General features: G+C 68.7%; 52 protein-coding genes and 1 pseudogene (2 of these 53 only partly in view). 20 read left to right on the forward strand and 33 right to left on the reverse strand.

Going from position 1 to position 55,771, the window contains the following annotated elements; all coding sequences use genetic code 11:
• Positions 1-314, reverse strand: the beginning of a protein-coding gene (folE2, locus tag CHC02_RS17800; RefSeq protein ID WP_089392781.1) for a GTP cyclohydrolase FolE2. The gene continues 580 nt to the left of window position 1, outside the view; the window shows 314 of its 894 coding nt (coding positions 1-314); the start codon lies at positions 312-314; the stop codon falls past the left edge of the window.
• A gap of 68 nt (positions 315-382) precedes the next feature.
• Between folE2 and CHC02_RS17805 the strand changes: the two genes are divergently transcribed.
• Positions 383-1,570 carry an N-acetylmuramoyl-L-alanine amidase gene (locus CHC02_RS17805; RefSeq protein WP_089392782.1) on the forward strand — a complete coding sequence of 396 codons (1,188 nt, stop codon included), beginning with the start codon at positions 383-385 and terminating at the stop codon, positions 1,568-1,570.
• 342 nt (positions 1,571-1,912) lie between these two features.
• Here CHC02_RS17805 and CHC02_RS17810 read toward each other — a convergent pair whose 3' ends face one another.
• Positions 1,913-2,320 carry a hypothetical protein gene (locus tag CHC02_RS17810; RefSeq protein ID WP_089392783.1) on the reverse strand — a complete coding sequence of 136 codons (408 nt, stop codon included), beginning with the start codon at positions 2,318-2,320 and terminating at the stop codon, positions 1,913-1,915.
• A 105-nt stretch (positions 2,321-2,425) separates the two neighbouring features.
• Here CHC02_RS17810 and dksA point away from each other — a divergent pair, with 105 nt between their 5' ends.
• Genes dksA through CHC02_RS17825 form a run of 3 tightly spaced genes read left to right on the forward strand, consistent with a single transcriptional unit; the run spans position 2,426 to position 4,701 of the window.
• Entirely contained in the window at positions 2,426-2,854 is a 429-nt protein-coding gene (gene dksA, locus CHC02_RS17815; RefSeq protein ID WP_089392784.1) for an RNA polymerase-binding protein DksA, read from the forward strand.
• Between the two features lie 27 nt (positions 2,855-2,881).
• On the forward strand, positions 2,882-4,084 hold the full coding sequence (gene zigA, locus CHC02_RS17820; protein ID WP_089392785.1) for a zinc metallochaperone GTPase ZigA: 1,203 nt from the start codon (positions 2,882-2,884) through the stop codon (positions 4,082-4,084).
• Positions 4,084-4,701, forward strand: a complete 618-nt coding sequence (locus CHC02_RS17825) for a DUF1826 domain-containing protein (RefSeq protein ID WP_089392786.1) — start codon at positions 4,084-4,086, stop codon at positions 4,699-4,701. Before zigA ends, CHC02_RS17825 begins: the two co-directional genes overlap by 1 nt.
• Here CHC02_RS17825 and CHC02_RS17830 read toward each other — a convergent pair.
• The 4 genes from CHC02_RS17830 to CHC02_RS17845 all read right to left on the reverse strand — a co-directional run bounded on the left by CHC02_RS17830 (position 4,698) and on the right by CHC02_RS17845 (position 6,763).
• The gene (locus tag CHC02_RS17830) at positions 4,698-5,153 is read right to left on the reverse strand and encodes a GNAT family N-acetyltransferase (protein ID WP_089392787.1); all 456 of its coding nucleotides are present in this window, start codon (positions 5,151-5,153) and stop codon (positions 4,698-4,700) included. The two genes, CHC02_RS17825 and CHC02_RS17830, sit on opposite strands and share 4 nt — an antisense overlap.
• A 113-nt stretch (positions 5,154-5,266) precedes the next feature.
• Positions 5,267-5,998: an RcnB family protein gene (locus CHC02_RS30760; protein ID WP_089392788.1), complete on the reverse strand. Its 732-nt coding sequence runs from the start codon at positions 5,996-5,998 to the stop codon at positions 5,267-5,269.
• Between the two features lie 259 nt (positions 5,999-6,257).
• Positions 6,258-6,539 carry a type II toxin-antitoxin system RelE/ParE family toxin gene (locus CHC02_RS17840; protein ID WP_089392789.1) on the reverse strand — a complete coding sequence of 94 codons (282 nt, stop codon included), beginning with the start codon at positions 6,537-6,539 and terminating at the stop codon, positions 6,258-6,260.
• Positions 6,536-6,763, reverse strand: coding sequence for a CopG family ribbon-helix-helix protein (locus CHC02_RS17845; protein ID WP_089392790.1), 228 nt, complete (start codon positions 6,761-6,763; stop codon positions 6,536-6,538). Before CHC02_RS17845 ends, CHC02_RS17840 begins: the two co-directional genes overlap by 4 nt.
• Before the next feature lie 281 nt (positions 6,764-7,044).
• On the opposite strand from CHC02_RS17845, the gene speB reads away from it, so the two are divergent.
• From speB to CHC02_RS17865, 4 genes are all read left to right on the forward strand, one after another.
• Positions 7,045-8,001, forward strand: coding sequence for an agmatinase (gene speB / locus CHC02_RS17850; protein WP_089392791.1), 957 nt, complete (start codon positions 7,045-7,047; stop codon positions 7,999-8,001).
• Positions 8,002-8,075: 74 nt separating this feature from the next.
• A complete protein-coding gene (locus CHC02_RS17855) occupies positions 8,076-9,002 on the forward strand; it encodes a LysR family transcriptional regulator (RefSeq protein ID WP_089392792.1) in 927 nt (308 codons plus the stop codon).
• Positions 8,999-9,730, forward strand: a complete 732-nt coding sequence (locus tag CHC02_RS17860) for a phytanoyl-CoA dioxygenase family protein (RefSeq protein WP_089392793.1) — start codon at positions 8,999-9,001, stop codon at positions 9,728-9,730. Before CHC02_RS17855 ends, CHC02_RS17860 begins: the two co-directional genes overlap by 4 nt.
• Positions 9,731-9,741: 11 nt before the next feature.
• Complete coding sequence (locus CHC02_RS17865) at positions 9,742-10,143, forward strand: GFA family protein (protein WP_089392794.1); 402 nt, start codon at positions 9,742-9,744, stop codon at positions 10,141-10,143.
• Positions 10,144-10,518: 375 nt separating this feature from the next.
• Here the strand turns inward: CHC02_RS17865 and CHC02_RS17870 are convergent, their stop codons facing one another.
• From CHC02_RS17870 to CHC02_RS17885, 4 genes are all read right to left on the reverse strand, one after another.
• Positions 10,519-13,482, reverse strand: coding sequence for an autotransporter outer membrane beta-barrel domain-containing protein (locus CHC02_RS17870; RefSeq protein WP_089392795.1), 2,964 nt, complete (start codon positions 13,480-13,482; stop codon positions 10,519-10,521).
• A gap of 117 nt (positions 13,483-13,599) precedes the next feature.
• On the reverse strand, positions 13,600-14,439 hold the full coding sequence (locus tag CHC02_RS17875) for an acyl-CoA thioesterase (protein ID WP_089392796.1): 840 nt from the start codon (positions 14,437-14,439) through the stop codon (positions 13,600-13,602).
• 73 nt (positions 14,440-14,512) lie between these two features.
• Complete coding sequence (locus CHC02_RS17880; protein WP_089392797.1) at positions 14,513-15,541, reverse strand: DUF5924 family protein; 1,029 nt, start codon at positions 15,539-15,541, stop codon at positions 14,513-14,515.
• Positions 15,542-15,783: 242 nt separating this feature from the next.
• Complete coding sequence (locus CHC02_RS17885; protein ID WP_058073093.1) at positions 15,784-16,719, reverse strand: LysR family transcriptional regulator; 936 nt, start codon at positions 16,717-16,719, stop codon at positions 15,784-15,786.
• Positions 16,720-17,004: 285 nt separating this feature from the next.
• Between CHC02_RS17885 and CHC02_RS17890 the strand changes: the two genes are divergently transcribed.
• From CHC02_RS17890 to CHC02_RS17910, 6 genes and pseudogenes are all read left to right on the forward strand, one after another.
• Complete coding sequence (locus CHC02_RS17890) at positions 17,005-18,495, forward strand: aldehyde dehydrogenase (RefSeq protein WP_089392798.1); 1,491 nt, start codon at positions 17,005-17,007, stop codon at positions 18,493-18,495.
• Positions 18,496-18,543: 48 nt separating this feature from the next.
• Positions 18,544-18,617, forward strand: a pseudogene (locus CHC02_RS30965) (hypothetical protein); the annotation flags it as partial.
• A 39-nt stretch (positions 18,618-18,656) separates the two neighbouring features.
• Positions 18,657-20,039, forward strand: a complete 1,383-nt coding sequence (locus CHC02_RS17895) for an aspartate aminotransferase family protein (RefSeq protein WP_089392799.1) — start codon at positions 18,657-18,659, stop codon at positions 20,037-20,039.
• A gap of 230 nt (positions 20,040-20,269) precedes the next feature.
• Entirely contained in the window at positions 20,270-21,304 is a 1,035-nt protein-coding gene (locus tag CHC02_RS17900) for an ABC transporter substrate-binding protein (protein WP_089392800.1), read from the forward strand.
• 61 nt (positions 21,305-21,365) lie between these two features.
• Positions 21,366-22,757 (forward strand): purine-cytosine permease family protein, encoded by a 1,392-nt coding sequence (locus CHC02_RS17905; RefSeq protein WP_089392801.1) that lies wholly within the window; start codon positions 21,366-21,368, stop codon positions 22,755-22,757.
• Positions 22,754-23,866 carry a class II histone deacetylase gene (locus CHC02_RS17910; RefSeq protein ID WP_089392802.1) on the forward strand — a complete coding sequence of 371 codons (1,113 nt, stop codon included), beginning with the start codon at positions 22,754-22,756 and terminating at the stop codon, positions 23,864-23,866. Before CHC02_RS17905 ends, CHC02_RS17910 begins: the two co-directional genes overlap by 4 nt.
• A gap of 7 nt (positions 23,867-23,873) precedes the next feature.
• Here CHC02_RS17910 and CHC02_RS17915 read toward each other — a convergent pair whose 3' ends face one another.
• The 8 genes from CHC02_RS17915 to glyA form a co-directional block, all read right to left on the reverse strand.
• Complete coding sequence (locus CHC02_RS17915) at positions 23,874-24,446, reverse strand: DUF1993 domain-containing protein (RefSeq protein WP_089392803.1); 573 nt, start codon at positions 24,444-24,446, stop codon at positions 23,874-23,876.
• Between the two features lie 375 nt (positions 24,447-24,821).
• Positions 24,822-26,021 (reverse strand): formaldehyde dehydrogenase, glutathione-independent, encoded by a 1,200-nt coding sequence (gene fdhA, locus CHC02_RS17920; RefSeq protein WP_061560310.1) that lies wholly within the window; start codon positions 26,019-26,021, stop codon positions 24,822-24,824.
• Between the two features lie 260 nt (positions 26,022-26,281).
• Positions 26,282-27,139: a formyltetrahydrofolate deformylase gene (gene purU / locus CHC02_RS17925; protein WP_089392804.1), complete on the reverse strand. Its 858-nt coding sequence runs from the start codon at positions 27,137-27,139 to the stop codon at positions 26,282-26,284.
• Positions 27,140-27,194: 55 nt separating this feature from the next.
• On the reverse strand, positions 27,195-27,830 hold the full coding sequence (locus CHC02_RS17930; RefSeq protein WP_089392805.1) for a sarcosine oxidase subunit gamma: 636 nt from the start codon (positions 27,828-27,830) through the stop codon (positions 27,195-27,197).
• Positions 27,831-27,939: 109 nt separating this feature from the next.
• Positions 27,940-30,960: a sarcosine oxidase subunit alpha gene (locus CHC02_RS17935; RefSeq protein ID WP_089392806.1), complete on the reverse strand. Its 3,021-nt coding sequence runs from the start codon at positions 30,958-30,960 to the stop codon at positions 27,940-27,942.
• 2 nt (positions 30,961-30,962) lie between these two features.
• Positions 30,963-31,286, reverse strand: coding sequence for a sarcosine oxidase subunit delta (locus tag CHC02_RS17940; RefSeq protein WP_009614657.1), 324 nt, complete (start codon positions 31,284-31,286; stop codon positions 30,963-30,965).
• Positions 31,287-31,420: 134 nt separating this feature from the next.
• Positions 31,421-32,671 (reverse strand): sarcosine oxidase subunit beta, encoded by a 1,251-nt coding sequence (locus tag CHC02_RS17945; protein WP_009614658.1) that lies wholly within the window; start codon positions 32,669-32,671, stop codon positions 31,421-31,423.
• A gap of 118 nt (positions 32,672-32,789) precedes the next feature.
• A complete protein-coding gene (glyA, locus tag CHC02_RS17950; RefSeq protein ID WP_089392807.1) occupies positions 32,790-34,043 on the reverse strand; it encodes a serine hydroxymethyltransferase in 1,254 nt (417 codons plus the stop codon).
• Positions 34,044-34,523: 480 nt separating this feature from the next.
• Between glyA and CHC02_RS17955 the strand changes: the two genes are divergently transcribed.
• From CHC02_RS17955 to fusA, 3 genes are all read left to right on the forward strand, one after another.
• Positions 34,524-35,177 (forward strand): hypothetical protein, encoded by a 654-nt coding sequence (locus CHC02_RS17955; protein ID WP_089392808.1) that lies wholly within the window; start codon positions 34,524-34,526, stop codon positions 35,175-35,177.
• A 290-nt stretch (positions 35,178-35,467) separates the two neighbouring features.
• A complete protein-coding gene (locus tag CHC02_RS17960) occupies positions 35,468-36,517 on the forward strand; it encodes a threonine aldolase family protein (protein WP_089392809.1) in 1,050 nt (349 codons plus the stop codon).
• A 778-nt stretch (positions 36,518-37,295) separates the two neighbouring features.
• A complete protein-coding gene (gene fusA, locus CHC02_RS17965; protein ID WP_089392810.1) occupies positions 37,296-39,344 on the forward strand; it encodes an elongation factor G in 2,049 nt (682 codons plus the stop codon).
• Positions 39,345-39,547: 203 nt separating this feature from the next.
• Here fusA and CHC02_RS17970 read toward each other — a convergent pair whose 3' ends face one another.
• Positions 39,548-40,129 carry an alpha/beta hydrolase gene (locus CHC02_RS17970; RefSeq protein ID WP_089392811.1) on the reverse strand — a complete coding sequence of 194 codons (582 nt, stop codon included), beginning with the start codon at positions 40,127-40,129 and terminating at the stop codon, positions 39,548-39,550.
• A gap of 187 nt (positions 40,130-40,316) precedes the next feature.
• On the opposite strand from CHC02_RS17970, the gene CHC02_RS17975 reads away from it, so the two are divergent.
• Positions 40,317-40,532, forward strand: a complete 216-nt coding sequence (locus tag CHC02_RS17975; protein ID WP_089392812.1) for a DUF3079 domain-containing protein — start codon at positions 40,317-40,319, stop codon at positions 40,530-40,532.
• Between the two features lies 1 nt (position 40,533).
• Here the strand turns inward: CHC02_RS17975 and CHC02_RS17980 are convergent, their stop codons facing one another.
• Both CHC02_RS17980 and CHC02_RS17985 read right to left on the reverse strand, forming a co-directional pair.
• On the reverse strand, positions 40,534-41,181 hold the full coding sequence (locus CHC02_RS17980; RefSeq protein ID WP_089392813.1) for a gamma-glutamylcyclotransferase: 648 nt from the start codon (positions 41,179-41,181) through the stop codon (positions 40,534-40,536).
• 245 nt (positions 41,182-41,426) lie between these two features.
• Positions 41,427-41,789, reverse strand: a complete 363-nt coding sequence (locus tag CHC02_RS17985; RefSeq protein ID WP_089392814.1) for an NADH:ubiquinone oxidoreductase — start codon at positions 41,787-41,789, stop codon at positions 41,427-41,429.
• A gap of 74 nt (positions 41,790-41,863) precedes the next feature.
• On the opposite strand from CHC02_RS17985, the gene CHC02_RS17990 reads away from it, so the two are divergent.
• On the forward strand, positions 41,864-42,832 hold the full coding sequence (locus tag CHC02_RS17990) for a CobW family GTP-binding protein (protein ID WP_089392815.1): 969 nt from the start codon (positions 41,864-41,866) through the stop codon (positions 42,830-42,832).
• A 67-nt stretch (positions 42,833-42,899) separates the two neighbouring features.
• Positions 42,900-43,919 carry an energy transducer TonB gene (locus CHC02_RS17995; protein WP_089392816.1) on the forward strand — a complete coding sequence of 340 codons (1,020 nt, stop codon included), beginning with the start codon at positions 42,900-42,902 and terminating at the stop codon, positions 43,917-43,919.
• Positions 43,920-44,273: 354 nt separating this feature from the next.
• On the opposite strand, the gene CHC02_RS18000 is transcribed toward CHC02_RS17995, so the two are convergent.
• The 12 genes from CHC02_RS18000 to CHC02_RS18055 form a co-directional block, all read right to left on the reverse strand.
• Entirely contained in the window at positions 44,274-46,232 is a 1,959-nt protein-coding gene (locus CHC02_RS18000) for a DUF7844 domain-containing protein (RefSeq protein ID WP_089392871.1), read from the reverse strand.
• Complete coding sequence (locus CHC02_RS18005; RefSeq protein WP_089392817.1) at positions 46,232-46,567, reverse strand: DUF2388 domain-containing protein; 336 nt, start codon at positions 46,565-46,567, stop codon at positions 46,232-46,234. The genes CHC02_RS18000 and CHC02_RS18005 overlap by 1 nt, the downstream gene beginning before the upstream one ends.
• Before the next feature lie 40 nt (positions 46,568-46,607).
• Entirely contained in the window at positions 46,608-46,901 is a 294-nt protein-coding gene (locus tag CHC02_RS18010; protein WP_089392818.1) for a DUF2388 domain-containing protein, read from the reverse strand.
• Between the two features lie 120 nt (positions 46,902-47,021).
• On the reverse strand, positions 47,022-47,339 hold the full coding sequence (locus CHC02_RS18015; protein WP_089392819.1) for a DUF2388 domain-containing protein: 318 nt from the start codon (positions 47,337-47,339) through the stop codon (positions 47,022-47,024).
• A gap of 95 nt (positions 47,340-47,434) precedes the next feature.
• Positions 47,435-47,647 carry a YjiS-like domain-containing protein gene (locus tag CHC02_RS30855; protein WP_176450336.1) on the reverse strand — a complete coding sequence of 71 codons (213 nt, stop codon included), beginning with the start codon at positions 47,645-47,647 and terminating at the stop codon, positions 47,435-47,437.
• A gap of 150 nt (positions 47,648-47,797) precedes the next feature.
• The gene (locus CHC02_RS18025; RefSeq protein ID WP_139210211.1) at positions 47,798-49,855 is read right to left on the reverse strand and encodes a DUF6311 domain-containing protein; all 2,058 of its coding nucleotides are present in this window, start codon (positions 49,853-49,855) and stop codon (positions 47,798-47,800) included.
• Between the two features lie 14 nt (positions 49,856-49,869).
• Complete coding sequence (locus tag CHC02_RS18030) at positions 49,870-50,298, reverse strand: GtrA family protein (RefSeq protein ID WP_089392822.1); 429 nt, start codon at positions 50,296-50,298, stop codon at positions 49,870-49,872.
• Positions 50,295-51,011: a class I SAM-dependent methyltransferase gene (locus tag CHC02_RS18035; RefSeq protein ID WP_089392823.1), complete on the reverse strand. Its 717-nt coding sequence runs from the start codon at positions 51,009-51,011 to the stop codon at positions 50,295-50,297. Before CHC02_RS18035 ends, CHC02_RS18030 begins: the two co-directional genes overlap by 4 nt.
• 2 nt (positions 51,012-51,013) lie before the next feature.
• Complete coding sequence (locus tag CHC02_RS18040) at positions 51,014-52,012, reverse strand: glycosyltransferase family 2 protein (RefSeq protein ID WP_089392824.1); 999 nt, start codon at positions 52,010-52,012, stop codon at positions 51,014-51,016.
• 57 nt (positions 52,013-52,069) lie between these two features.
• Complete coding sequence (locus CHC02_RS18045) at positions 52,070-54,193, reverse strand: DUF6311 domain-containing protein (RefSeq protein WP_139210210.1); 2,124 nt, start codon at positions 54,191-54,193, stop codon at positions 52,070-52,072.
• 35 nt (positions 54,194-54,228) lie between these two features.
• Entirely contained in the window at positions 54,229-55,059 is an 831-nt protein-coding gene (locus CHC02_RS18050) for a class I SAM-dependent methyltransferase (RefSeq protein WP_089392826.1), read from the reverse strand.
• Positions 55,060-55,143: 84 nt separating this feature from the next.
• Positions 55,144-55,771 carry the 3' portion of an acyltransferase family protein gene (locus CHC02_RS18055; protein ID WP_089392827.1) on the reverse strand. 566 nt of this gene lie beyond the right edge of the window, so the window shows 628 of its 1,194 coding nt (coding positions 567-1,194); the start codon falls outside the window, past its right edge; it ends in the stop codon at positions 55,144-55,146.

The following is a 55,771-nucleotide window of genomic DNA, read 5'->3' on the forward strand; positions in this document are numbered from 1 at the left end:
AGGGCGTCGAAGGCCAGGCGCAGGCTGGCGCGGCGCGACAGGCCGGCGTGGCTGGCGAGGAAGTCGTCGAGGACTTCGCGCAGCAGCCGCGGGCCCAGCTCGGCCCGCTCCAGGCGGGACAGGGCCAGGTACAGGCGCGACATGTGGATGCCGCGGGCAGCGGCGTCGTCCAGGCTGACGCCGGCGTCGGCCAGCGCGCCCAGGCGTTCGCCGTGCAGGCGCAGCGGCAGGGCGATGCCCTGCATGCCGACCCAGTCGAGGGCGAGGGTGTCGGACGCGGCCTGGCTGGCGACGTCCGGGAGGAAGGCGGTCATGGGGAATGGCTGGTGCTCGTGAATGTTATAATATAACGTATTGCTTCCTCCTCCTTCCTGCAAGCGCCATGAATCGACGCCGCCTGCTGCAAAGCCTGCTCGCCAGCGCCGCCTGGCTCCCCGCCCTGGACCTGCTCGCCGGCCCGCGCCTGCTGGGCGCCCGCAGCGAGCCCAGCGGCGACGGCCTGCGCCTGGTGCTGGATCTCGACGGTCCGTTCCACTACCGCACCTTCAGCCTTTCCGCGCCGGAACGCCTGGTGGTCGACCTGGAAGGCGCCGGCCTGGGCGCGCCCCTGGCCTCCCCTGCCCCGTCCGGCCCGCTGCGCGGCCTGCGCAGCGGACGCCTGGCCGACGGCGGCACGCGCCTGGTGCTGGACCTGGCCGAGCCGGTGCGGCTGCAGGCCTTCGCCCTGGAACCCCAGGCCGGCAGGGGCCATCGCCTGGTGCTCGACCTGCATCCGGCGCGGGCGCCGGCCGCGGCGCCCGCAGTGGCCGCGGCGAAGGCCAGCGGCAAGGGCCGCGACATCCTCGTGGTGGTGGACGCCGGCCACGGCGGCAAGGACCCCGGCGCGCTGGGCTCGCGCGGCGAGCGGGAGAAGGACGTGGCCTTGCTGATCGCGCAGAACCTGGCCCGGCGCATCGACCGGCAACCCGGTTTCAGGGCGCGCCTGGTGCGCAACGTCGACGTGTTCATCCCGCTGCGCCAGCGCGTGGAGGTGGCGCGGCGCTGCAACGCCGACATGTTCGTCTCGGTGCACGCCGACGCCGCGCCCCGCCGCACGGCTTCCGGCGCCTCGGTGTTCGCCCTCTCCGAGCACGGCGCCACCTCGACCCTGGCGCGCTTCATGGCCCAGCGCGAGAACGGCGCCGACCTGATTGGCGCCAGCGGCAACCTGCCCCTGCAGGACAAGGACCCGGCGCTGGCCAAGGTGATCCTCGACATGTCGCTGAACGCCACCATCGCCTCCAGCCTGGACCTGGGCCACAGCGTGCTGCGCAGCCTGGGCGGTATCACCCGGCTGCATCAGGAACGCGTCGACCAGGCCGGCTTCGCCGTGCTCAAGTCGCCGGACATCCCCTCGATCCTGGTGGAGACCGGCTTCATCTCCAACGACGCCGACTGCCGACGCCTGCACGATGCGCGGCACCAGCAGGCCCTGGCCGGGGCGATCTTCGATGGCTTGCACGGTTATTTCCGCCAGCGCCCGCCGGTGGGGAGCCTGTTGGCGGCGATACGGGAGCAGGGGAAGGCGTAGGGCGTATAACCGTTCGCGGTTATACGCCGCTACACCCAGCTCATGCCCGGCGTCGTGGTCGAGCTCGGAGTGCCCGGAAACAGGTACTTCGTGGCCGAACCCGAAGCGCGCCTGGGATCGAGGTCAAACGGCGGATAACGCCGTAGGCGTTATGCGCCCTACGCCTGGCCCACCCTAGACGTAGGGCGTATAACCGTTCGCGGTTATACGCCGCTACACCCAGCTCATGCCCGGCGTCGCGGTCGAGCTCGGAGTGCCCCGAAACAGGTGCTCCGTGGCCGAACCCGAAGCGCGCCTGGGATCGAGGTCAAACGGCGGATAACGCCGTAGGCGTTATGCGCCCTACCGCACCTGCTGGCTGCACCCGCTCACACGCCCGCAGGTCAGCTTCGCCTGGCCGCCGCTGGAACTGCTGAAGCGGCTGATGTGCGTCCAGCCGATGCCGCGGCTGGAGCCCACCCATACCTGGCCGTCGCTGCTCACGCCGCTGAAGAAGGTCAGGCGCCCGTAGCGCGTGCCGGTCTGCGCCCAGCGCTGGCCGCTGGCGGCGTCGAAGCCGCGCAGGTAGGTGTCGTGGCCCAGGGTGGCGACGCTGTAGTGGCTGCCGTCGCGGTCCATGCAGGCCAGCACGTTGGCCAGCCAGGCGCAGGCCGCCGGCGGCAGGCCGGGGAACGGCAGCGGCGGCTCGCCGGCGGCCTGTGCCAGGGGCGCCAGGAGCAGCAGGCAGAGCGTCAGGGCGGCGGCTTTCATCGGGACCTCGGGGCGGGCTTGGCGGGCGTCCATGGTACGCCGTCGGATTGTCGAAACTGAAATGTTATATTATAACAATTCGATCCCACCCTTCCGGAGGCCGCCATGACCCCGCAACCCGAGCCGGTCCTCAGCGAACGGCAGCTGCTGGCCCAACCCGCCAGCGCCTACATGAACGAAGCCCAGCGGGCCTTCTTCCAGACCCTGCTGCTGCGCCAGCGCGAGGAGCTGCAGGCGCGCATCGAGGGCGAGTTCGACGCGCTGCGCGAGGACGAGCGGCCCGGCGACGAGGCCGACGTCGCCAGCCGCGAGGAGCAGCGCCAGTGGCAACTGCGCCTGCTGGAGCGCGAGAAGAAGCTGCTGGACAAGATCGACCAGGCCCTGGAGCGCCTGGCCCGCGGCGACTACGGCTGGTGCGCCGAGACCGGCGAGCCGATCGGCCTGCGCCGCCTGCTGCTGCGCCCCACCGCCAGCCTCAGCGTCGAGGCCAAGGAACGCCAGGAGCGCCGCGAGCAGCACCTGCGCGACGCCTGAAGAACATCAGAAAAGAGAGCCACCACCGTGAACCAACGCCTACCCGTCACCGTCCTTTCCGGCTTCCTCGGCGCCGGCAAGAGCACCCTGCTCAACCAGGTGCTGAAGAACCGCGAGCACCGCCGCGTGGCGGTGATCGTCAACGACATGAGCGAGATCAACATCGACGGCGCGCAGGTACAGCGCGACGTCAGCCTCAACCGCGCCGAAGAGAAGCTGGTGGAGATGAGCAACGGCTGCATCTGCTGCACCCTGCGCGAGGACCTGCTGGAGGAAGTCGCACGGCTGGCCGCCGAGGGCCGCTTCGACTACCTGCTGATCGAGTCCACCGGCATCTCCGAGCCGCTGCCGGTGGCCGAGACCTTCACCTTCCGCGACGAACAGGGCCGCAGCCTGTCCGACCTGGCGCGGCTGGACACCCTGGTCACCGTGGTCGACGGCCTCAACTTCCTGCGCGACTACCAGGGCAGCGACAGCCTGGCCAGCCGCGGCGAGAGCCTGGGCGAGGAAGACCAGCGCTCCATCGCCGACCTGCTGATCGACCAGGTGGAGTTCGCCGACGTCATCCTGGTCAGCAAGGTCGACCTCATCTCCAGCGACGAGCGCGAGGAGCTGCTGGCGATCCTCCGCGGCCTCAACCCCGACGCCGAGATCCGCCCCATGGTCATGGGCCAGGTGCCGCTGGAATGGGTCCTCGACACCGGCCGCTTCGATTTCGAGCGCGCCGCCCAGGCCCCCGGCTGGCTCAAGGAGCTGCGCGGCGAGCACGTGCCGGAGACCGAGGAATACGGCATCGCCTCCCGCGCCTACCGGGCGCGCCGGCCCTTCCACCCGCAGCGCTTCCACGCCTTCCTCGCCCAGCCCTGGGCCAACGGCCGGCTGCTGCGCTCCAAGGGCTTCTTCTGGCTGGCCAGCCGCTACCGCGAGGCCGGCAGCTGGTCCCAGGCCGGCGGCCTGATGCGCCACGGCCTGGCCGGGCGCTGGTGGCGCCTCGTGCCGAAGGAACGCTGGCCGCAGGACGAGGACGGCCTGCGCCAGGTGCTGCGCCACTGGAACGCCGACACCGGCGATTGCCGCCAGGAACTGGTGTTCATCGGCCAGGGCATCGATTTCGAGCGCCTGGAGGAAGCGCTCGACGCCTGCCTGCTGGACGACGCCGAGTTCGCCGCCGGGCCCCAGGCCTGGGCGCGCCTGGCCGACCCCTTCGAGTCCTGGACGGAGGACGCCTGATGCTCGCCCCGCAGTTGCGGCGCACGCCGCGCCAGGTGCTGGGCGACGACCCGCAGGTGCTCGCCGAGGTGCTGCGCGACGACGTCAACCTGGCGGTCTGGCGCCGCCGCCTGTACCCGGACGTGGCGGCCTTCGCCGCCCACCTGCTCGCCGGCGAGACGCTCTACGGCTGTCAGGCGAACCTCGAACTGGACGAGGCCGGGCGCAGCCGGCAGCTGGATGGCCTATTCGGCGACGGCCCCGGCGCCGCGCTCTTCGCCAACGACCTGGCCTGGCTGGTGGAAGCCTTCGCCTGCCTCACCGGCGCGCGCCGCGTGGGCCTGCGCCTGCGCGCGCTGGAGCGGGCCATGTGCCCGCGCTTCCATGTCGACCAGGTGCCGCTGCGGCTGGTCACCAGCTACGCCGGCTGCGCCAGCGAATGGCTGGAGGAAGGCGCCCTGCCCCGCGATCGCCTCGGCGAGGCTGAGCCGACGTGCATCCAGCGCCTGGAGGTGGGCGACGTGGGGCTGTTCAAGGGCGAGAAATGGATCGGCAACGAGGGCGCCGGCATCGTCCACCGCTCGCCCTGCCCGGCGCCGGGCTCGCGGCGCCTGCTGCTGACCCTGGACTGGCTCTAGGCCGGGCGGCGCATGTCGATGTGCGGGATGTCGTCTTCCAGGTACACCTCGCCCTCGGCGACGAAGCCGTAGCGGCCGTAGTAGCCCTGCAGGTGTGCCTGGGCGGAGAGGTACACCGGGCTGCCCGGCCAGCGCCGCGCGGCCTCGTCCAGGGCGCGCTGCATCAACTGGTGGCCAAGGCCGCGGCCACGCCCGGCGGCGGCGGTGATGACGCGGCCGATGATCACCTCGCCGTCGTGCGTCGCCGGGTCGAGCAGGCGCAGGTAGGCCAGCAGCTGGCCGTCCTCGTGGGCCATCAGGTGGCAGGTGTCGCCGGACAGGTCCTGGTTGTCGATGTCCTGGTAGGGGCAGTTCTGCTCCACCACGAATACCTCGCAGCGCAGGCGCAGGAGGGCGTACAGCGTCTCCTTGCTCAGTTCGCTGTGGTGTTGGCAGCTCCAGGTGAGGTCCATGGCGTGAGGCTCCGATGGCAGGTGGAAAAGACCGCCCATCCTCTCACGCCCGGGCGCTTCACACAGCCACCCGCGGCCCCGTCGGCGACAGCCCGCCGAGGTGCCGGCGCCGCTCAGCGCTGGCCGCTGAGAATCTGCTGGATCAGGCCGCTGGCCAGTTCGATCAGCAGGTAGTCGCCGTCCACTTCCTGCCACTGGTAGCCATAGGCCGGCGGCGGCAACTGGCGGCTGCGCCAGTCCTCGACGTAGTAGCGCCGCGCGCGGTATTCCGGCGGCAGGTACTGGCCGGTCTGCCAGTGCCGGCGCTCGGCCTCCTGGCGGCGCATGGCGTCTTCCCATTCGCGTTGCCGCTGTTCCTGCTGGCGGCGTTGCGCCTCTTCCCACTGGCGCTGGCGCTCATCGGCCTGGCGGCGCTGCTCGTCCTGCCACTGGCGGTCGCGCTCGGCCTGCTGGCGTTGTTCTTCCTGCCAGCGCCGCTGCTGTTCCTGCTGGCGGCGCTGGGCTTCCTGGCGCTGCTGCTGCTCGGCCTGGCGGCGCTGTTCGTCGCGCTGGCGCTGGAACTCCTGTTGCTGGCGCTGCCGGTCCTCCATCTGCCGACGTTGCTGCTCGGCCATCTGCCGCTGCTGTTCCTGCTGCTGGCGTTGCTGCTCCTGCTGGCGGCGCTGCTGTTCCTCGTTCTGCCGGCGCTGCTGCTCGGCCATCTGGCGTTGCTGTTCCTGTTGCTGGCGCTGTTGCTCCTGCCATTGCTGCTGTTGCTGGGCGTCGTTGGCGTTCCAGGCGAAGGCCGCGCCGGCGGGCAGCAGCAGGCCCAGGCAGAGGGCGCGGAGGGAGGCTGTGTTGGGCATGGTCGGGTCGTCGGACAGGGCGGCGAAATGGCCGGGAAAGTCAGGAAAGTGGACAGGGAAATGCCGGGAAAAGTTCCGATCTCGGAAAAATGCGTCGCTACATGAAAAGACGATTTATCAGAGTTAGGTCGTAACTAGATCGATGTTGAGATTTATGGTCACAAACAGACCAAATTACCTTGTGTGATTCATTTGATCTATTTTTGTACAAACCAAATAAGTCAATACTTTGAAATATTTTGTAACCGTGTGACCACTTTTACCCCGGATTATCCACAGAATCGATGCGCAAAATTTGTACATCGCGACCTTTCACCCGGTAGGCGGCCTGGTAGGGCCAGCGTTCGAGGGGCAATTCGCGCACGCCGGGCACCTCGCTGGGCCGGCCGACGCTGCTCAGGCTGAGGTCGGCCAGCGCCTTCACCTGGCCGACCATGTCCTGGACGGCCTTCAGCGCCTTCTCCGGGCCGATCAGCACCACGTAGTGGTCGTACAGGCCGTCCAGGTCGGCCGCCGCCTTGTGCGTCCACTGCAGGCTCATGCCAGCCCCCACTTGGCTTCTATCTCCGCGTGCGGCAGCAGGTGCCCGGCGTTGGCGTCGGCCAAGCCCTCGTCGATGGCCGCCACGTGCCAGCTCTGGCGTTCCAGGTACTGCGCCAGGGCCTGGCGCAGGTGGTAGGGGCGGTCCCGGTGGGTGGCCCGGGCCAGCTGGTCCAGGGCCCTGGCCAGGGCGTCATCGGCGCGGAAGGAGATTACGGTGGTCAATTTCTGAGCAGTCCGTTTACGCTGTATACAGTGTTTACAACGATAACATACGTATACGAATCAGGCACTTGGCGGTGCCGAAAAGATCGCGGCGGGGCAGGGGAGGCAAACCGGAGGAGGCTGCGCCGCGGTTTCGCCAGGATGGGCTGAAACGCCCGGGTGGCGCGGCCTACAAGGCACTTTCGCGGCGGCGAAAGTCGAGTTGCCGCATCCGGGATTTGCCGCCGCCACGGGGTGGTCCAGGCTAGCCGGACAGCCCTTCCCGACCAGGAGACGACCCCGTGCCCCATGACTACCCGCAACCCCTGGACGCCGCCGAGATCCCGCGTTTCGCCGGCATCCCCAGCTTCATGCGCCTGCCGATCTTCGAGGACCCGGCCCAGCTGGACATCGCCCTGGTCGGCGTGCCCTGGGACGGCGGCACCACCAACCGCGCCGGCGCCCGCCATGGCCCGCGCGAGGTGCGCAACCAGTCGAGCCTGATGCGCAAGGTGCACCACGTCAGCCGCATCGCGCCCTACGACCTGGTGCGCGTCGGCGACCTGGGCGACGCCCCGGTGAACCCCATCGACCTGCTCGACGCGCTCAAGCGCATCGAGGGCTTCTACCGGCGAATCCACGCCGCCGGCGCGGTGCCGCTGTCGGTGGGCGGCGACCACCTGGTGACGCTGCCGATCTTCCGCGCCCTGGCCGCCGAGCGGCCGATCGGCATGGTCCACTTCGACGCCCATTCCGACACCAACGACCGCTACTTCGGCGACAACCCCTACACCCACGGCACGCCGTTCCGCCGCGCCATCGAGGAGGGCCTGCTGGACCCGCGGCGCACCGTGCAGATCGGCATCCGCGGCTCGGTGTACTCGGCGGACGACGAGGCTTTCGCCGAGGAATGCGGCATCCGTGTCATCCACATGGAAGAGTTCGCCGCGCTGGGCGTCGAGGCGACACTCGCCGAGGCGCGCCGGGTGGTGGGTGACGGGCCGACCTACGTCAGCTTCGACGTCGACGTGCTCGACCCGGCCTTCGCCCCCGGTACCGGCACCCCGGAGATCGGCGGCATGACCACGCTGCAGGCGCAGCACATGGTCCGCGGCTTGCAGGGCCTGAACCTGGTCGGTGCGGACGTGGTGGAAGTTTCGCCGCCGTTCGACCTGGGCGGCGCCACCGCGCTGGTCGGCGCGACCATGATGTTCGAGCTGCTGTGCATCCTCGCCGACGCCCTCGCGCAACGCCGCTGACCGCCGCGGGGGTTCACGCGGCGGCGCCCGCGGGGCTATAACGAAGACCTGCGCCCGCCGCCGCGAGAACCCTCATGCTCGGCAACCTTTCCGACATCGACCTGCGCCTGCTGCGCACCTTCTGCGCCATCGTCGAGGCCGGCGGCTTCACCGCCGCCCAGGTGCGCCTGAACACCAGCCTGTCGCGCCTGAGCGTGCTGGTGCGCGACCTCGAGCTGCGCCTGGGCTATTCGCTGTGCCGCCGTGGCAGCAGCGGCTTCCAGCTCACCGAGGAGGGGCAGGAACTGTACGACGCGGCCCAGGGCCTGTTCGTCGACATCGAGCGCTTCCGCGAGCAGGTCACCGGCCTTGGCGGGCGCGACCGTGAGACTCTGTACCTGGGCTGCGTCGACGGCGTGGTCGGGCAGCACTGCTGGCCGTTGCCGTTGGCCATCCGCCTGTTCCGCCAGGGCAACCCCGGCGTGCGCCTGAACCTGCACACCCAGCGCCCGGACGAGTTGGAGAACGCCGTGCTGGAGGAGCGCCTGCAACTGGCCATCGGCGCCTTCCACCATCGCCTGTCCGGGCTGCGCTACCAGCTGCTGTTCAGCGAAGAGCAGAATCTCTACTGCGCCCCCGGTCACCCGTTCTTCGCCCGCGCCGACGACGAGCCGGACCTGGAGGCGATCTGCGCCGCCGACTACGTCGGCCGCGGCTACATGGCCGAGAGCCGGCGCCCCCACGGCCTGGAGTTCAACCGCACGACCACCGCCTACAGCATGGAGGCCATCGCCAACCTGGTGTTCAGCGGCACCTTCATCGGCTACCTGCCGACGCCCTACGCCGCCGCCTGGGCCGCCGAGGGGCGCCTGCGGGCGATCCGCCCGGCGCAGCTGGCCTACCACTCGGAATTCCACTGCGTGACGCGCCAGGGCGCCGAGCCCGGCGAAGCCCTGGGCGCCTTCCTCGCCGCCCTGGAGCGGGCCCAGGCGCAGCTGGGCAGGGGAGGGCTGGAAGCATGAACGCGCTGCACGCCTTGCACGAGGATGGCTTCGTGCTGCTGCCCGGCCTGCTGGAGGCCGCGCAGGTCGCCGAGGTGCGCGGGCTGATCGACGGACTGCGGCCGATCCACTGGGACTACGAGGGCCTGGTGGACCACTACAAGTGCGTGTTCAACCGCTCGCCGCGCTGGCTGCCGTACCTCGACCCGCCGGGGCTGATCGAGGTGGCCGAGGCGGCCCTGGGCGAGGACTGCCACGTCATTGGCCAGACCGCCTGGCGCTGCCACCCCGGCTTCATCGGCAGCGACATGCACCTGGACCACCTGCCGCTGCGCCTGCCGGAGGCGCTGCTGCTGGGCGGCTTCGAGCTGCCGATGTTCATCTGCACGGCGCAGGTCTACCTCGACGACATAGACCATGAACTCTGCCCGACCTGGGTGATCCCCGGCAGCCACCGCGCCGGCCGCGCGCCGCGCCCGGACGAGCGCAACTGGCGGGGCAGGGCGGCCGAGCCGGTGCTGTGCCGAGCCGGCGACTGCCTGCTGCTGCGCAGCGAGCTGTGGCACTCCGGCAGCCGCAACACCAGCCGGCGCACGCGCTACCTGTTGCAGGTGCACTATGGCCGGCGCATGGTGGCGCAGAAGTTCTCGCCCTATCTCGACTGGCGCTTCGACCCCGAAGTGCTGGCCGCCTGCACACCCCGCCAGCGCCGCCTGCTGGGCGACCACGAGGCAGCGGAATACGACTGAGGAACCCGGCCATGAGCCAGACCCACCAGGGGGGCTGCCACTGCGGCGCCCTGCGCTACGAATTCACCGCCGAGCTGGACGACGTCGGCCACTGCCACTGCTCCATCTGCCGGCGCAGCAGCGGCGGCATCGTGGTCACCTGGGCGACGGTGCCGCGTAGTAGCTTTCGTTGGTTGAAGGGGGAGCCGGCCTGCTATGTGTCGAGTCCGGGCAATCGGCGGTTGTTCTGCGGCAACTGCGGGGCGCAGGTGGTGTTCGAGACGGAGCGGACGCCGGAAACGTTGGATGTGACTGTGGCGACCTTCGATCATCCGGAGGTGGCGCCGCCGCAACGGCATGTCTGGGTGAAGAGCCGGGTTGCCTGGTTGCATCTGGATGAGCAGTTGCCGGGGGAGGATGAGGAGACGTTGTAACCGTTCACGGTTATACGCCGTTTCACCATGACCCGGTCACGAGCCGGGTCTGGCTTGGGTGATGACCAATTCCCGCTCCAGTTCGACCTCGGTGTCGTCGACAAGGACGGCGAGGCGGCGGATAACCGCGAACGGTTATTCGCCCTACGTTCTGGGCACCTGCCGAGGAGGGGGATGTTGTCTCCAATACCGAGGCCGGGCGTAGGGCGCATAACGCCTACGGCGTTATCCGCCGTTTGACCTTGATCCCAGGCGCGCTTCGGGCTCGGTCACGGAGCACCTCTTTCCGGGCGCTCCGAGTTCAACCACGAAGCCGGGCATGAACTCGGTGAAACGGCGTATAACCGCGAACGGTTATACGCCCTACGCGGCGTTTCAGAACGCCATCTGCCACTGCGCAACCAGCGCATGGTTCTGCGCCTGGCTGCCTTTCTCGCCGCTGTAGGCCAGGCCGATGCTGTGGCGGGCCGAGAGGCCCAGGTCCAGGCCCAGGTCCAGCAGCAGGCTGTTGCGGTCCAGTGCCGTGCCCTGGACGCTGAAGGCGCCGCCGCCGGCGAGGAAGGCCTGGCGGGTGCTGCTGTCCAGGTCGCCGTAGGTGTGGCGCCAGCCCAGGCCCAGGCGCGGGGTCAGGCTCATGCCGTTGTCCAGGCTGGCGAGCCAGGCCGTGCGCACGCCCAGGGTGCTGCTGACGTTGTGCTGGCTTTGCTCGTCCACGTGCAGGGCCGCGGCGCCGCCTTTTTCGTCGTAGGCATCGCGCTTGTAGTACTGGTAGCCGAGGTTGGCGTAGGGCTCGGCGCTCAGGCGGCCGTCGCCGAGCTGGTAGCCGGCCTCGGCGAAGGCCTGCCAGCCGTGGGCGTCGTAGTCGCCCCTGGGGCGGTCGCTGAAGCCGTCGAACTCGATGCGGCGCTTGCTCTCGCCGTCGTGGCTGCTGTAGGCCGCGCCCAGGCGCAGGGCCAGCGGGCCGTCCTGGCGCAGGGCGTAGGTGCCCAGGTGCCAGCTGTCGATGTCGCCGGCGGTGCCGCCCTGGCCGTCGAGGTCGGTGTGCGAGTAGCCGCCCAGCACGCCCAGGCGCCAGTGGCCGTCCACTGCCCAGTCGGCGCCCAGCAGGGTGCCGCCGGTGTTCTGGTCGAGGTCGCCGCTGCCGTGCTCGCCGTCGAGCTGGCCGTGGCTGCCGATGCCTTGCAGCCACAGGCGGCCGGCGGCGTTGGGGTCGTTCAGGTTGCGCGCTTCGCTGGGCACGCCAAGGGCGGCCAGCTGCGGGGTGTCGCGGTCGTCGCTGGCCACCAGCAGGCCGCCGCCGAGCTGGCGCAGGGCGCCGAGCATGGCGCTGCCCACCGCCTGGCTGCCGGCCAGGGTGGCGGCGGCCAGGTTGGCGTTGCCGGCGCCGGCCAGCTGCTCCACGGCGCGGCCGGCGTTGCCTGCGTCGCTGCTGATCAGCGCATCGTACAGGGTGCCCAGGCCCTGGCCCTGCAGGGCGTTGGCGGCGGCGCGGCCGTTGCCGCTGCTGGCCAGGTCGGCGAACTGCACGTCGTTGCGCGTCAGCTGCAGGTCCACGCTGTTGGCGCCGTAGCTGAGGCTCGGGGTGAGGAAGGCGAAGTTGCTGCTGACCTCGGCGAAGCGGCCGTCGACGCCGCCGTTGGCGCTCAGCACCTGGTAGCCGCTCTGCCAGGGGTAGTTGCCGGGGCCGGCCTGCAGGGCCAGGCGCGCGCCGTCCAAGGTCGCGTGGCCGTCCACCTGCAGGGTGGCATGGCTGCCGTCGGCCTCCACGCCGTAGGCCAGGGTCGAACCGCTGCGCAGCGCCAGGTCGCCGGTCACCTGGGCGGCACCCTGTTGCGGGTTGGCCAGCAGGGTGCCGCTGACGTCCAGGCCGCCGACGCTGCCGCTGCCGGCGTAGCTGGCGCCGCTGTCCACCCGCAGGCTGCCGGCGATGCCGCCCTGGTTGGTCAGCCGGGCGCCGGCGAAGACCTCGCTGCCTTCGCTGAAGTCGCCGGCGCCAGTGAGGGTCCAGGCGCCCTGGCGCACTTCCAGGCGCTCGAAGCCGCGGCTCTGGCCGAAGCTGCCGCCGCGGGCGTCGTCGAAGGCCACCAGGTCCCTGCCATCGCCGCCGTCCACCAGGCCTTCGAAGCGGCTGCCGGCGAGCAGGGCGAGGCTGTCGTCGCCGCCGCCCAGCTCCAGGGCGATGCCGTTGCCGCCGTGGATCAGGCCGTCGTTGATCACGCTGTCGGCGAAGTCGCCCACCAGGGTCACGCCGCTGGAGGCCAGGCCTTCGATGGTGCCGTGGTTCTCCAGGGTGACCGCGGCGTAGCCGGCGTTGCCGTTGCCATCGTCCACCAGGATGCCGCGGCTGGCGCCGCTGATCAGCGCGCCGGCGGCGTTGTAGATGCTGCCGCCGCCCATGGCGATGCCCTCGCTGGCGTTCGGCGAGCCGTCCTTGATGCCGGCCGCGCCCGTGCCTTCGATGATGCCGTGGTTCTCGATGTGGCCGATCAGGTCGATGTCCACGCCATCGCCGTCGCCATCGGGCACCAGGCCGTTGTAGGCGCCGGTGATGCGCCCGTAGTTGGTGACGGTGCCGTTGCCGTCGGAGCCGAAGCCCGAGCCATTGCGGCCGATGAGCACGCCGTCGGCGTAGTTGACCAGGGTGGCGCCGACGTCGGTGGTGATGCCGTGGCGGCCGCCGGAGATCAACCCGTGGTTCTCCACGTTGCCGCCCTCGGCGTCCTGGAAGTCGATGCCGTCGTTCTTGGCGTCGGCGTCGATCATGTCGCCGCTGCTGATCTCGCCGTAGTTGCCGATGGTGGCGTTGGCGCCGGGGCGGATGCCGTCGTTGGCGTCGCCGTGGATCAGCCCGCCGGCGCGGTTGACGATGGTCACCGGCACGCCGCTGCGCAGGTCGTCGAAGTCCACCGCCTGGCCGCCGCCGGTGGAGCGGATGGTGCCGGCGTTGTCCAGCAGCAGGCTGCCGTTGTCGAAGCCGTCCTTCACACGCACGGCGTCGTCGGTGGCGCTGATGCCGGCGCCGGCGCGGTTGTAGATCCGGTAGTCGCGGGTGGTGGCGGTGTTGCCCGAGCTTTCGATGGCGCGGCCGGCGGTGGCGGTGATCTGCCCGCTGTTGTCGACCACCACGCCGGCGCCGCTGGTGGCGTCCTTCAGGGCGACGGTCTTGTCGCTGGCGGTGATACTGCCGCTGGCGGTGACCTGCAGGCTGGCCTCGCCGGAGAGCGTCCGCTTGCTGGTGCTGGGCGTGCTGATGACGATGGGGCCGCTGGGGGCGGCCTGCACGGAGGCGTTGAGGACGAGGGCGATGCTGAACGCCAGCGGGGAAGGCTTGAACGACATGGCGACGACCTTTTTTCTTCTGGAAGTGGCCGTCGTTTATAGCGATGCAATCTTACGTTTTTGTAACCATGCTGGCTTTTTGCCAAGGCCGGGCGCCGCGGCGCCCGGCCCCTGCCGTCACTGCTTGTAGTAGACGATCTGGTTGCTGGTGGCGAGCAGTTCGCCGGCCTCGCTCCACAACTCCGCGGCCTGGTCGAAATAGCCGTTGCGGAAGGCCTGGCCGCGGGCTTCGCCCAGCAGGTAACCGCTGCCGACTTCGGCCAGTTGCGCGGCGTCGGTGTGGAAGTAGGTGGTGATCGACACGGTGCCCGCCGGCACCGGGGTGGCGCGGCGCAGCCAGACGCGCGGGTAGAAGATGTCGCTCATCGCCGCCAGGGCCGGGAAGTCCAGCGCCCGCGCCCGGGCGTCGCGCAGCCAGAGGCGGGTGCGGCTGTGCTCGCCGCTGCCGTCCCAGGTGCCGGGGAAGGCGCCGTCGATGGCGCGCATCTCGTACTGCTGCACCCAGGCCACGCCCTTGCCGCTGGTGTTCAGCGGCGGCGTCTGCGCCGGCGCCTCGGCCTGCGGGCGCACCAGGTCGAGTTCGCTCCAGGTCTCGCGGCGCAGGGCGGTGACCGCGGTGCCGGTGGTGGAGACCTGCTCCACGCCGTCGGCGTCGACCTGGCTCAGCTGCAGCAGCCAGTGCTGGGTGGAGCGGTTGGTGCGGATCGGCGTGGCGCGCACGGCGAAGGCGCCGGCCTCGATGGCGGCGGCGAAGTTCACCGTCAGCGCGATGGGCGCGCCGAGCAGCCGCGGGTGGCGCAGCACGGCCTGCAGCAGGGTGGCGGCGGTGATGCCGCCGAAGGGGCCGACCATGTTCCAGTAGTCGTCGCTGGTGTGGCCATGGAACAGGTCGGCGTCGCCGGCGTCGGCCTCCAGGGCCAGGGCGCGGTCGAAGGGGTGCAAGGCGGAGTCGGTCATGCTCGGTGCTCTCGGCGCGGGTATCCGGTCCTTTTAGGGGAGCGGCCCGGGCGCGGTCAAGCGAACCGGGCGGTCAGGGCGTGACCTCGAAGCGCAGGGTGCCGATCACCTGGCCGACCTCGGTGAGCACCTGCACCTGCCAGCGCCCGACCGGGTCGCCGGGGAAGTTCTGCTTGTGCGTCCAGGCGCGGTAGCCGGCCTCGCGGCCGCCGTGGATGTCCAGGGCGATGCGGTCGACTTCCTGGCCGTTGTGCCGCCATACGTGGACGATGCGTTCGTCCAGGCCACGCGGGGCGCTGATGGCGGTGTAGGCGTAGAGGCCCTGGCTGCGGATCTGCGCGGCGCTGACCTGCTCGACGCTGTCGCCGGGGGTGCGCTGGCTGTTGTCGAACTGCTCGGTGACCGCCATTTCCGCCAGCCACAGGGTGGAGGGCGGCACCCAGGCGCGGCCGAACCAGCCGACCACGCCGATGCACAGGGTCAGGCCGAGCAGGGCGAACCAGCGCCACCACTTGTGGATGCCCACCGACACCACCAGGCTGGGGAAGGACAGCGCCACGGCGATGCCCAGCGCCCAGCGGTAGCTTTCCGGGGTGCTCAGCTGGAGGATCAGCGGCAGCGCGGTGAGCAGCACGGCGAACAGCGTCAGGGTGTGGTAGCCGAGGAAGGTCCAGCGCCGCGGCGCCAGCCACTTGTAGTAGACCGGGTCGGTGATGGCGATCAGCCCGGCCAGCCCCAGGGCGCCGGTGAACAGGGCCTGGCCGCTGTTCCAGGTGGTGGTGACGAAGAAGAACGGCAGGACGAAGAACAGGCTTTCCTGGTGGATCAGCTGGGTCGCGTAGCGCAGCAGCCCCGGCGGCACCGACCAGCCGAAGCGCTCCTTGAAGCGCTGGGTGAGCAGGTTCTCCAGCATCAGCCAGAGCCAGCTGATCAGCATGACGATGGCCATGACGCGGGCGAAGCCGGCGCGGTGGCGGTCGACCATCATGAAGCTGAACAGCCCCGAGCAGAAGCCGAACAGGGCGATCAGCCGCGGGTAGCGTTCCAGGAGCGAGAGGGCCAGCGCCACCAGGCGCTGCACACGGGTTTTCAACACAAGCATGACGAGGGGCCGAAGCCGGACAACGGAAAAGGCCGGGGATTGTAGCGCTTGTGCCGGCCGCGGGGCAGCGGCGCTGGACGGAGGGTAGGGCGGAGGCGCCGCCTCACCCACGCCATTCCCCTGTAGGAGCGGGCCCTGCGCGCGAATCGCGGGCAGGGCCCGCTCCTATCAAGGGTTGGCATTCAGCCCCGTATGCGAAACCCATGCGTCGTGGCGATGGGTATCGCTCCGCTCAACCCATCCTACGAAGGCTTGTGTGCGGGCTCTGACACCACCCCGCCGCTCAGCTCCTCGCGGGCATAGTCGACGAACAGCCGCGCCGGCTTGGTCAGCTGCGCGCGCTTCAGCCAGGCGGCCACCAGGCCGGAGGCGCTGACGTCCTCGGCGATGTTCACCATCACCACTTTCTTGCCGTCGTAGGTGCATTCCGAATGCGGCCGGGTGACCAGCACCGAGAAGCCGAAGCCCTGGCCGACCATGCCGCGCACCATCTCGATGGAGGGCGAGCTGAAGGCGATGTTCGGCGTCAGCCCCAGTTCCTCGAAGATGCTCACGAAGTAGGTGCGGCTGGGCTGCACGTCGAGCAGGATCATCGGTTCCAGCGCCAGGTCGCGCAGCGATACCTGGGCCTGGCGGGCGAAGCGGTGGTCGGCCGGGAGCAGGGCGTAGGGGCGCTGCGCCGGCATCAGCGGCTCGGTCTCGATGGTGCCGTCGAGGTCGTGGCGGTACAGCAGGGCCAGGTCGAAGCGCCCCGAGGTCAGGCCCTGCACCAGTTCCTGCTGCTCGCCGTCGCGGATGCGGATCTCCACCCCCGGGTAGCGCTCGCGGAAGCCGGCGATCAGCCGCGGCAGGTACAGCGGCGCCACCGTCTCGAAGCAGGCCAGGTCGATCTGCCCGGCCACCACGTCGTTGTCGGCCAGGGCGTTCTGCTCGAACTCGTGGGCCATGCGCAGCAGTTCCTGGGCCTTGCGGTAGAAGCGCGCGCCGCTGGGGGTGAGGGACACGCCCTGGGCGTGGTGGCGGATGAACAGCTGCACGCCGAAGCTCTCCTCAAGGCCCTTGATCGCCGTGGAGATCGACGGCTGGGCGATGTAGAGCTTGCGCGAGGCCTCGGCCACGCTGCCGCATTCCACGGTGGTCACGAAATACTTCAGTTGCCGCAAGGTATAGGAAGCCACTGCAAGACCTCTATGGCGCGGCTTCGCCGGTGGCGTGCGCGCTCTCGTTGTGTCATCGGTTCATCGGGAAGCAAGGTTCGGGCCCGCCGGCAGGCGCCAGTGAGCGTCGAAGCGCCTCCAGGTGCCGCACCATAACCCAGCATGGCGCACTTTGCCGGTGCGCGCCTGCCCAGCTTTTTCATATACCCCGAAGACATATTTAATATTTTTCCTCCGCCGGGGCATGCGCGACCATCAGGGCACCACAGAACAAAACAATAATTGCTCGTGAGCAGGAGTGCCCTGGTGTATCAACTCAGCGACTGGCAGCAGCGTGCAGCCCGCCAGACCTTCATCGACGCCGCCCTGATCGATGGCCGCCGCGTGGCCGCCGCCGACGGCGCCACCTTCGCTTCCATCGACCCGGCCACCAACCGCCTGCTGGCCAACGTCGCCGCCTGCGGCGCGGCCGAAGTCGACGCCGCCGTGCGCAGCGCCCGCCGCGCCTTCGAGCAGGGCCCCTGGGCGCGCATGGCGCCGCGCGAGCGCAAGGCCGTGCTGCTGAAGCTGGCCGAGCTGATGCTGGCCCACCGCGACGAGCTGGCCCTGCTGGACTCGCTGAACATGGGCAAGCCGGTGATGGACGCCTGGAACATCGACGTGCCCGGCGCCGCTGGCGTCTTCTCCTGGTACGCCGAGGCCCTGGACAAGCTCTACGACCAGGTCGCCCCCACCGCGTCCAGCGCCCTGGCCACCATCACCCGCGCGCCCCTGGGCGTGATCGGCGCCGTGGTGCCGTGGAACTTCCCCCTCGACATGGCCGCCTGGAAGCTGGCCCCGGCCCTGGCCGCCGGCAACTCGGTGGTGCTCAAGCCGGCCGAGCAGTCGCCGTTCTCCGCCCTGCGCCTGGCCGAGCTGGCCCTGGAGGCCGGCCTGCCCGAGGGCGTGCTGAACGTGGTGCCGGGCCTGGGCGAGCAGGCCGGCAAGGCCTTGGGCCTGCACCCGGACGTGGACTGCCTGGTGTTCACCGGCTCCACCGAAGTGGGCAAGTACTTCATGCAGTATTCCGCCCAGTCCAACCTCAAGCAGGTGTGGCTGGAGTGTGGCGGCAAGAGCCCGAACCTCGTGTTCGCCGATTGCCGCGACCTCGATCTTGCGGCTGAAAAAGCGGCATTCGGCATTTTCTTCAACCAGGGCGAGGTCTGCTCGGCCAACTCGCGGCTGCTGGTGGAGCGCTCCATCCACGACGAATTCGTCGAGCGCCTGATCGCCAAGGCCCGCGACTGGGCCCCGGGCGACCCGCTGGACCCGGCCAGCCGCGCCGGCGCCATCGTCGACGCCAGGCAGACCGCCAGCATCCTGCGCTTCATCGAGGAAACCCGCGGCAGCTCCGCGACCCTGGCTTGCGGCGGCCGCCAGCTGAGCTTCAACGGCTCGGGCAACTTCATCGAGCCGACCATCTTCACGAATGTCGACCCGCAGCAGCGCCTGGCCCGCGAGGAGGTCTTCGGCCCGGTGCTGGCGGTGACCGCCTTCGACAGCGAGGACGAGGCCCTGCGCCTGGCCAACGACAGCCCCTTCGGCCTGGCCGCCTCGGTGTGGAGCGACGACCTCAACCGCGCCCACCGCGTGGCCGGCCGGCTGAACGTCGGCACCGTGTCGGTGAACACCGTGGATGCCCTGGACCCGGCGATCCCCTTCGGCGGCGGCAAGCAGTCCGGCTTCGGCCGCGACCTGTCGCTGCATTCGTTCGACAAGTACACCCAGCTGAAAACCACCTGGTTCCAGCTGCGCTGAGGGCAGGCGCAGGGCCGGCGGCGCACCGCCGGCCCGTCCTGCCCCGGCGAACCGCTCGAGACGGCCGGTGAGACTGCCCAGGTAAGTCCGTCGCCCTCGATCCCCTGCCAACCCCTCAGGCCGGTTGCCGGAGCACCGCCGAGGGAACTAGGAGAAAGTCGATGACCGACAACAGCAATGCGCAACGCGAGACCCGCGACTACCAGGCGGCTGACGCGGCCCACCACATCCACGCCTTCCTCGACCAGAAGGCGCTGAACGCCGAAGGCCCGCGGGTGATGGTGCGCGGCGAGGGCCTGTACCTGTGGGACAACGACGGCAACCGCTACCTGGACGGCATGTCCGGCCTGTGGTGCACCCAGCTCGGCTACGGCCGCAAGGACCTGACCGCCGCGGCCAGCGCGCAGATGGACCAGCTGCCGTACTACAACATGTTCTTCCACACCACCCACCCGGCGGTGATCGAGCTGTCCGAGCTGCTCTTCAGCCTGCTGCCGGGCCACTACAGCCACGCCATCTACACCAACTCCGGCTCCGAATCCAACGAGGTGCTGATCCGCACGGTGCGCCGCTACTGGCAGATCCTCGGCAAGCCGCAGAAGAAGATCATGATCGGCCGCTGGAACGGCTACCACGGCTCGACCCTGGCGGCCACCGCGCTGGGCGGCATGAAGTTCATGCACGAGATGGGCGGCATGATCCCGGATATCGCCCACATCGACGAGCCCTACTGGTTCGCCAACGGCGGCGACCTCACCCCCGGGGAATTCGGCCGCCGCTGCGCGCAGCAGCTGGAGGACAAGATCCTCGAGCTGGGCGCCGAGAACGTCGCCGGCTTCATCGCCGAGCCCTTCCAGGGCGCCGGCGGCATGATCTTCCCGCCGGAGAGCTATTGGCCGGAAATCCAGCGCATCTGCCGCAAGTACGACGTGCTGCTGTGCGCCGACGAAGTGATCGGCGGCTTCGGCCGCACCGGCGAATGGATGGCCCACCAGCACTTCGGCTTCGAGCCGGACACCCTGTCCATCGCCAAGGGCCTGACCAGCGGCTACATCCCCATGGGCGGCCTGGTGCTGAGCAAGCGCATCGCCGAGGTGCTGGTGGAGCAGGGCGGCGTGTTCGCCCACGGCCTGACCTATTCCGGCCACCCGGTGGCGGCGGCGGTGGCCGTGGCCAACCTCAAGGCGCTGCGCGACGAGGGCATCGTCACCCAGGTCAAGAACGACACCGGCCCCTACCTGCAGCAGTGCCTGCGCGAGGTGTTCGGCAACCACCCGCTGATCGGCGAGATCCAGGGCGCCGGCCTGGTGGCGGCGCTGCAGTTCGTGCAGGACAAGGCCACCCGCAAGCGCTTCGACAACGAGAACGACCTGGCCTGGCGCTGCCGCACCATCGGCTTCGAGGAAGGCGTGATCATCCGCTCCACCCTCGGCCGCATGATCATGGCCCCGGCCCTGGTGGCCGGCCGCGCCGAGCTGGACGAGCTGGTGGACAAGACGCGCATCGCGGTGGACCGCACCGGGAAGGAGATCGGCGTGCTCTAAGGCACGGCACGACCTTGCAGGAGCGAGCTTGCTCGCGAACGCTCTTTCACCGGGGCGATTCGCCAGCGGGCCCGGCTCCCGCGGTTCGCGGGCCAGCTCGCGCCAACGAAAAACGAACAACAACGCCGCGGGCCCATGCAGGCCCGCGCCGTGGAACCTTTTTGCCGCCCGTTCGGCAACTGCCCAGCAATCCAAACCAACAACGCCAACCGGCTGTGGGAGTTCGTTCCATGAAATCGTCCTTGCATTGCATCCTCGCCTGCGCGGTCCTCGCCGCCACCGGCGCCGCCCAGGCGCAGGATCTCACGGTGATCTCCTTCGGCGGCGCCACCAAGGCCGCCCAGGACAAGGCCTACTTCAAACCCTTCGATGCCAGCGGCGCCGGCAAGGTGGTCGCCGGCGAGTACAACGGCGAGATGGCCAAGGTGAAGGCCATGGTCGACGTCGGCAAGGTCACCTGGGACGTGGTCGAGGTGGAAAGCCCCGAACTGCTGCGCGGCTGCGACGAGGGCCTGTTCGAGCGCATCGACCCGGCCGCCATCGGCGACCAGTCGCAGTTCGTCCCCGGCACCTTCAGCGAGTGCGGCGTGGCCACCTACGTCTGGTCCATGGTCATGGCCTACGACAGCAAGCGCCTGGCCAAGGCGCCGACCTCCTGGGCGGACTTCTGGAACGTCAAGGAGTACCCGGGCAAGCGCGGCCTGCGCAAGGGCGCCAAGTACACCCTGGAAGTGGCCCTGCTGGCCGACGGCGTGAAACCCGAGGACCTGTACAAGGTGCTGGGCACCGCCGAGGGCGTCAGCCGCGCCTTCAGGAAGCTCGACGAGATCAAGCCCTACATCCAGTGGTGGGAAGCCGGCGCGCAACCGCCGCAGTGGCTGGCCGCCGGCGACGTGGTGATGAGCGCCGCCTACAACGGCCGCATCGCCGCCGCGCAGAAGGAAGGCGTGCCGCTGGCCATCGTCTGGCCGGGCAGCCTCTACGACCCGGAATACTGGGCGGTGGTCAAGGGCACGCCGAACAAGGCCCTGGCCGAGAAGTTCATCGCCTTCGCCAGCCAGCCGCAGACGCAGAAGGTGTTCTCCGAGAACATCCCCTACGGCCCGGTGCACAAGGGCACCCTGGCACTGCTGCCGGCCGACGTCCAGGCCGCCCTGCCCACCGCCCCGGCCAACCTGCAGGGCGCCCGCTCGGTGGACTCGGCCTTCTGGGTCGACCACGGCGAGGAACTGGAACTGCGCTTCAACGCCTGGGCGGCCCGCTGAGGCCCCCGGCCAACCCGAGTGCCCGGCGTGCCGGGCACCGCCTTGCCTTGCGAGAACCACAATGACAACGACGCAAACCCCGGCGGCGACCCTGGAGCTGAGCACCATCCAGCCCATCGCCCGGCACGAACGCCACGGCCGCGCCCGCGACCTCTTCACCATCTGGTTCGGCAGCAACATCATGCTGCTCACCGTGGTCACGGGGGCGCTGGCCGTCACCGTGTTCCAGCTGTCCTTCGTCGCCGCGCTGCTGGCGCTGGTGCTGGGCAACCTGGTCGGCGGGGTGTTCATGGCCCTGCACTCGGCCCAGGGCCCGCAGCTGGGCGTGCCGCAGATGGTGCAGACGCGCGGCCAGTTCGGCTCCTTCGGCTCGTTGCTGGTGGTGGCCCTGGTGGTGATCATGTACCTGGGCTTCTTCGCCTCCAACCTGGTGCTCGGCGGCCAGACGCTGCACGCACGCTTCCCGGCCGTGGCCACCAACGCCGGCATCCTGCTGGTGGGCGCGGTCAGCGTCGTCGCCACCGTCTTCGGCTATCGCCTGATCCACGGCTATACCCGGCTGATGTCCTGGCTGTCCGGCGCGGTGCTGCTGGTCAGCTTCGCCTGGGTGCTGTTCATCCACGGCCTGCCGGCGGATTTCCTGCAGCGCAACGGCTTCAACCTGCCGGGCTTCCTCGGCGCGCTGTCGATCGCCGCGCTCTGGCAGCTGGCCTACGCCCCCTACGTTTCCGACTACTCGCGCTACATGCCGCAGGACACCGGCGCGCGCACCGCGTTCTGGTCCAGCTACTGGGGCTGCTGCCTGGGCTCGATCCTGCCCATGCTCCTGGGCGTGATCGTCGGCCTGTGCCTGGACGGCGGCGACGTGGTCGCCGGGCTGATCGGCATGACAGGCGGCTTCAGCGCCGTGCTGGTGGCGGTGTTCTCCATCGGCATCGCCGCCACCAATGCGATGAACCTGTACTGCGGCACGCTCTCGGCGATCACCGTCGGCCAGACGCTGATCCCGGCCTGGGTGGCCGGCGCCGGCTGGCGCGCGCTGATCGCCCTGAGCCTGTTCGGCGGCTCGCTGGCCATCGCCCTGCTCGGCCAGGACAACTTCATGGCCAACTACACCAACTTCATCCTCCTGCTGCTCTACGTGCTGGTGCCCTGGAGCGCGATCAACCTGGTCGACTACTACCTGGTCGCCCACGGCCAGTACGACGTGCTGTCGTTCTTCCGCCGCGACGGCGGCATCTACGGCACCTTCAACTGGACCGCGGTGAACTGCTACGTGCTGGGCATCCTGGTGCAGGTGCCGTTCATGTCCACCGAGCTGTACACCGGGGTGGTGGCGCGCGCCATGAACGGCGCCGACATCTCCTGGATCGTCGGCCTGGGCGTGGTCTCGCCGGTCTACTGGGCGTTCAGCCGCAAGCGCCAGCGCACCCTGGCGGAGGCCCGCGCATGAGCCGCCGGACCGGATTCTTCTTCGACGAACGCTGCTTCTGGCACGCCGCCGGGCTGCACGCGCTGATTCTCCCGGTGGGCGGCTGGCTGCAGCCGCCGGCCGGCAGCGGCCACGCCGAGTCGGCGGAGAGCAAGCGGCGGCTGAAAAGCCTGATGGACGTCTCGGGCCTGAGCGCGAAACTCAAGCTTTCCAGCGCGCCGCTGGCCAGCGAGGAAGACCTGCTGCGCGTCCACCCGCTGGACTACCTGCAACGCTTCAAGGCCATGAGCGACGCCGGCCACGGCGAGCTGGGCGAGGAGGCCATGGTCGGCCCCGGCACCTACGAGATCGCCCGGCAGTCCGCCGGACTGGCCATCGCCGCGGTGGACGCGGTGCTCAGCGGCGAACTGGACAACGCCTACGCGCTGTCGCGGCCGCCGGGCCACCATTGCCTGGCCGACCGCGGCATGGGCTTCTGCTACCTGGCCAACATCGCCGTGGCTGTGGAGGCGGCGAAGGCGCGCCACGGCATCCGGCGCGTCGCCGTGCTGGACTGGGACGTGCACCACGGCAACGGCACCCAGTCGATCTTCTATGGCCGCGACGACGTGCTGACCCTGTCGATCCACCAGGCCGACTGCTTCCCGGTGGGCTCCGGCGCCGTGGAAGAGCAGGGCGAAGGCGCCGGCCTGGGCGCCAACGTCAACGTCCCGCTGTACCCCGGCAGCGGCGACGACGCCTATCGCCACGCCATGCAGCGCATCATAGTGCCGGCCCTGGAGCGCTTCCGCCCGGAGCTGATCGTGGTGGCCTGCGGCTTCGACGCCAACGGCGTGGACCCGCTGGCGCGCATGCTCGCCCACAGCGAGACCTTCCGCGCCCTCACCCGCAGCGTGCGCGAGGCCGCCGAGCGCTTGTGCGAGGGGCGCCTGGTGCTGGTCCACGAGGGCGGCTACGCCGAAGCCTACGTGCCCTTCTGCGGCCACGCGGTGATCGAGGAACTGGCCGGGGTGGCCACCGAGGTGGTCGACCCCTTCCTGCCGATGCTCGAAGGCCAGCAGCCGGACGCGGATTTCCGCGCCTTCCAGCGCCAGGCCATCGAGCGCATGGCGCAGAAGCTGGGCCTGTAGGCCGGCATCAGGCCTGCGGCAGCGTGCCCGGGCGGACGTAGGCCAGCGCGTGTGCGACGTAATCGGCCTTGCCCAGCTCGACGCCCAGGCTGCGCAGGATGGCGTAGGCGGTGATGCAGTGGAAATAGAACTGCGGGAACGACCAGTCGCGGGCGTACTGCTCGCTGTCCATGTCGAAGACGATGCCGTTGGGCAGGTCGAGCGCGATCGGCGCCTCGGGCCGGCCATCGAGCGCATCGCCGGGCAGGTCGGCGAGCGCTGCCAGCGCCTCGGCTATGCAGGCCCGGGCCTCGGCCAGGGTGCCCGGCCGCTCGTTCGACGCCCAGCCGTCGTTGCGCACCTGCAGCCACGCCTGCGGAACGGCCAGGCCGCGTAGGCGGTAGGCCGGCTCCAGCGCCTGGAAGCAGGCGAAACGCACCTGCGCGGCCAGCGGGTACATGTCCGGCGCCAGGCGTTGCGCCATCAGCCCGTCGACGTCGTTGCCGGCGGCGCTTTCATGGGCGGCGGCCTTGTCGAGCCATTGCGAGAGGTTCGTGAGCATGTGGGTGAACGAGGGGACGAGAAGGCTGGTCAGCGACATGGCGGGCTCCGGGAAAGGGGAGCCGTCAGCTTAGTCCGGACTCGCCGGCCGTGCTGCTCCTACCTTATTGGGGGCACGGCTTCTCGTAGGAGCGAGCTTGCTCGCGAACCGCATGGCACCGCGTTTGTTCGCGAGCAAGCTCGCTCCTACGAAGAGCATGCGGCTCGTGCCGGCTGTGGGTCCTTTGTCTCCGGCTGACTCCAGCCTCCCCGCACACGCCGAGCGGTCCCCTCTCCCTCCGGGAGAGGGTTAGGTCGAGGGGGCCGTTGAGGTACGGGGTGTCCCTGTAGGCGCGGCGCAAAAAAAGGGAGCCCGAAGGCTCCCCTGGAGAGAAACCGCGGCGGGGGACGCCGCGGTCGGAGCGCTGGCCGCGGGTTACGCGGCGCGGAACAGGTTGTGCGGGTCGATGACGAATTTCTTCGGCACGCCGGCGTCGAACTCGCCGTAGCCTTTCGGCGCCTCGTCCAGGGTGATGACTTCCACCCCGACGATGTCGGCGATCTTGATGCGGTCCCACATGATCGCCTGCATCAGCTGGCGGTTGTACTTCATCACCGGGGTCTGGCCGGTGTGGAAGCTGTGGGACTTGGCCCAGCCCAGGCCGAAGCGGATGCTCAGGCTGCCGTGCTTGGCGGCGTCGTCCACCGCGCCCGGGTCCTCGGTGACGTACAGGCCCGGGATGCCGATCTGGCCGGCCACGCGGGTGATGCCCATCAGCGAGTTGAGCACGGTGGCCGGGGCCTCGTGCTGCGAACCCGAGTGGCCGTGGCCGCGGGCCTCGAAGCCCACCGCGTCGACCGCGCAGTCCACTTCCGGCTCGCCCAGCAGGTCGGCGATCTGCTCGTGCAGCGGGGTGTCCTTGGACAGGTCGGCGATCTCGAAGCCCTGGGCCTTGGCGTGGGCCAGGCGGGTCGGGTTGACGTCGCCGATGATCACCACCGCGGCGCCCAGCAGGCGGGCGGAGGCGGCAGCGGCCAGGCCCACGGGGCCGGCACCGGCGATGTACACGCTGCTGCCCGGGCCGACGCCGGCGGTGACCGCGCCGTGGTAGCCGGTGGGCAGGATGTCGGACAGGCAGGTCAGGTCGCGGATCTTCTCCATGGCCTTCTCGCGGTCCGGCAGCTTCAGCAGGTTGAAGTCGGCGTAGGGCACCAGCACGTATTCGGCCTGGCCACCGACCCAGCCGCCCATGTCGACGTAGCCGTAGGCGCCGCCGGCGCGGGCCGGGTTGACCGTCAGGCAGACGCCGGTGTGCTGCTCCTTGCAGGTGCGGCAGTGGCCGCAGGCGACGTTGAAGGGCACCGAGACCAGGTCGCCGATCTTCATGGTCTCCACGCCGCGGCCGATCTCCACCACCTCGCCGGTGATCTCGTGGCCCAGCACCAGGCCGGTGGGCGCGGTGGTCCGGCCGCGCACCATGTGCTGGTCGGAGCCGCAGATGTTGGTGGAGACCACCCGCAGGATCACCCCGTGGTCGATCTGCTTGCCCTGCGGGTCCTGCATCTTCGGATAGGGGATGTTCTGCACCTCGACCTTACCTGGGCCGAGATAAACCACACCACGATTGCCAGACATACGCATTCCTCTTTGTCGTTGTGGGTACAAATGCGCGGCACGGCGGCCACGCGGCTTTGCACTGGGATGTCGTCTGTTGCGCGACAGGGCCGGGGTACAGCTGGCAGCCGGCGGGTCTGTCGGTGTTGCTCGGGTGGCGGGAGGTGCATGAAGAGCCCCTCTCCCCAACCCTCTCCCGCAAGCGGGAGAGGGGGCTTGTTCGGCGCGGGCTCGACATGCGGCCCCCGCTTGCAGCTTGTGGCTTGCAGCCTGCAGCCGCTTTAAAGGACAACCGTCCGATTGGCGTTGAGGAATACCCTCCGCTCGATGTGATAGCCCACCGCCCGCGCCAGGGTCAGGCACTCGACGTCGCGGCCCTTGGCGATCAGGTCCTCGGGGTAGTGGGCGTGGTCCACGGCCTCGACGCCCTGGGCGATGATCGGGCCCTCGTCGAGGTCGTTGTTGATGTAGTGGGCGGTGGCGCCGACCAGCTTGACGCCCTTCTGGTACGCCTGGTGGTAGGGCTTGGCGCCCTTGAAGCCGGGCAGCAGCGAGTGGTGGATGTTGATCGCCCAGCCGTCCAGCCTGCGGCACAGCTCCGGCGAGAGCACCTGCATGTAGCGGGCGAGGATCACCAGTTCCGCGCCGCTTTGCTCGATCACCTGCCACACCTTGGCTTCCTGGGCGGCCTTGTCCTGCGGGTCGAGGGCGAAGTGGTGGTAGGGGATGCCGTGCCAGCGCGCCAGGGGCTCCAGGTCCGGGTGGTTGGAGACCACAGCCGCCACGTCCATCGGCAGTTGGCCGATGCGCTGGCGGTAGAGCAGGTCGTTCAGGCAGTGGTCGGCCTTGGAGACCATGATCACTACCTTGCTGCGGTAGCCCGGCGGGGTCAGCTCGGTCTTCATCTGGAAGGGCTCGACGCGCTCGGCCAGGCTGGCGCGGAAGGCCGCCTCGTCGAAGCCGTCCGGGGCGCGGAACTCCACGCGGATGAAGAAGCGCTGGGCCAGGCGGTCGTCGAAGGAGTGGTGCTCGGTGACGTAGCACTGCCGTTCGAACAGGTGGCGCGTCACCACGTCGACGGTGCCGAGCAGGCTCGGGCTGTCGGCGGTGAGGATCCAGGTATCGGGGGTGCGGCTCATGGCGTGGCTCCGGTGGCGACGCGGGAGGGCGGGCCGGCTGGCCCGCCCGCCGGGATCAGGCGGCGATCTGCAGGCCGTACTCGGCGCTGGCGTCCTGCAGCCACAGCCAGAAGTAGTCGGCGAAGCTGCGGCGCACCACCAGTTCCCAGGTGTCCTCGCCGGTGTGGCGGATCACGCACTGGGACTTGGCGAAGATGGTCCCCACCGCCTTGCCCACCGGGAAGTTGCTCGGGTGCACGTCGTAGCTGGTGGACTTCATCAGCAGCTCGCGCACCTTCGGCCCGGTGAGTTCCAGCAGGGTCTGCCCGCCGCCGACGTTGACCACCGAGTAGTGCAGCTCCTCGCCGAGCACCTTGCGCAGCTTCTGCTCGACGGCGAATTCCTCGCCGCCGGGGACGATCAGCAGCCACTCGTCCGGGCCCAGCCACTGCAGCGAGGTGTCGCCCTTGGCCACCAGGGTCAGGGCCACCGGCAGCTCCAGGCCCAGGGCCTTGTGCACGCCCTCGGCGAAGGCCGCGTCATGGGCGCTGCCGCGCAGCACCAGGTGGCCGAGCAGCTTCTTCTCGCGCAGGGTGACGCCGGCGTTGGCGACGCTGCGCGAGGCCAGCTTGTCCAGCTCGGCGTGGTGCAGCGGGGTCTCGACTTTCACCCCGGCCTCGGGGCATTGCTGGTAGACGTTCGCTTTGCTCATTCGTATTCACCTCGGGGCGCTGTGCGCCCTGGAATCCTCTCACCCTCCCCCCGTCGGAGGAGGGCTTGGCCTTCGCTTGCGGCTTGTCGCTTACCGCTTGCAGCTGCTCTTAATCCACATTCTGCCGTTCGCCTTTCGGGTCGTAGAACACCGAACTGCAGATTTCCGCCTCGATCACCCGGCCGTCGACCAGGGGCGCGTAGACCTTCTCGCCCATGCGCTTCAGGCCGCCCTTGACCACCGCCAGGGCGAAGCCGTAGCCGAGGGTGCTGCTCATGTAGCTGGAGGTGACGTGGCCGACCATGTTCATCGGGATCGACTGCTGGGTGGTGAACACCAGCTGGGCGCCTTCGGGCAGCACGTCCATGGGGTTGGTGGGTTTCAGCCCGACCAGCTGCTTGCGGTCCTCGCGCAGGCAGTCGGCGCGGTTCATGCCACGCCAGCCGATCCACGAGAAGGGCTTGGTGCGGCCCACGGCCCAACCCATGTTGAGGTCGTCCGGGGTCACCGAGGCGTCGGTGTCCTGGCCGACGATGATGAAGCCCTTCTCGGCGCGCAGCACGTGCATGGTCTCGGTGCCGTAGGGGGTCAGGTTGTACTTCCTGCCGGCCTCGACTATGGCTTCCAGCACGCCCATGGCGTAGTTGGCCTGGATGTTCACCTCGTAGGACAGCTCGCCGGTGAAGGAGATGCGGAACACCCGCGCCGGCACGCCGGCCACCTTGCCTTCCTTCCAGGTCATGAAGGGGAAGGCGTCCTTGTCCAGGTCGATGTCGGTGACCTCGGCCAGCAGCTTGCGGCTGTTGGGGCCGGACAGGGTCAGGGTGGCCCAGTGGTCGGTGACCGAGGTGAAGTACACCTTCAGCTCCGGCCATTCGGTCTGGTGGTACAGCTCCAGCCACTCCAGCACGCGGGCGGCGCCGCCGGTGGTGGTGGTCATGACGAAGTGGTTGTCCGCCAGGCACGCGGTCACGCCGTCGTCGAAGACCATGCCGTCTTCCTTGCACATCAGGCCGTAGCGGGCCTTGCCCACGTCCAGCTTGGTCCAGGCGTTGGTGTAGACGCGGTTGAGGAACTCGCGGGCGTCCGGGCCCTGGATGTCGATCTTGCCCAGGGTGGAGGCGTCCAGCAGGCCCACCGACTCGCGTACCGCGCGGCATTCGCGGGCCACGGCGGCGTGCATGTCCTCGCCGGCCTTGGGGAAGTACCAGGGGCGCTTCCACTGGCCGACGTCCTCGAACTCGGCGCCGTTCTTCACGTGCCAGGCATGCAGGGCGGTGAAGCGCACCGGCTCGAACAGGTGGCCGCAGTGGCGGCCGGCCACGGCACCGAAGGTCACCGGGGTGTAGTTCGGGCGGAACATGGTGGTGCCGGTCTCGGCGATGCTCTTGCCCTGGGCGCGGGCGGCGATGGCCAGGCCGTTGATGTTGCCCAGCTTGCCCTGGTCGGTGCCGAAGCCCAGCGCGGTGTAGCGCTTGACGTGCTCGATGGACTCGAAGCCCTCGCGGCAGGCCAGCTCGATGGCCGCGGCGGTGACGTCGTTCTGCGGGTCGACGAACTGCTTGGGCGCACGGGAGGTGGGCTTCTCGTGGGGCACCTGGAACAGCGCCACGGTCGGCTCCTCGACCCGCTCGGAGGCCTTCGGCAGTTCGCCGGGCGCGGCCTTGAAGCCGGCGTCCTCGGCGGCCTGGGTGCCGGCGTTGTAGCCGTCCTGCAGGTTGTCGGCGAGGCGGAACACGCCGTTCACGGCGCCGGCGCAGATGCGTTTCTGCAGGCCTTCGCCGGGGACGAAGGCGAGGATGTCCTCGCGCCACTCGGGCTTGCCGCCCAGGTGCGAGGCCAGGTGCACCACCGGGCTGTAGCCGCCGGAGCTGGCGATCAGGTCGCAGTCCAGCCAGTCGCCGGGGGCGGTGACCTTCAGGCGGATGGGGTCGATGGCGGCGACTTTGGCGCCAGTCACGCGCTTGCTGCCACGCGCTTCGATCACCGCGCTGCCGGTGATGACGCGCATGCCGCGCTTGCGGGCTTCTTCCACCCACTCGCCGCGCGGGTTGGCGCGGGCGTCGGCGATGGCCACCACTTCCAGGCCGGCTTCCTGCCAGTCCAGGGCCACGCGGTAGGCGTAGTCGTTGTTGGTGGAGAGCACCAGCTTCTTGCCCGGCGCCACGCCGTAGCGGCGCACATAGGTGGAGACGGCGCCGGCCAGCAGGTTGCCCGGCAGGTCGTTGTTGGCATATACCAGCGGCCGCTCGTGGGCGCCGGCGGCCAGCACCACGCGCTTGGCGCGCACGCGGTGCACGCGGTGGCGCACCTGGCCCAGCGGCGCGGTCTCGCCCAGGTGGTCGGTGAGGCGTTCGTGGATGGTGAGGAAGTTGTGGTCGTGGTAGCCGTTCACCGTGGCGCGCGGCAGCAGCACCACTTCCGGCAGCGACTTCAGCTCGGCCAGCACCTGTTCCACCCATTCGGCGGCGGGCTTGCCGTCGAGGGTCTCGCGGGTGTCCAGCAGGCTGCCGCCGAACTCTTCCTGCTCGTCGGCCAGGATCACCCGGGCGCCGCTGCGCGCGGCGGCCAGGGCCGCGGCCAGGCCGGCGGGGCCGGCGCCGACCACCAGCACGTCGCAGTGGCGGTTCATCCAGTCGTAGCTGTCCGGGTCGACCTCGGTGGGCGCGCGGCCCAGGCCGGCGGCCTTGCGGATGTACTTCTCGTACGTCAGCCACATGGACTGCGGGTACATGAAGGTCTTGTAGTAGAAGCCGGGGGGCATCATCTTGCCGCCGACCTTGCCGAACACGCCCATCAGGTCGTTCTGCACGTTCGGCCAGCCGTTGGTGCTGCTGGCCGCAAGGCCGGCGTACAGGGCCTGCTGGGTGGCCCGCACGTTGGGCACCTGGGTGGCCTCGCGCGAGCCGATCTGCAGGATGGCGTTGGGCTCCTCGGCGCCGGCGGCGACTATGCCGCGGGGGCGGGAGTACTTGAAGCTGCGGCCGACCACGTCGACGCCGTTGGCCAGCAGGGCGGCGGCCAGGCTGTCGCCGGCGAAGCCCTGGTATTGCTGGCCGTTGAAGGTGAAGGTCAGCGGCTTGCTGCGGTCGATGCGACCGCCACGGGAAAGGCGATTGATCTGGCTCATGTTCAGGCCTTCGCGACTGCGGGCTGGGCGGCGGGTTTCTTCTCGGCGCTGGTCACGCTGGGTTTCTCGCCGATCTTGTAGGTTTCGAGGATCTCGTAGGTCACGGTGTGGCGGGTGGCGTTGAAGTACTGCCGGCAGCCGGCGGCGTGCACCCACAGCTCGTGGTGGATGCCGCGCGGGTTGTCGCGGAAGAACATGTAGTCGCCCCACTCCTCGTCGGTGCAGGCGCCGGGGTCCAGCGGGCGCGGGATGTGCGCCTGGCCCTTGGCGTGGAATTCCTCTTCGGAGCGCAGCTCGCCGCAATGGGGGCAGAAGATGTGAAGCATGGTCTAAACCTCCGGGGTTGCCTTCCGTGGGAGGTGGGGCGCCGGCTCTTCGCCGAACCACCCTCTCCCGCCCTTCGGGCACCCTCTCCCGCAAGCGGGAGAGGGGAATCAGTTGTCGCCCTGCGGGCGAATGTTCAATGAGCTACGGCCGCTGCGCCGTGCTCGTCGATGAGCGCGCCGGAGTGGAAACGTTCGATGGAGAAAGGCGCGGCCAGCGGATGCGGCTCGCCGGTGGCCAGGGTGGCGGCGAAGACGTTGCCCGAGCCGGGGGTGGCCTTGAAGCCGCCGGTGCCCCAGCCGCAGTTGAAGAACAGGTTCTTCACCGGCGTCTTGCCGATGATCGGGCAGGCGTCCGGGGTGGTGTCGACGATGCCGCCCCACTGGCGGTTCATGCGCACGCGGGAGAGCACCGGGAACATCTCGACGATGGCCTGCAGGGTGTGCTCGATCACCGGGTAGGAGCCGCGCTGGCCATAGCCGTTGTAGCCGTCGATGCCGGCGCCGATGACCAGGTCGCCCTTGTCCGACTGGCTGATGTAGCCGTGCACGGCGTTGGACATGATGACGCTGTCGATGATCGGTTTCAGCGGCTCGGAAACCAGCGCCTGCAGCGGGTGCGATTCGATCGGCAGGCGGAAGCCGGCGAGCTTGGCCATGTGCCCGGAGTTGCCGGCGGTGACCACGCCGACGCGCTTGGCGCCGATGAAGCCGCGGTTGGTCTCGACGCCGATCACCGCGCCGTCCTGCTTGCGGAAGCCGATGACTTCGGTCTGCTGGATCAGGTCCACGCCCAGGGCGTCGGCGGCGCGGGCGAAGCCCCAGGCCACCGCGTCGTGGCGGGCCACGCCGCCGCGGCGCTGCACGGTGGAGCCCATGATCGGGTAACGGGCGCTCTTGGTGCAGTTCAGGTAGGGGATTTCCTCGGCCACCTGCTGGGCGTTCAGCAGCTCGCCGTCCACGCCGTTGAGGCGGTTGGCGCTGACGCGGCGCTCGCCGTCGCGCATGTCCTGCAGGGTGTGGCAGAGGTTGTAGACGCCGCGCTGGGAGAACATGACGTTGTAGTTGAGGTCCTGGGACAGGCCCTCCCACAGCTTCATGGCGTGCTCGTAGAGCTGCGCCGACTCGTCCCACAGGTAGTTGGAGCGGACGATGGTGGTGTTGCGCGCGGTGTTGCCGCCGCCCAGCCAGCCCTTCTCCACCACCGCGATGTTGCGGATGCCGTGTTCCTTGGCCAGGTAGTAGGCGGTGGCCAGGCCGTGGCCGCCGCCGCCGACGATGACCACGTCGTACACCGGCTTGGGCGTGGGCGTGCGCCACATGCGCTGCCAGTTCTCGTGGTGGCTCAGTGAGTGCTTTAACAGGCCGAAGCCGGAGTAGCGTTGCATGTGGGTGCTCCTGAAAATCTCGTGTCGCGGCGTTCTACCCGTAGGAGCGGGCCCTGCCCGCGATGCTTTCGGCCATTCGCGGGCAGGGCCCGCTCCTACGGAAGATGCCGCGGGAATCTCAACGATAGACCGGGTAGTCGGCGCACAGCCCGGCGACCTGGGTGGCCACCTTGGCCTCGACGTCGGCATCGCCCAGGTGGTCGAGCACGTCGCAGATCCAGCCGGCCAGCTCGCGGCACTGGTCTTCCTTCAGGCCGCGGGTGGTGATGGCCGGGGTGCCGACGCGGATGCCCGAGGTCACGAAGGGGCTCTGCGGGTCGTTCGGCACGGCGTTCTTGTTGACGGTGATGCCCACGCGGCCGAGGGCGGCGTCGGCTTCCTTGCCGGTCAGGCCCTGCTTGACCAGGCTGATCAGCATCAGGTGGTTGTCGGTGCCGCCGGAGACCACGTCGTAGCCGCGGTCGATGAACACCTCGGCCATGGCCTTGGCGTTCCTGATCACCTGGGCCTGGTAGTCCTTGAACTCCGGCTCCAGGGCTTCCTTGAAGCACACCGCCTTGGCGGCGATCACGTGCATCAGCGGGCCGCCCTGGGCGCCGGGGAACACCGCGGAGTTGAGCTTCTTCTCGATCTCCTCGTTGGAGCGGGCCAGGATCAGGCCGCCGCGCGGGCCGCGCAGGGTCTTGTGGGTGGTGGTGGTGACCACGTCGGCGTAGGGCAGCGGGTTGGGGTACAGGCCCGCGGCCACCAGGCCGGCGACGTGGGCCATGTCGACGAACAGCAGCGCCCCGACCTTGTCGGCGATGGCGCGGAAGCGCGGGAAGTCGAGGGTCTTGGAGTAGGCGGAGAAGCCGGCGACGATCATCTTCGGCTTGTGCTCCACGGCCAGGCGCTCGACCTCGTCGTAGTCGATCAGCCCGGTGGCGGTGTCCAGGCCGTACTGCACGGCGTTGTACAGCTTGCCCGAGGACGACACCTTGGCGCCGTGGGTCAGGTGGCCGCCGTGGGCCAGGCTCATGCCCAGGATGGTGTCGCCGGCGTTGAGCAGCGCCAGGTACACCGCCGAGTTGGCCGAGGAGCCGGAGTGCGGCTGGACGTTGGCGTAGTCGGCGCCGAACAGCTGCCTGGCGCGGTCGATGGCCAGCTGCTCGACCTTGTCCACGTGCTCGCAGCCGCCGTAGTAGCGCTTGCCCGGGTAGCCCTCGGCGTACTTGTTGGTCAGCCCGCTGCCCTGGGCCTGCATGACGCGCTTGCTGGTGTAGTTCTCCGAGGCGATCAGCTCCAGGTGGTCTTCCTGGCGTTCTTCCTCGGCGGCCATGGCGGCGAAGAGTTCGTCGTCGTAGCCCTGGATCTGGTCATGCTTGCTGAACATCGCGGTCTCCGTGCGACAGGCGCGTCGCTTGTGGGTGGAGGCTGCCCTGACCGCCCGCGCCGGGGGCCTGCGGGGCTCGGCGCGAAGGGGTCGGTATTAGCCAGTTGTGATCGATTGTGCTCAATAGCCCGCCCCCCCATTTGCCTGTTTGCGACGTCAAAATGCCCAAACCTACCCGCGCGCTGCACCGCCCGTCCCTGCTTCGTCTGCGCCGGGCCCGCGGCGGCCGCGAAGGCGTCGGCGCGACATCGACAAGGGTGTAAGCTTGGGGCCGGCATCGCCCCCGCGCATGTCGCAGAAGAACAAGAAAAGCAGGCTGCCCTGACTGCCGTCGCCCCGCCCTGCCGATTCTCGGCTGCCCGCCCCGGGCAAAAGATGTCCGTTCCCGACCCGAAAATGCACCTGGCTGCCACAGGGCCACTGCTGCACGCCGCGCCGCCCAGCGGCTAGAATGCCGCCACTGTCAAACCCGAGGACGCCATGAAACGCTCCCTGATCCTGCTCAGCGCCCTGATGCTCGGCGCGACCCTCCACGGCTGCGGCGGTGGCGACGACAAGGCCAAGGCCGAGAAGACCGCCGCGGTGCCGGCCGACAGCTGCACTGGCCACCCGCTGGAGAAGGCCCTGCCGCCGAGCAAGGAAATGTACGGCTACCCGTTCATCTCCCGCGAATGCGGCTACAACGACGCCAAGCTGGTCTACGGCACCGCCGACGGCAGCCGCCACCTGGAGATCAGCCTGATCGACACAGGCATGCCGGCCCCGGCCCAGGACGCCAACAGCGAGCAGGCCATCGCCTACCGCGGCGTGCAGGACAAGCTGCGCGACATGACCCATTCCAGCCTGACGCTGCTGAACAAGACCCGCGAGACCGCGATCAGGAACGGCACCGCCGACAAGTTCGGCGGCGAGGACTACCTGCCGGTGATTGACACCACCCGCATGGGCGACCCCCTGGGCATAGTCGCCCCGGCCAAGGGCGAGGCCGGCGAGTCCAGCCTCACCGGGCTGATCAAGGGCCGCTACGTGCTGACCCTGAGCACCCCGGACAAGCCCAACGGCGGCAGCACCCAGTCCATGCGCCAGCTATTCGTGCCCATCGTCGAGCAGATGAAGCTGACGGCGCTGCCCTGATCGGCATGAGCAACGGCGGATAATCGCGGACAGGTCCTATCCCACACCCACCTCCTGTCTCAACTGTAGGAGCGCGCCCTGCGCGCGAATCGCGGGCAGGGCCCGCTCCTACTGTATTGTTCATGCCGGATAGCTCCCTCTCCCGCTTGCGGGAGAGGGTTGGGGAGAGGGCGTTCTAAAGCTCGACATCCATGCTCTCCGGGAAACGCCCTTCGCGAACAACCTCGCTCCTACAAAAGCCACGATTTCGCTACGCTGCCTGTGGATGACTTTCCCCGAGGCAGCTTTCGATGTTCGACAATTCCCAGCAATTCGCCAGCGACAACTATTCCGGCATCTGCCCCGAAGCCTGGGCCGCCATGGCCGAGGCCAACCGCGGCCATGAGCGGGCCTACGGCGACGACCAGTGGACGGCGCGCGCCTCCGACCATTTCCGCGAGCTGTTCGAGACCGATTGCGAGGTGTTCTTCGCCTTCAACGGTACCGCCGCCAACTCCCTGGCCCTGGCCGCCCTGTGCCAGAGCTACCACAGCGTGATCTGCGCCGAGACCGCTCACGTCGAGACCGACGAGTGCGGCGCCCCGGAGTTCTTCTCCAACGGCTCCAAGCTGCTGCTGGCGCGCACCGACACGCAGGGTAAGCTGACCCCCGCGGCGATCCGCGAGATCGCGCTGAAGCGCCAGGACATCCACTACCCCAAGCCGCGCGTGGTGAGCATTACCCAGGCCACCGAGGTCGGCACCGTCTACCGCCCGGACGAGTTGGGCGCGCTCAGCGCCACCTGCCGCGAGCTGGGCCTGCACCTGCACATGGACGGCGCGCGCTTCTCCAACGCCTGCGCCTTCCTCGGCGCCTCGCCGGCGGAGCTGACCTGGAAGGCCGGCGTCGAGGTGCTGTGCTTCGGCGGCACCAAGAACGGCATGGCGGTGGGCGAGGCCATCCTGTTCTTCGACCGCGAGCTGGCCGAGGGCTTCGACTACCGCTGCAAGCAGGCCGGCCAGCTGGCCTCGAAGATGCGCTTCCTCGCCGCGCCCTGGGTCGGGGTGCTGCAGGACGACGCCTGGCTGCACTACGCCAACCACGCCAACCAGTGCGCGCGCCTGCTGGCGCAACGAGTGGCCGACGTGCCGGGCGTGCAACTGATGTTCCCGGTGGAGGCCAACGGGGTATTCCTGCAGATGTCCGAGCCGGCCCTGGAAGCCCTGCGCCAGCGCGGCTGGCGCTTCTACACCTTCATCGGCGCCGGCGGCGCGCGCTTCATGTGTTCCTGGGACACCGAGATCGAGCGCGTCGAGGCCCTGGCGCGGGACATCCGCGAGGTGATGGGCGCCGCCGCCTGAGTTGTCCACCGAATCTGTCGAAAACCCTGTGCGCAGCCTGTGGCCGGGCTGTGCGCAGGTGGCTTGCGGCCGCTTGGCGCCTGGGCCGGGCCAAGGCGCTCGGCGTTTGCCCGGCGGGCCGGATTCTGCCCCCGGAATCTGTTGGCCGCGTTGTGGATAAAGTGTGCATGAATGCCTTGGCGCGAGGCCCGGCGAGGCCTGCGCTCGGCTGTACGTTTTTTGACCTGAATTTGCCCGCGTGCCTTGATTTTCAAGCACTTGCCATCGGCTTCCGGCCGCCGGCGAGTTGCCCACAAAGGCTGTGGAGCGAGGCGCGGGAAAGCTGTGGAAAAGCTGTCGGTGAATGGCTGCGCGAGCGAAACGGCGGGGCCTGCCGGGCATTGCTGGTTTTTTCGCCAACAGCCCTGTCCGTGGGCACTGCGGAAAAAGACCGGCGGCTAATGGTCGCGGGCTGTCCACGGCTTCTGTTGAACGGCCTGTGGTAAAGCTGTGGATAAACTGCCGCTGGACAGGCTTTCCGGGGCCTGCTCAAGGCTGCCCGGAAAATCGCCAGCGTTAGGCTTGAAGTCCCGTGGCACAAGGGTCTCCGGCGTCTTAGGCAGGCCTGCGGAACTGTCCACAACGGCTGTGGAAGCAGCCTTCAGCAAGCTGTGGAAAAGCTGTGGTGAAACGGCTGTGGCGGGCATGCCCACTGGGCTCGCGACGGCTGGCTGTTTTTTGCTCAGGGCGCTCCGGGGTGCTACCTATACTTCCCGTTACCCTGCCTGGGAGGTGCCCCATGTCGAACTACCCGGTCGAACAGATTCGTACGGTCGCCCTGGTCGGCCATGGCGACAGCGGCAAGACCCTGCTCGCCGAAGCCCTGTTGCAGCGCAGCGGCGCCATCCCCGCGATGGGCTCGCTGGAACGCGGTGACACCCTGTGCGACGCCGACCCGCTGGAGCGCGACTACCACCATTCGCTGTCCGCTGCGCTGGCGCACTTCGAATACGAGGGCGCGCACGTCCAGCTCATCGATACCCCCGGCCTGCCCGATTTCATCGGCCACGCGCTGCCGGCCCTGGCGGCGGTGGAGACCGCGCTGGTGGTGGTCAACGCGCAGAACGGCATCGAGCTGAACACCCACCGCATGATGGACTGGGCCGCCGGGCGCGGGCTGTGCCGGATGCTGGTGGTGAACAAGATCGACGCCGAGCGCGTCGACCTGCCGGCGCTGCTGGCCGACCTGCGCGAGGCCTTCGGCAAGGAAGTGCTGCCGCTGAACCTGCCGGCCGGCGGCGCCACGCGGGTGGCCGACTGCTTCTTCGCGCCCGCCGGCGAGGCGGACTTCTCCTCGGTGGAGGAGGCGCACCAGGCGCTGGTCGACCAGGTCGTGGAGGTCGACGAGGAGCTGATGGCGCGCTACCTGGAGCAGGGCTCGATCCAGCCGGAGGAACTCCACGAACCCTTCGAGCGGGCCCTGCGCGAAGGCCACCTGATCCCCCTGTGCTTCGTCTCGGCGCGCACCGGTGCTGGCGTCGACGAACTGCTGCAGACGCTGGCGCGGCTGGCGCCCAACCCCGCCGAGGGCAACCCGCCGCTGTTCGAGCGCCTGGACGAGCAGGGCGGCGCCCGGCCCTTTCGCTCGCAGCCGGACCCCGAGGCCCACGTGCTGGCCCATGTGTTCAAGGTGGTGATCGACCCCTTCGTCGGCCGCCTGGCGGTGTTCCGCGTGCACCAGGGCACCGTGCGCCGCGACATGCAACTGTTCGCCGGGGATGGCCGCAAGCCGTTCAAGGTCGGCCACCTGCTGCGCCTGCAGGGCAAGCGCCACGAGGAGGTGCCGCAGCTGGTCCCCGGTGACTTCGGCGCGCTGAGCAAGGTCGAGGAACTGGAATTCGACGTGGTCCTGCACGACTCCCACGACGAGGACCACATCCGCCTGGCGCCGCTGGACTTCCCCACGCCCATGCAGGGCCTGGCCATCGAGGCCGGCCGCCGCGGCGACGAGCAGCGCCTGGCCGAGGTGCTGCAGCGCCTGCTGGCCGAGGACCCGTGCGTGCGCCTGGACTACAACGCCTCGACCCAGGAAACCGTGCTGCGCGGCATGGGCGAGCTGCACCTGCGCTACCTGCTGGAACGCCTGACCGGCAGCTACAAGCTGGAAGTGAACACCCGCCCGCCCAGCGTGCCCTACCGCGAGACCGCCACGCGCCCGGCCGAGGGGCACTGCCGGCACAAGAAGCAGACCGGCGGCGCCGGCCAGTTCGGTGAGGTGTTCCTGCGGGTGGAGCCGCTGCCGCGGGGAACCGGCTTCGAGTTCGTCGATGCGATCAAGGGCGGGGTGATCCCGGGGCAGTTCATCCCCTCGGTGGAGAAGGGCGTGCGCGCGGCGCTGGCCGCGGGCCCCCTGGCCGGCTTCCCGGTGGAGGACGTGAAGGTCACGGTGTTCGACGGCAAGAGCCACTCGGTGGACTCCAAGGACATCGCCTTCCAGGCCGCCGGGCGCAAGGCCATGTTCGACGCCCTGCGCAATGCCGGGGGCATGCTGCTGGAGCCGGTGGTGAACATCGCGGTGACGGCGCCGGAAGCCCGCCTGGGCGACATCACCGCCGACCTCACCGGGCGCCGCGGCCAGGTGCTGGGCACCGAGCCGCTGTCGGCCCGCGCCACCCTGGTGCGCGGCCAGGTGCCGCTGGCCGAACTGGAAGGCTACGCCAACCGGCTGAAGGCGATCACCGCCGGGCAGGGTTTCTTCACCCTCGAAGCCAGCCACTACAGCCCCGTGCCGCAGGACGTGCAGCAGCGCCTGGCCAGTGGGTACAAGGCGGTGCAGGAAGAAGACTGAAAACGCCGGTTTTTTGTAGGAGCGGATTTATCCGCGATGCTCCTACGCCGCCCCATCCAACCCGTAGGGCGCATAACGCCTACGGCGTTATCCGCCAATCGACCCGGGCACCTCTGTTCCGGCCGGCGGCGGATAACCGCGAACGGTTATTCGCCCTACGCTCGAACGCAGGGCGCGCTCCCCGCAACAGCCGGCGCGGCCGCTCAGGCCCGGCGCCGCTCCCGCTGGTCGATCAGGTACTGCAGGCGGAACAGGTGGCGGTAGCCGGCCTCCCAGGCGCCGTGGCCGGACTTCACGTTGATGTGCCCGGCGTTCGGCAGGACCAGCGTCTCGGCGCCCCAGGCGCGGCCCAGCTGCAGGGCGCGCTGCGGGCTGCAGGCGGCGTCGTTGTCCGAGCCCACCAGCACGCTGGGGAAGGGCAGGGCGTCCAGGGCGATGGGGGCGAAGTTGCGCAGCGCCGCATGGCAGGTCTCGCGCTCGACGTCGGCGGGCGCCACCAGCAGGGCGCCGGAGACCTGGGCCAGGGCCTTCGGCCCGGCGCGGCGGGCCCAGGAAGCGACGGTGACGCAGCCCAGGCTGTGGGCGATAAGCACCACGCGGCCGGGCAGGCGGCGGATCTCGCGGTCCAGCTCGGCGACCCAGTCGACATGCCGCGGCGCCACCCAGTCGCGCTGCTCCACCCGCGAGGCGTTGGGCAGCGCGCGCTGCCAGTGGCTCTGCCAGTGCTCGTCCTCCGAGCCGTGCCAACCGGGCACCAGGACATAGCGGACGCGGTCGCTGCGCATGGGTTCATCCCCCTGAAAGTCGTCATGGGGAGACAGTGTAGGTGGGGTTCGTCAATAAATTAAGGAATAAAAAATGCTTTGCTTATGTCGCATTTGCTTATTCCAGCACTTCTTGATCCGCGACAAGTACGCAGGGGCCCGGCAGGCGTTGAATCGAAGCTGGGCCCACTCCCTTCAGGTGAACCTCATGGCCAAGAAATTCCCCCTGCACCCCGCCCACCCCGAACGCATCTGCTGGGGCTGCGACCGCTACTGCCCGGCCTCGGCCATGGGCTGCGGCAATGGCTCCAGCCGTACCCAGCACCCCATCGAGATCTTCGGCGAGGACTGGGCGGACGAGCCCGCCTGGGGCCTGGACGAGACGCCCGCGCAGCCGGTCGAGGTGCGCCAGCCGGCGCCCTGACTCAGCCGGGGGCCTTGGCGCAGCAGCGCGCCAGCAGGGCTTCCAGGTTCAGGTCGGGCATGGCGCAGGCGCGCAGCGCGCTGGCCGTCTGCTCGACGTATTCTCGGGTGCTGCCGAAATGCCCCTGGGCGCTGTCGAACACGCGCTGCACGATGCTGTCCGGCAGCGAGCCGGCGTAGCTGGGCAGGTGGCGTTCGAGGACGAAGCCCAGGGCGCGCACCCGCCGGCCATCCTCCAGGCGGCAGCTGAGCCACTCCGGGCGGTAGGAGGCGTAGGGCATCTCGCGCTGCCAGAGGGCGAACAGGTTGGCGTCCAGGTCGTCGTCCGGCAGGCGGTAGGCGAAGCCGCCGCAGGAGCCGCCGCGGTCCAGGCCCAGCACCAGGCCGGGCATTTCCGGGGTGCCGCGGTGGGTCAGCGACCACAGGTAGAGCCCGCGGTGGTAGCCGTGCACCCGCGCGCGGCTGGCCTCGGCCACCGGGAACTCCGGGCGCCAGATCAGCGAGCCGTAGGCGAACAGCCACACGGCGCCGCCGCCGTGCTCGGCCATGGTGATTTCCAGCGAGGCGCGCAACTGCTCCGCGCTGAGTCGTTCCGGCGCCCCCAGCGCCGGTGGATAGAAGGGGCCGTCCAGGTTCATAGACGTGCTCATGCGTAACCCCCAAGGTACCTCACGCTCTGAAAACTTAGCGGATGTGACCTTTTGACAGAAGGGGCGGCTGCGCAAGACACCTTTGCGCGGACGAACGGCGCTACCGCCGGTCCGGATGGCAGGGGGCGAAAAAGAGGGCCGCGCGGGGCGGCCCTATCACCAAGATCTTCTCTGGCGTGGGGTGCCAGTGGGTGTGAGGTACCCGACCAGCAGTAGAGCAGCCGCCCATGACAGGCGCGTGACGCTCACTGCCCGGCCTGCCACCGGCCCTTGCTCTGGCTTTCGCAGAACGGCTGGAGGAAGCGCGCGTCGCTGGCCACGCCGTAGTAGTGGATGTCCTGGCGGTAGGGGCTGTTGGGCACCTGGGCGTTGGCGCAGATGCCGAAGGCGCCGGTCGGGCAGGCGTCGGCGTAGGCCACCTCGACCTGCTGGTCCTTCAGTTGCGGCTGGCAGAAGCCCTCGTGGAACAGCTTCGCCGGGATGCTGCGGTTCTGCTGGCAGACCTTCACGTCGAGGTTCCTGCCGCGGCTGTGCACCACGCAGGCTTCGGCGTGGGCGAGGGCGGGCAGGGCGAGGCAGGACGACAGGAGCAGGGCCGGCAGACGCATGAAGACGGGGTCCTTTGAGCGAAGGGCCGACTCTAGCGCTTTTCCCCGCCCTCGTCAGGCGGCAACATGGCGCCATGCTCGAACAGATTCCCACCCATGTGATCGGCGGCCCGCTGGGCGCCGGCAAGACCAGCCTGATCCGCGACCTGCTGGCCCAGCGCCCGGCAGGCGAGCGCTGGGCGGTGCTGGTCAACGAATTCGGCCAGGTCGGCCTGGACGCCGCGCTGCTGGCCACCGACGCCGACGGCGTGGCCATCGGCGAGGTGGCCGGCGGCTGCCTGTGCTGCGTCAACGGCGCGCCCTTCCAGGTCGGCCTCGCCCGCCTGCTGCGCAAGGCGCGGCCGCAGCGGCTGTTCATCGAACCCTCCGGCCTCGGCCACCCGCGCACCCTGCTGCGCCAACTGGGCGAGGCGCCCTGGCGCGGCGTGCTGGCGCCACAGCCCTTGTTGCTGGTGCTGGATGCCGCGGCGCTGGCCGCAGGCGCTTCGCTGCCGGAAGCGCAACGGGACGCCCTGGCCGATGCCGCGCTGCTGGTGCTGAACAAGAGCGAAGGGCTGGACGAGGCGGCCCGCGAACGGCTGCAAGCCGACCTGCCGGCGCTGCCGCAGGTCTGGACCGAGCAGGGGCGTCTGCCCTTCGCGCGCCTGCCGTTCGTCGCCAATATCGGATCGGACGCAGCGGCGGAGCTGCCGGCGCCCATGGCCGAGCTGCCCGTGCTGCTCACCCGCGCCGCGCCCCTGCGGCAGGTGCACAGCGAGGGCGGGCGCCAGGCCGTCGGCTGGCGCCTGCACGCCGACTGGCGCTTCCGCCGCGCGGCGGTGGAGGCCTGGCTGGCCGGCCTGGGCGGTCTGCTGCGGGCCAAGGCGGTGCTGCACTGCGAGGACGGCTGGCAGGCCTGCAACCGGCTGACGGGCGCCGAACCCTGGCAGCCCAGCGCCTGGCGGCGGGACAATCGGCTGGAGCTGATCTTCGACGCCGAGCAGGATCTGCAGGCGCTGCAGCAGCAAATGTTGACCTGTGCCAGGTTGGCCGATGGCCAATAAGGTTGCCATCGGCGGGGCGAATGATAATAATTATCAGATTCTGGTCATTTCCCCACAGGCTTCTCCCATGGCGCCATCGCAATCGCGCTCGCCGGCGGGCTCTGCTCTCGTCGCGTCCGCCGCGGAACTTCCTTCGTCCTCCGACAGCGACGAAGGACTCTCGCTGCCTTGCGTCAACGCCCAGCGTGGCAGTGAAGCCAACCTGCGCCTGGTGGACTGCTCCGGCGCCCGCCGCGACGAGGAAGTGGCCGTCGCCGAGGAACTGCTGATTCCCTACGCCGCGCCCGTGGAAGGCGTGGAAGAGGCGGAGCAGCCGCCCCAGCCGGCTGGCTGGTGGAAGTCTTCCGGGCTGTCCCTGGTGCTGCACCTGGGGGTGGTCGCCGGCCTGGTCTGGGCCATGCCCAGCCCCGACGAGCTCAACCTCGGCCGTGGCGAAGTGCCGACCATGCAGGTCACCGTGGTGCAGCTGCCGCCCAAGCCCGAGCCGGTGAAGGAGCCGCCGGCCGCCGCGCCCGAGCCGCAGCCGCCGCAACCCACGCCGCCGGAGCCGGTGGTCGAGCCGCCCAAGCCGGAGCCGCCGAAACCCAAGCCCAAGCCGGTGGAAAAGGCGGTGCCGAAGAAGGCGCCCAAGCCCAAGCCGAAACCCAAGCCCGAACCCGAGCCGGTGGAGCAAACCCAGGCCCAGCCGACGCCGCCCGCCCCGCCGCCGCTCCCGGCCGCCCCGACCGTGGGCCAGAGCACCCCGGGCGCCCAGGCCGCCCCGACCGGCACCCAGGGCCCTGCCGGCCTGCCCACCGGCAGCCTCAACGACAGCGACATCAAGCCGCTGCGCATGGACTCGCCGAAGTACCCGCTGATGGCCCAGCGCCGCGGCATCGAAGGCCACGTGAAGGTGCTGTTCACCATCACCGCCGACGGCCGCATCGACGACATCCAGGTGCTGGATTCCTCGCCGCCGCGGATGTTCGACAGCGCCGTGCGCCAGGCCATGGACACCTGGCGCTTCGAACCCCGCGTCAGCGGCGGCCGCATCGTCGCGCGGCAGGCGACCAAGGTCTTCTACTTCAAGCTGGAGGGGCGCCGCTGAGGCGCTTCCCGGTTGATGGAAAACGCGCCTTCGGGCGCGTTTTTCGTTTGGGGTGGCTGTTGTGGGAGCGGGCTTGCATGGTATTCACCGGCGGCACCTGAGCTCTGGATCTAGTCCGCTCCCTCTCCCTAACCCTCTCCCTGAAGGGAGAGGGGACCGTTCGGAGTGCTTGGCTGTTGTCGAGTCAGCCGGACACATTGTGGTGTCCGGCTGGAACCTTGCTTGCAGCCGGCACGGACTGCCCCCTCTCCCTTCAGGGAGAGGGCTGGGGAGAGGGAAAGAAGCTGGACCGAAACACCGAAGCCACCGGTGCACACCATTCGCGAGCAAGCTCGCTCCTACAAGAGCGAGACCTCAGGGCAACTCGAACCCGCCCGCCGCCTTGTGCAGCGCCCGCAGGTGCGCGCCGAGCTGCTTGAGGTTGGCCTCCAGGGCCTGCAACTCCTCGCGGCGCTCCGGCTCCAGCAGCGCGCGGACCTCCTGGTCGAGGTTGTCGCTGAGCTGGCGCAGGCGCGCCTGGCGGGCCTGGGTCTGCTGCTCCAGGCGCGTCGACTCGCCCGGCTGCGGCAGGCCGTAGCCGCTGTCCAGCAGCTCCGCCGGCTGGCTGAGGAAGCCGCTGTCGTCGAGGATCTGCTGCAGCGTCTTGCCCGCCGCCACCAGCTTGGGGTCGGCGCGGGCATCGTTGAGGTGCCCCAGGTACAGGCGCTTCAGCTCGTCCTGGGCCAGCTGCAGCTGGCGCCGCAGCGAGGCCTGCTCCAATAGCAGCATGGCCGCGCTGGCGCGCAGGTCGGCCTTGTCGAACCAGGCGCGGCGTTCGCTGGCGGGCAGGGCCAGCCAGTCCTCGACCTTGGCCTGGGGGATGTCCAGGCGCTGGCGCAGCACCTCGAACATCGCCTGGTAGCGGTCGCGGAAGGAGTCGAAGCGGTAGCCCAGGCGCAGCGCGCGCTTGGGCTCGTCGAGCACGCTGGCGTCGGCCAGGCCGCGGTTCTCCATGATCTCCACCACGCCGTAGGGGGTGATGCTGTCGAGGTCCTGCAGGCGCGCGTCGGGGATGCCGCTGCGCAGCAGCTTGAGGGTCTCCACCGCGCAGTTGTTGGAGATGAAGTAGTAGTTGCCGTCGTAGCCCCAGTGCACCTGCATGGCGCGCTCCACCAGCTCGTCGATCTGCTGGCGGCTGAGCCTGAGCGGGATCGAGGCCAGGCTGCGCAGCTCGATCTTGGTGTATTCCTCGATCACCTGGGACAGCGGCAGCACGAACAGCCGCGACGGGTAGGAGCCGGTCAGGCCGTCCCAGCTGGACAGCTGCAGGTCGCCGACGAAGGCGCGGTAGGACAGCACCAGGTGCTGGTCCAGGTCCAGCCGGCAGTCCGGGCCGCGCGGCCGGCCCGGGGCGCAGACCACCAGGCGCAGCATGGCGTGGCCCCAGCGGCTGACCCACTGGTCGTTGGCCTCGGCCAGCAGGTAGTCGACCTCGTAGACCCGCTCCGGGTCCAGCCGGCCCAGCGGCTGGCGGCCGAAGTCGCGGCCGGCGTTGAGGTAGGCGAAAGACTGTTCGCAGGCCTGGCGCTGCGGGCGCTCGCCGAAGCGCTCGGCGTAGTAGCGGTACAGCGCCGGGCGGCGGCAGGCGTAGCTGGGGTCGAGGACGAAGTACTCCATGTTCACCGCGACGAACTCGCGCGGGTTGCTCAGCTCGTAGCGGTCCGGGCTGCGCAGGACGAAGCGGTTGTCGTGCTCGCGCTGGCCGCGCTTGCCGGCCAGTTGTGGCCAGCCGGCGAGGTCGAGCAGGCGCGGGTCGTCGGAGAGGGTGAAGCGGCGGTTGGCCTGGCCGCGGCACTCGGCGCCCTCGCCGATGCGCCCTATGCTGCCCTGCTGGCGCGTGCAACGCTGGATCAGCCGGGCCTCGGCGGGCAGCCAGAGGCGCCCGCGGTCGTACAGGTGGGTCAGCTCGTGGACCACCGTGGCCTGCAGCTCGCGGCGCAGGGTGCCATGGCTGCGGCCGGTCTTGAGGGTGGCGGCGCTGCCGTCGGCGAGGGCGGCGAGGTACTTGCGGTTCAGTGCGATGGCGCCGGGGCGCAGGGCCTGGCCCATGCCATTGCCCGGCAGGTCGTCGCGCCACTCCACCTCGACGCGGCGGTCCAGGGCCTGGACGAAGGCCGGCGGCAGCGCCTGGCGGACGTCATCCAGCAGTTGCTGGCTGGCCTGGCGCTGTGCCGGGGCGAGGCCGTCGGGCTGCAGCGCCAGGTGCAGGTCGGCCTGGGCGCTGGCGGCGGCGAGCAGGCTCAGTGCCGCCAGCCAGCGGCGGCCGCGGGGGATCACAGAGCGAGAATGGCTTCGGCCAGTTGCTGGTCGGAGGCATCGCGCGCTTCCGGGAGCTGCTCGCGCACCACCTTCAGTGCCGCTTCCAGCTGCGCACCGCGGATGGCGCCCTGGCTTGCGACGAAGCTGGCGGCGTCGTCACGGGCGTCGCGGACGATCTTCATGTCGCGGATCGAGGTGGTGGTGTCGGAGGTGAAGTCCACGCTGCGGCCGATGGCGTTGGTGGTGATGTTGAACAGGCGGATGACCGACTGGGCCTGGGCGCTGGAGGCACAGGCGGCCAGCAGCAGGCCGAGGATCAGGGGGCTCTTGGGGATCGAGCTGAGGCGCATGGGAGTCTCCGAAACGGCAGCGGACGCTGCACACGACTGACTATTGGGCAAGAATGGCTTCGGCCAGTTCCCGATCGTTCGCCGCGAGCTCCGGATGCTGTTTGCGCAGCCAGCGCAACGCCTGTTCCAGGCGCGCTCCGCGCACCTGACCGTCGGTGGCGACGTAGCTGGCGGCATCATCGCGGGCGGCACCGAGCAGTTTGTTCTCGAAAGGCGTACTGGTGACTTTGCTGGTCACGTAGCTGCTGCCGGCGACGAACATGGTGGTCTGTTCGAAGGCCAGCACGGGGGTGGCCAGGCAGAGGCCGGTGAGCAGGAGTAGCAGGCTGCGCATGGGCTATGGCGATCGGAAAAGCACAGCCGACAAGGCTAACGGAATGCGCCGGCAAGAGCCAGCCTCGCAGGCCCGGTAGATGCTCTGAAAAGGCGCCTCCGGGCCAGGTGGGGCGGGGAATCAGATGACCAGGATCGCCTGGGCCAGCTGCAGGTCGTTGGCGGCCAGGCTCGGCAGCTTGCCGCGGATGTGCCGCAGCGCCGCTTCCAGGTGCGCGCCCCGCACCTGCCCCTGGGTGGCGACGAAGGTGGCGGCATCGTCGCGGGCGTCCAGGACGATCTTGTCGTCGCGGAAGGAGTTGGTGATGTCGGTGGTACCGTCGGAGGTGGCCTTGGTGGCGCCGACCAGCGCATCGGTGGTGACGATGAAGCTGGAGGCGAAGGCGCCGCTGGCGCAGGTGAGCAGGGCGGCGGCGGTGAGCAGGCGCAGACGATTCATGGATGGACACTCCCAGTCGAGATGAAACCGCGCGGCCAACGCTGCCGCGCGTTACCGATGCAGACTAGCGGAGCCAGCCCGCGACGACCAGCCGGTTAGCGCCAGAACGGTTTCGAAAGTTCCCGCTCGCGCTGGCAGCGGTCGATGCCGGCGTCGGCCAGCTCGCGTTCGCCGAGCTGGCCGAGCTGGTGGCGGGTGCGGGCGTTTTGCAGGTACATGTCGATCCGACCAGCGATCTTCCGCCACGGGCTTTGGGCGTCCAGGCGTGAACCGGCAGACGAACGGAAGGGAGCGAGAACCCGGTTCATGTGGTTGTCCTTCTGGCGACGGAAGGACAGGATGCACGCCCCGGGCGTGGTCCTAACAGACACAAGCGCCGACGATCATTCCGGCACAGTCTAGGCCGCCAGGGACACTGTTATGCCGTTCCGGCGCCTTACTGTGCGGGCGAATATTCCCTAGCGCTCAGGCAGGAGTTCGACGCTGATCAACGCCAGTTCGCTGGCTCCATTGCTGAAGGTGCGGATTTCCGCGCTCGAACTGGCCGTTGCCACATCGAGAATGCCCTCCAGCGTCCTGGGTTCGCCTTCGGTCCCCATCAGCGGGCCCTGAGCCAGGGTGGTCACCTGGGTCGCCGCATTGCTGACGACGTCCCAGTTGCCCACCGGCTGGGATGGACTACCGTTGGCGCTGTAAGTGACACGGTAGCGCAGCTTACCCTGGGGAATGTGGGTGTATGGACCATAACTCAGGTAGCCCGAGATGCCGGGCTGGACCACCAGGCGGCCATCGCGCAGCTGGCCGATGAGCGTGGGCAGACGTTCGGCCGGCCAGAAGCCCCAGCGCAGAGGCACGAAGCCGGCATCCCGGCAGCCTTCGCATTGGCCCATGCCCGGGAGCAGCAGCTTGATGCCATCAAGCTCACCCATCGCGTCGTCCGCACCGTGTGACTGCAGGGCCTGGTCCCAGAGCGCAAGATCATTGAAGACATAGAGGGCCTTGGGATCGTAGGTGCCTGCCTGCACCTGGGCTGCCAGGGCGGCCTGGGTCCTTGCCTGGGCTTCGGTATCAACCCTGGCGAAGTTGGCGGCATTGATCGACATGCCGTGGTGCAGGGCGAAGTTCGAAAGGGGGATGAAGTCCGGTGGAAGGTTGGTTGGCGCAATGTAGAGCACCTTGTCGTAGCGGGAACCGAGTTCGGTCCACAACCTGGAGGTCAGGGGATTGTTCCAGTGCCCTTGGAAATGATTGCGCGTACCGGCAAGCGCGTTGGACAGGTCGTAGATCTGCGCGACCAGGGCGACGGCGAGCAGGCCCAGGGCGACCTGCGGCCGGGTACGAGTGCAGACGATGGCGATGATCGTCACGCTGAGCAGATAGAACACTGGCCAGAACATCCGGCCCGGCGAACGGAATACTTGGTACAGACGCACAGCCCAGTCCGGTATCTCGAACTGGATCAGGGTGTGGTGGCCGATACTCACTGTATTGGTCAGCGATACCAACAGCAGGAGAACGCTCATCACGATCAGAGGCCATATGCGCGTGTGACTCCATTGCCCGCGGCGGCCGACTGCCAGGAGGCAGGCGATGGCCAGCAGCCCCAGCATACCCACACCCATGTAGGCGAAACCGTCGCCTTCGATGAAGGGGAGCTGCAGTCCGGGCAGCACCCGCGACCAAGCCCCTCGGGAATCGATCAGCGACAGCAGGTTCATTCGCCCGTAAGAGCCCGTCGCTGCCGGCGACGAACCAAGCATGAAGTAGCCCAGGAGCCACATGATCGTCAGGACCAGGGCGCAACCGGTCAGCCCGCAAACGATGCAGCGGGCAAGGCTCGCCTCGCGCCGCAGCAGGCGTTGCAGCAGATCGGCGCCCCAGATCGCGCCGAGCATGACCAGCAGGTAGGCGTGGGTCAGGGTGGCGACCGCCAGCAGCACCAACCAGAAGCGCGCTCGGTAGGCATTGTCGAAATAGAGGTACAGCCCGGCCATGAGCAGCCACTGACCACCCAGCGCGAGGTGGATCGAGAAACGCATCAGGTAGGGTGGCAGCAGCAACAGCAGGCTGGTGCCCAGGCACAGCTGACGTCGGTCTTCGACGAAACGCGATAGCGTCAGGTAACCGAATACCCCCTGCAGCACCATGCAGGTCAGCACCCACAGGCCGAAGTACTGGAAGCTGTCGGGTAGCAGCGGACCGATCAGTTTGAATGGCAGGGCGAACAGTGGCAGCGAGTCGGAGAAGACGATGGAGCTTCCCTGCTCCATGCCATAGCGTGGATTGGCGCCCAGCGGGAATTGCAGCAAGGGGGTTTCACGGAAGAACTCCCACCCCAGCAGATTGGTCGGTGGGTCGAAGAAGCCGCGCATCAGCCAGTCGATGTTCGATGGCAGCAGAATGGACGGGCCTCCAATGGTCAGGAACAGGAGGCAGGCCAGCAGCACCGGGATCCACAATGAATGACGTGGAACGGCTGAAGTGCGCATCGCGAGGCTGTTGCCAGCGGTTTTCAATGTCCGCTCCATGGCTAGTGTCTGAACCCCCAGAGTCTGCTGGCGAGGAAGGTGATGCCCGGTACCACGGCGGCCGACGCGATGGCGGACAGGCGCGGAGAAAGCCAGCCGACGGCCAGCAGCGCAGCCAGCAAGCCGCTGTTGGCCAGGAAGGCGCTCAAGGAAATCAGGAAGAAGCGGCGCATCGCCCTGCTTGGCGAGCCCGGTGCGGAAAAGGTCCAGATGTAGTTGCCGGAGAACGACAGGCCGAACGCGCAGAGGAAGGCGACCAGGTTGGCGAGCAGCGCCGGCCATGCCGTATGGGACAGCAGCAGCCAGACGATGCCGATGTGCAGTACGGTGGCGCCTACGCCGACGACACCGAAGCGGGCGGCGAGCAGCACCTCCTTCAGCAGGCGGCTGCGAAGCGGACGGTGCACGGACAGGCTCTCGTCGTGGGTCATGGGCGCCGAGCCAGGCAGAATGCTGTCAAGCCGGCGACACGATTGAAGTGCAGTACCGGCAACTCCGCCATGGATACCGCCTGCAGGGCTGCATTGACCACCCCGTTGTGTCGTTTGAGCTGCGATCTGGGCTGGCGCACGGCACCACCCCGGAGCCGCTCGAACAGGCGCAGGGTGGCGGCTATCGGGAACACGCCGCCAAAGTAGTAGGCGCCTTTCAGCACCTCGAGCCCGGCCTGCTCTGCGACCCGTTCGATATCGGTGAGCCGGTAGCGACGTTTGTGTTCGAGGAATACATCGTGATCGCTCCAGAGGAACTGGAACGCCGGTACGGAAATCAGGAAGTGAGCACCGCGGGGCACCTTCTCGACGTAGTGGCGAAGCAGGCCGACATCGTCGTCGACATGCTCCAGGACATCCATCAGCAGCACCAGGTCGGAGTCCAGGCGGTCCACCGAGCGACGAAAGCGGATCGGCTTCCCGGCTTCGTTGGCATCGGAGTCCGCCGGGTAGCTGATGTCCACGCACCAGGCTTCGCCGGCGCTGCCTTCGGCCAGCAGAGCGCGGGAGAAGAAGCCGGAGCCGGCGCCCACGTCGAGGATGCTCGAGGGGCGCATGTCACCGAGAAACTGCTGTACAGCGGCCCGCTTGGATCGGTAATACCAGTGGTCGGCGATGTGTTCGCCCAGGATGTCGGTTTCCTTGAGGTCCATGCTCAGTCCTCTGCTTCGTAGATGCGCCGGACGAGATATACGGGCCTGCGCTTGGATTCCAGGTAGGTGCGGCCGAGATACTCGCCCAGCACCCCGATGCCGATGAGCTGCAGGCCGCCGAGGAAGGTCACGGCGACCATCAGCGAGGCGTAGCCGGGCACGTCGATGCCGAAGAGCACCACCTTGAGGACGATCAGTATGGCGAACAGGAAGGCGCTCAGGGACACGGCGATGCCGAGGTAGGTCCAGATCTTCAGGGGATCGGTGCTGAAACTGGTGATGCCTTCGAGGGCGAAGTTCCACAGGCGCCAGCCATTGAACTTGCTGGTTCCGGCCACTCTTTCCGGGCGGCTGTAGTCGATATGGGTGGTACGGAACCCGACCCAGGCGAACAGACCTTTCATGAAGCGCCGGGACTCGGGCAGGTCGTTCAGCGCATCCACGACCTGGCGGTCCATCAGACGGAAGTCGCCGACGTTCTCGGGAATCGCCGGATCGGCAATCTTGTTGTGGATGCGATAGAACCAGTTGGCCGACGCCCGTTTGGCCCAGGAGTCGGAGGCGCGATCGATGCGATGCCCGAGCACCACGTCATAGCCTTCCCGCCAGCGTTTGACCATGGTCGGGATCAGCTCAGGCGGGTCTTGGAGATCGACGTCGATCGGCACCACCACCTGGCCCGTGGCGCAACGCAGACCGGCACTCAGGGCCGCTTCCTTGCCGAAATTGCGGCTCAGGTCGACGATCCTGATCCGCGCGATACGTCGTTGCAGCAGCAGGAGTATATCGAGCGTTTCGTCCTCGCTGCCGTCGTTGACGAAGACGTACTCCACTCGCACAGCATCAGGATCGGCGAACACCTGCTCGACGCGCTCGACGAACAGCGCGACGGTCTCCGCCTCGTTGTAGACGGGCACCACCAGCGACAATACCAGCGGCGTGTCGAGCTGCGGGCGGTGGATGAGGCTCTGCCGGGGCGCGGCGTGGAGTTCACTGGTCATGTCGTTTCGTCCGTGGCTTGTGTCGCTCTTGTTATTCGGGATATGGCAGGCGCGGCCTCAATCGGCCGCACGCTGGGCGGTTTGTGGCGTAGGCAGGCCCGAGGAAATCTCCAGGTCGGAGAGTTGCAGGTCTGCGCCATTGCTCAGCAGGCGCAATTCGACTTTCTGCAGCGGGGCTTTCAAGGCCACCATCCCGGCGACCGGCCGGAGTTCGCCGTGGGTGCCGGCCAGCGGACCGTTGGACAGGGTGACAAAGTGCCCGCCAGCATCTTGCCCGACGATATCCCAGGTACCGACTGTCATGGTTTCGTCAGCATCGCTCAGGTAGTTGATCCGGTACGAATAGACGCCTTCGCTCAGGGCAATGTAGGGACCATAGCTGAGATAGCCCGCCTCACCCTGCTTGCGCGGAACCAGGCGCCCATTGCGCAGTTGGCCGATCAGGCTGGGCAATTGTTCAGCCTTCCAGCGTATCCGGAGGTCCGAATTCCGCCTGTCCAGCGGTGTCGCTACGGTAGCCCAGCTTTGCGATGGCCGAATGTTCATGCAGATGAGATGCTGGCTGTCGAGCATGCAGCGCCCGGCATTGAGCGCAGTGCGGAACAACGGCGGTAGATCCAGCGAATTGTGCAGGTGCCCCAGCTTCACGTACAGATGGCCGGGCAGTGCGGGCCCGTCGACCAGCCTGTTCTTTTTCGTGCAATCCGTCGCGGCGCGGGCGGTATAGCCGGTATTGATCCGAAGGCCCAGTTGCGCCGCCAGGTACTGGTAGCGCACGTAGTCGTCGTCCGTGGTGGGCGGAAGGCTGCAGCCATAGGCGGGATAGACGTCGATTTCCTCGAAGCCGGCTAGCGCCGTGCGCCAGGGCGCGATGTCAACGGTGGTGGGGAGGCGTGTCTGGAACAGGACGCGGTCGCGCAACGGGCGGGTGTCGTACCACTGCAATGCCAGCGCCCCGGACATCAGCAGCAACAGCGCGAGGCTGCGACGGCGCAGCAGTACGGCCAGGACGAAGAACAGGATGCTGTAGCCCACCAGCCAGAAGAAACGGCCGCTTACCCGGAAGATGCCGGCCAGCGCTTCGGCGAACCGGGGCAGGTGGATGTCCAGCAACTCATGCTGGCCAACGAACACTTTGTTGCTGGCCGCGTAGAGAGTCAGTGCCAGCAGGGCCAGCAACAGGTAGCGATGGCGCGCCGCGGAACGGAGGAACGCACGGGGCTCCAACAGCGCGCTGGTGGCCAGCAACAGCAGGACACCAGCGCCCAGGTAGTTGAAGCCTTCATCCTGGCCCGGTGTTGCGTAGTGGTTGGAACACAGCAGGCCACCGCAGAAAGGCGAGAGCAGGTTCAGTGAATAGATGCCGAAGCCGCCGGCGGCGGCGCCCTTGCCGATGAGATAGCCGCCCGCCAGGAGGAGGATGAACAGCACCGCGAGCGAGCCTGCGAGCCAGAGGCAGGCGCGTTTCAGGTCCAGGCTTCCAGCCCACCACTGGCTCACCAGATAGACGAGCAGGAGCGGATAGCTCATGGCGAACAGGTAGGGGTGTACCAGCAGGGCGCTGGCGGTGATCGCGATGAATGCCGTGCAGGTTCGGCGAACGGACCATGTTTCCGAATGGCCCCTCAGATAGGTGCCCAGGGCCAGCAGGAGCAGCCCCTGGGTCATGAGCGCCGTGTGCCCCAGGCGGTGCGTCAGGGCCGGCCAGATCAGGGCGAAACCCGCCGCGAGCAGGGCACCTGGAAGATGCCGGATACCCAGTGAGCGAATCACGAAAACCGCGGCGGCTGCCTGCAGCAGGTAGCAGATGGCGTGCCACAGGCCGAAGTAGTGGAAGCCCGCGGGCAACACCCCGGCGAACAGCTTGAGCGGCAGGGCCAGCAGCGGGATGCTGTCGGTGAAGGCAATGCTGATGCCGTCGGGGTAGTTGAGGCGATCCGTCTTCAGCAGCGGGAAATGCCAGTGGTCCTGTTCGAAGAACAGCCACCCCGACACGTGAGAGGCCGCATCGCCGCCCTCGAAGAACCTGCCATGTCCGGCCAGGAAGGTATCCGGATACAGATACAGCACCAGGGCCACGGCCATGAGCAGCGGCAAAGCGTAGGCGATGCTGCGACGCGCGGGGCTCCACAGCCATTCCAGACCGAAGTGCCGGTTGCTCGACAATGCCGGGCTTCTCATCCTTCACATTCCCTGTCGGTGGCGAGGCGCTTGCATCACGGCTTGCGCGCCACTATCACCTGGCTCTTGGCGACCACCTGGTCCAGCACCTCCTTGATGGCGGCGCCGCGAGGCGAATCGAGCAGGACGTCCCAGGTCCTGGTCCAGTTGTGCAGCAGCGGATGGTCGGGATTCTCGAACCCGACGCCGGCCTCCCAGAAGAACAGCATCCACAAAGACCAATAGAAACCATATTGGCCGTGGCTGACGACTTCCAGGCCCGCTTCCGTCACCCAGTCCCTGAACTGCTGCTCGCCGATCACCCGCACGTGGTTGGGTTTGCGGAAATAATCGTCGGCGGCGAAGCCCCGCTGGAGCTCCTCCGAGGAGGGATGAGGGGCGGAAAGCAGGTAGAGGGCGCCGGGTTGCCCCACGCGGACCAACTCGGCGAGGAAGGCCTGGGGGTCGTCCACATGCTCGATGACCTCGGTGCTGACCACGCGGCTGACGGAGGCGTCCGGAATCGGTAGCGGAGCACTGTCGGTCACCAGGCACTCGACGCTGCGGGCCGCGCTTCCTTCCAGGCGTTGGCGGGTGGCCTCGATCTTTTCGGCGTCGATGTCGGCCACGATGATGCGCGCGCCACGCATGGCGCAGAAGTGCACATTGCCGCCGTTGCCGCAACCGACATCCAGCACGGTGTCCTCGGGGCCCACGGGAAAACCGCGGTAGAGCTCGCCGTTCTGCTGGTCGAACCAGCCGCTCAGGGCTGCATCCTTGAGGCCCAGCATGTATGGGTCCACATGTGGCTCGGCGGCGCTGCCCGTGCTTTCCTTCGCCGCTGGAGCGGCAGGAGTGGTCAGGAAATTCTTCAGCCGGTTCAGCATGGCCAGTTCTCCAGAAGCGTTCCGAGCGGGGAAATGCGGGATTTGTCTGCGCAGCCGGGAAACTCGACGGGGACGCGACGACGGCTAGGCTGTCTCATTGCGGATGTCTCCTGCGGTAGGCGGCGCCTCGGTCGAGAAACGCCGGGCAATGGCGGTGCCGCGTGCTCTGAGCGGCAACTCGACATAGCGGTAGTTCGCTTCGCTGCAAAGGACGATGGTGCAGATGGCTAGGACCAGGAACAGCAGGGTATGGGTACCGTCCAGGGCGCTGTCGCCATACAGGCGGAAGGCAATTTCCTGGGTCAGGAAGAATGCCGGGATATGGATGAGATAGATGCCATAGGAGCGGCTGCCCAGCCAGAGGCCAAGGCGTTGCAGGGGCGCGGGAAGGGCCAGGTAGCCACGATCGTAGGAAGCCAACCAGACCAGGGCCGCGCTGAACAGGGCGATCACCCCGATACGCCAGACGGACCAGAGGTGCTGCTCGGTGGACACCCGCGTCAAACCCAGCACCAGCAGTGCCGCCAGGATCAGCCCCAGGGGGCGCCAGCGCAACAGCCAGGTCGGCTCCAGGCGTACATAGAAGGCCTTGTGGCTGGCCAGGGCCAGGAGCACGCCCCAGGCCAGGGCGTCGGTGCGCAGCACCATCAGCAAGGGCGTGCGCCAGACGAAGAACTGGGCGGCTATCACCCCTACCAGGATCCAGGGCAGG

The organism is Pseudomonas delhiensis (genome assembly GCF_900187975.1).
In the GTDB taxonomy this organism is placed as follows: Bacteria; Pseudomonadota; Gammaproteobacteria; order Pseudomonadales; family Pseudomonadaceae; genus Pseudomonas; species Pseudomonas delhiensis.

Excerpts from the sequence above, each read along its gene's own strand:
- CHC02_RS17990 (WP_089392815.1), top strand. The coding sequence starts at position 41,864 with ATGCTCGAACAGATTCCCACCCATGTGATCGGCGGCCCGCTGGGCGCC.
- CHC02_RS17840 (WP_089392789.1), bottom strand. The coding sequence starts at position 6,539 with ATGAGCCTGCAGTGGACGCACAAGGCGGCGGCCGACCTGGACGGCCTG.
- CHC02_RS17870 (WP_089392795.1), bottom strand. The coding sequence starts at position 13,482 with ATGTCGTTCAAGCCTTCCCCGCTGGCGTTCAGCATCGCCCTCGTCCTC.
- CHC02_RS17935 (WP_089392806.1), bottom strand. The coding sequence starts at position 30,960 with ATGAGCCAGATCAATCGCCTTTCCCGTGGCGGTCGCATCGACCGCAGC.
- CHC02_RS30760 (WP_089392788.1), bottom strand. The coding sequence starts at position 5,998 with ATGCCCAACACAGCCTCCCTCCGCGCCCTCTGCCTGGGCCTGCTGCTG.
- CHC02_RS30855 (WP_176450336.1), bottom strand. The coding sequence starts at position 47,647 with ATGAACCGGGTTCTCGCTCCCTTCCGTTCGTCTGCCGGTTCACGCCTG.
- CHC02_RS17945 (WP_009614658.1), bottom strand. The coding sequence starts at position 32,671 with ATGCAACGCTACTCCGGCTTCGGCCTGTTAAAGCACTCACTGAGCCAC.
- fusA (WP_089392810.1), top strand. The coding sequence starts at position 37,296 with ATGTCGAACTACCCGGTCGAACAGATTCGTACGGTCGCCCTGGTCGGC.
- CHC02_RS17995 (WP_089392816.1), top strand. The coding sequence starts at position 42,900 with ATGGCGCCATCGCAATCGCGCTCGCCGGCGGGCTCTGCTCTCGTCGCG.
- CHC02_RS17955 (WP_089392808.1), top strand. The coding sequence starts at position 34,524 with ATGAAACGCTCCCTGATCCTGCTCAGCGCCCTGATGCTCGGCGCGACC.
- CHC02_RS18030 (WP_089392822.1), bottom strand. The coding sequence starts at position 50,298 with ATGACCCACGACGAGAGCCTGTCCGTGCACCGTCCGCTTCGCAGCCGC.
- CHC02_RS17915 (WP_089392803.1), bottom strand. The coding sequence starts at position 24,446 with ATGTCGCTGACCAGCCTTCTCGTCCCCTCGTTCACCCACATGCTCACG.
- CHC02_RS17895 (WP_089392799.1), top strand. The coding sequence starts at position 18,657 with ATGACCGACAACAGCAATGCGCAACGCGAGACCCGCGACTACCAGGCG.
- CHC02_RS17960 (WP_089392809.1), top strand. The coding sequence starts at position 35,468 with ATGTTCGACAATTCCCAGCAATTCGCCAGCGACAACTATTCCGGCATC.
- dksA (WP_089392784.1), top strand. The coding sequence starts at position 2,426 with ATGACCCCGCAACCCGAGCCGGTCCTCAGCGAACGGCAGCTGCTGGCC.
- CHC02_RS17860 (WP_089392793.1), top strand. The coding sequence starts at position 8,999 with ATGAACGCGCTGCACGCCTTGCACGAGGATGGCTTCGTGCTGCTGCCC.
- CHC02_RS17810 (WP_089392783.1), bottom strand. The coding sequence starts at position 2,320 with ATGAAAGCCGCCGCCCTGACGCTCTGCCTGCTGCTCCTGGCGCCCCTG.
- fdhA (WP_061560310.1), bottom strand. The coding sequence starts at position 26,021 with ATGTCTGGCAATCGTGGTGTGGTTTATCTCGGCCCAGGTAAGGTCGAG.
- CHC02_RS17980 (WP_089392813.1), bottom strand. The coding sequence starts at position 41,181 with ATGAGCACGTCTATGAACCTGGACGGCCCCTTCTATCCACCGGCGCTG.
- CHC02_RS17825 (WP_089392786.1), top strand. The coding sequence starts at position 4,084 with ATGCTCGCCCCGCAGTTGCGGCGCACGCCGCGCCAGGTGCTGGGCGAC.
- CHC02_RS18035 (WP_089392823.1), bottom strand. The coding sequence starts at position 51,011 with ATGGACCTCAAGGAAACCGACATCCTGGGCGAACACATCGCCGACCAC.
- CHC02_RS17865 (WP_089392794.1), top strand. The coding sequence starts at position 9,742 with ATGAGCCAGACCCACCAGGGGGGCTGCCACTGCGGCGCCCTGCGCTAC.
- CHC02_RS17940 (WP_009614657.1), bottom strand. The coding sequence starts at position 31,286 with ATGCTTCACATCTTCTGCCCCCATTGCGGCGAGCTGCGCTCCGAAGAG.
- CHC02_RS17970 (WP_089392811.1), bottom strand. The coding sequence starts at position 40,129 with ATGCGCAGCGACCGCGTCCGCTATGTCCTGGTGCCCGGTTGGCACGGC.
- CHC02_RS17830 (WP_089392787.1), bottom strand. The coding sequence starts at position 5,153 with ATGGACCTCACCTGGAGCTGCCAACACCACAGCGAACTGAGCAAGGAG.
- CHC02_RS17900 (WP_089392800.1), top strand. The coding sequence starts at position 20,270 with ATGAAATCGTCCTTGCATTGCATCCTCGCCTGCGCGGTCCTCGCCGCC.
- CHC02_RS17985 (WP_089392814.1), bottom strand. The coding sequence starts at position 41,789 with ATGCGTCTGCCGGCCCTGCTCCTGTCGTCCTGCCTCGCCCTGCCCGCC.
- purU (WP_089392804.1), bottom strand. The coding sequence starts at position 27,139 with ATGAGCCGCACCCCCGATACCTGGATCCTCACCGCCGACAGCCCGAGC.
- CHC02_RS17930 (WP_089392805.1), bottom strand. The coding sequence starts at position 27,830 with ATGAGCAAAGCGAACGTCTACCAGCAATGCCCCGAGGCCGGGGTGAAA.
- CHC02_RS18040 (WP_089392824.1), bottom strand. The coding sequence starts at position 52,012 with ATGACCAGTGAACTCCACGCCGCGCCCCGGCAGAGCCTCATCCACCGC.
- CHC02_RS18005 (WP_089392817.1), bottom strand. The coding sequence starts at position 46,567 with ATGCGCCTCAGCTCGATCCCCAAGAGCCCCCTGATCCTCGGCCTGCTG.
- CHC02_RS17905 (WP_089392801.1), top strand. The coding sequence starts at position 21,366 with ATGACAACGACGCAAACCCCGGCGGCGACCCTGGAGCTGAGCACCATC.
- CHC02_RS18015 (WP_089392819.1), bottom strand. The coding sequence starts at position 47,339 with ATGAATCGTCTGCGCCTGCTCACCGCCGCCGCCCTGCTCACCTGCGCC.
- CHC02_RS18010 (WP_089392818.1), bottom strand. The coding sequence starts at position 46,901 with ATGCGCAGCCTGCTACTCCTGCTCACCGGCCTCTGCCTGGCCACCCCC.
- CHC02_RS17805 (WP_089392782.1), top strand. The coding sequence starts at position 383 with ATGAATCGACGCCGCCTGCTGCAAAGCCTGCTCGCCAGCGCCGCCTGG.
- CHC02_RS17875 (WP_089392796.1), bottom strand. The coding sequence starts at position 14,439 with ATGACCGACTCCGCCTTGCACCCCTTCGACCGCGCCCTGGCCCTGGAG.
- CHC02_RS17910 (WP_089392802.1), top strand. The coding sequence starts at position 22,754 with ATGAGCCGCCGGACCGGATTCTTCTTCGACGAACGCTGCTTCTGGCAC.
- CHC02_RS18050 (WP_089392826.1), bottom strand. The coding sequence starts at position 55,059 with ATGCTGAACCGGCTGAAGAATTTCCTGACCACTCCTGCCGCTCCAGCG.
- CHC02_RS18045 (WP_139210210.1), bottom strand. The coding sequence starts at position 54,193 with ATGAGAAGCCCGGCATTGTCGAGCAACCGGCACTTCGGTCTGGAATGG.
- CHC02_RS17975 (WP_089392812.1), top strand. The coding sequence starts at position 40,317 with ATGGCCAAGAAATTCCCCCTGCACCCCGCCCACCCCGAACGCATCTGC.
- CHC02_RS17880 (WP_089392797.1), bottom strand. The coding sequence starts at position 15,541 with ATGCTTGTGTTGAAAACCCGTGTGCAGCGCCTGGTGGCGCTGGCCCTC.
- CHC02_RS17855 (WP_089392792.1), top strand. The coding sequence starts at position 8,076 with ATGCTCGGCAACCTTTCCGACATCGACCTGCGCCTGCTGCGCACCTTC.
- glyA (WP_089392807.1), bottom strand. The coding sequence starts at position 34,043 with ATGTTCAGCAAGCATGACCAGATCCAGGGCTACGACGACGAACTCTTC.